Source organism: Streptomyces sp. NPDC060198 (genome assembly GCF_042728415.1).
GTDB lineage: Bacteria > Actinomycetota > Actinomycetes > Streptomycetales > Streptomycetaceae > Streptomyces.
The window spans coordinates 1-43,798 of sequence record NZ_JBHWZJ010000015.1; the positions used below are offsets into that span (position 1 = coordinate 1).

Consider the following 43,798-nt stretch of genomic DNA (forward strand, 5'->3'; position numbering starts at 1 on the left):
GGTCCCGCCCCCCCCCCCGGAAGTTTCCCTGCCGTTCCTCCTCCGCACGCCTTGCCTGGCTACGCTCCCCCGGCCCGGTCCTGCCCAGGAGAGGTACGTCCATGAGCGCCTTGGTCCACCGCACCTCACCGCGGCCCCGGACTGTCCCACCGTCGGGCAGGCAGCAGCAGGACCGGAGCCGGGGCGCGAGCCCGTACGGCGACCCGGCGCAGCGTGCTCTCCTCTCGATCCAGTCCAGCGCCGGCAACCGGGCCGCGACCGCGATGGTGCAGCGCGCCAGGGAAGAGTCGGCGGAGCCCCAGGGCCCGGCGAAGTCGAACGTCAACACCACCTCCCGATGGGCGAGATACCGGAACCGGGCCGCCGCAGGTCTCGACAAGCTCAAGAAGAACTTCGAGTTCACGGACACCTTCGTCAAGGGCATCCAGGTCCCCACCAACGCGGGCTTCACCCAGCACGCCTCCGCCACGGCCGACGCGGGTCTCAAGCACTCCGCCGCCGGCTCGGGGGCCGGCGCAGCCGGGGAAGGCGTCCTCGCGGAGGCCCTCGGCGCGGCGACCAGTGGCATGGAAGCGCGCACGGCCGCGCAGAACATGCGGAAGCACAAGGACGGGGCCGCCCATCACGTGGCGAGGAAGAAGTTCATCTCCAAGACGTCCGACGCGTTCGTCAGCGCCGCCAGCTCGATCAACAACTCTCTTGCCCTCACCAAGGAGATGACCAAGGTCACGAAGGCGACGGGCGCCCTGGCGGCATCCGAGGTCAGTGGGGTCAGCGCCGGCATCGTCGGCGGGGTGAAGGGCACGCGCGCCGCGACCCGCACCGCGCTGACGGCCCGCAAGCACCAGGCACTGAAGGCCATCGAGAAGCCCGACCGTGTCGACGACGCGGACCTGAACCGGCTGGTACGGACGCGGAACGAGGCCGACATGGCCTTGGCCAGGGCGATCGCCGCGATGGATTCCCTGTGGGACGACGAGAACGGGCTGGAGGGCCTGCCCACCGCCATCGACACGGCCTTGTCGGCGTTGGGCGGCGCCCGCGAAGCCGCCGTCGAGTTCCGGCAGGCGGAAGACAAGAACACGTTCAACACGGCGGTCGACTACGCCATCGGCAAGCAGAAGAACAAGATGGCCAAGCAGGCCGTCACGGCGGTGGGCGAGGGCGCCAAGGCCGCGGGTGGTGTCGTGACGGCGGTCGCCGCCACAGCGGGAGCGGCCGGGCTCGCGAGCAATCCGGTCGGCTGGGGCATCGCCGCGGCTGCGGCGGGTCTCATCTTCGGCGTCGCCGCCTACAAGGGGGTCCGCGCGGGCACGAAGCGCTACGACGGGGCCCGCCACCCCGAACGCTGGGCCGCGGAAGGGGAGACCCCGAAGGAACCCGCCACCCGCGAGGACGCGTTGAGGGAGTCCCTGAAGTTCTGGAAGAAGGTGGGGAACGGCCAACGCCAGGCCATGGCGCGCGACATCTACGCCTTGGCGGCGGGGCCGGACATCAAGGGGAGCGACACCACGACGGCGGAGATGCGGGAATCGGCCAGATCCCTCCTCAAGGTCCTCAAGGCAGGCCCCGAGAAGCAGAAGCTGACCCCGGAGGAATGGGCGATCTCTCTCAACGACCCCGCCAGGACCGGCGAATGGATCAAGGAGATAGCGGAACAGCTGTCCTCCGCGTGACCGGGCGGACGCGCCCGTTTCGGGCACCCCGGGCCGAGCCGGTGCCGGGGCGGTGAGCCGAGCCGGTGCCGGGGCGGTGGGCGGTGCCGGGGCCGGGGCGGTGGGTCGGGCCGGGGCGGTGCCGCGGTGGATCGGGGCCGGGCCGGTGGATCGGGGCCGGGCCGGTCGGCCGATCGCCGGGCGCACCGCGAGCAGATGCTCCGCTCGTCGACCGCCGAGGAGGGTTCGCGCCGCGGCGGGAGCCCGGCAACCGTACGGCGTCCGGTCCGGCCGCCCGGTCACGTGCGCTGACGGCGCCCGGTGACGGGGCCGATGGCATGGGGCCGCCCCCGGGCGGCCCCTCAACGGGGCAGCTGTCCCTCCCGGTTGATCTCCGTGACCCGCGCACGCAGCACCACGCCGGGTGGTGCCGGCTGCACCGCTTCCGGCGGACAGTCCCACTCCGTACCGCCACCGGGCGGACGCAGCAGGATGTTCGGCCCCACTCGGCCCATCACCCGCCCGACCTTGCCCGACCGAGCGTCGACCGCGAACGATCCACGCTCCGGCACACACGGCTCAAGCCTTTCGACCGACATGTTCCACGCCCTCCTTCACCTGGGCGTTCTCCCCTTCGAGCCCCCTCTTCATGCGTTCCGGCGCCGCAGGGCGATCCGCAGCGACGGCGACGCGAGCCCGACACCCGCCAAGCCGCTTCTCAAACGTGCCACGGCCTCCTCCGCCACTCGCAGGTTCCCCTCGGCCGACGTGCGTTGACCGGTCGTCTTCGGGGGCTCATTCCTTCCACACCGAGTACAGCCCCGGGCGCCGAAGGACTCCCCCACGCGTCGTACCCCAAGGCCCCGTCCCGCGGGTCTATCGTGAACGCATGGCCACTCCCGAACTCATCCGTATCGTCTCCCGCGACTCCCCGATGGCCCTGGCCCAGGTGGAGCGGGTCCGGGCCGAACTCGCTCTGCTGCACCCCGGTATCGCCACCGAGGTCGTGCCCGTGAAGACGACCGGGGACAAGTGGCTGGGGGACCTCTCCCAGGTGGAGGGGAAGGGGGCGTTCACCAAGGAGGTGGACGCGGCGCTGCTCGCCGGTGAGGCCGATCTCGCGGTGCACTGCGTGAAGGACGTACCGGCGGACCGGCCGCTGCCGGCCGGCACGGTGTTCGCGGCGTTCCTGAAGCGGGACGACGTACGGGACGCCCTCGTGCACCCTGGTGGGCTCACGCTCGACGAGCTGCCGGAGGGTGCGCGTATCGGGACCTCGTCGGTGCGCCGGATCGCGCAGTTGGCGGCCTCGCACCCGCATCTGGAGTGCGTACCGTTCCGGGGCAACGCCAACCGGCGGCTGGAGAAGCTGGCGGCGGGCGAGGCGGACGCGCTGTTGCTCGCGGCGTCCGGGCTGGCGCGTATCGGGCGTACCGACACCATCTCCGAGGTGCTGTCCACGGAGGCGATGTGCCCGCCGATCGGGGCCGGGGTGCTCGCGCTCCAGTGCCGTGAGGGCGATCACGCGACGATCGAGACGGTCAGCGGCCTCAACCACGCTTCCACTTATCGGGAAATGACTGCCGAGCGGATGTTCCTGCACGTGCTCCAGGGGCACTGCAACAGCCCGATCGCCGGTTACGCCACCTCCCGGAGCGGCGGCGAACTCTCCTTGCGGGCCTGCGTGTTCACCCCGGACGGCAAGACGGTCCTGAACGCCCATGAGTGGGCCGGCCCGCTCGATCCCGCCACCCTCGGCACCTCCGTCGCGGTCACCCTTCTCCGTCAGGGCGCCCGCGAGCTGATCGACTCCATCGCGCACTGAGGGCGACGGCCCGTGCGGGAGGGATGGCGGCGTGGAACTGAACGGGGACCGGGTCCTGTTGCGGCCGGCGGCGGACGGTGATGCCGAGATCCTGGACAGGGTGGTACGCGAGCCCGAGGTCGCGGCGTGGTGGTCGCCGCCCCCGACCAGCTACCAGGACAAGCTGGCCATCGTCTTCGAGGGCGAGGTCATCGGCGCCATCCAGTTCAGCGAGGAGACAGACCCGCAATTCCGCCGGGCCGGTATCGACATCTTCCTGACGGCCAGGCTCCGCGGGCGAGGGCTCGGCGCCGACGCCGTCCGGACGCTGGCCCGGTGGCTGGTGCGGGAACGCGGCCACCACCGGCTCACCATCGACCCCGCGGCGGCCAACACCGCGGCCATCCGCTGCTACGCCAAGGTCGGGTTCCAACCGGTGGGCGTCATGCGGGCGTACTGGCACAACGAACACTCGGGCGCCTGGGAGGACGGTCTGCTGATGGACCTGCTCGCGGACGAGCTGGCCTGAGCGGCGTCCGGGCGGCGCCCTGGCCCCTCACGCCGGTGGCGCCCCCGCGCCCGTGCGGCCGGACAGCATCACATGATGGAGCTCCGCCCCGGCGCCGCCGGGACGCGCCTCACCGACCTTCCGGTAGCCCCACTTCCGGTAGACGGCCGGGGCCGTCCCGCTCGCCGGGTTGACGTTCAGGAGCACTCGCTCGACCCCGATGCCGTCGAGCAGCGCCGTGTGCAGCCTCCGCGCGACGCCGCGTCCGCGCCACGGCCCCCGCACGGCGAGTTCCAGGAGCCCGAAGGTGCGGTGCCCGTCCTCGCGCCGCATGTCGTCGGGGACGGGTTCGGTCAGCTCGTCCCACCACACGGCGTCGGGCCCGAGCGGGTGCCCGTACGCCATGCCGATCGGCACGCCGCTCCCGGTGCGGGCCAGGACGGCGCGGAAGCCGGGGTTACGGGTCAGTACGGGGAAGCGGCGGAAGGCGGCGTCGACCTCGTCCTCGGTCTCGTCGTAGGGCGGCTCGGCGAACGCTTCGGCGTAGATCAGCCTGAACTCCCCCGCCGCGCGCAGCGCGCCCGGCCCGTCCAGGCGCTCGGCCCCGATGGTCTCTCGCGGCATTATTCGATGCCCCCCTCCCGAACGGTGGCGCGTCGTCGAACGGGGCAGCTCGGCACCACCGTTGTCAGTTGCCCACGGTACTTTCCCGCCCATGGGGATCTATCTGGTCAGTGTGGGTGCGCAGGAGTGGTTCGACGCCGAGGAGGACGGGTGGGGCGACGTCTCGTCCGCACTCGCGGGGGACCTCGCGCGGCGGGGCCTGCCGCCCTTCACCGACCTGCCCGAGGAGCCGGAGTTCGAACGCGGCTCGGGACAGGCCTTCGAGGAGAAGCTGACAGGGTCCATGGACGGCTTCGTCGACCTGTGCGAGGCGCACCTGTCGCGGGAGGAAGCGGAGACCCTGTACGGGTGGTCGGTACTCGTGCCGTTCTCCCTGGAGGAGCAGATCTGGCTGCCGACCCCCGCTCCGTACTCCGACGAGACCTTGGTGGTCGGCGCTCCGCAGGCGCTGGCGCTCGCTGAGCGGCTGGCGGAGGCCGTCGGTCTGCCGGACGAGGTCCCCGGTACGAGCGACAACCTCGAACTGACCTCGTGGTTCCGGGACGAGGAGGTCGAGGAGCGGTCCACGGCGGCCGCGGTCCGCCCGGGGCGGTGGAGCGAGGACCTGGACACGGCGTTCTACGTCGCCCTGTACCTGCGCGCGGCACAGCACTCGATACGTCGCGGCTGCCCCATCGTCCTCACCTGACGTCGAGAGAGGAGACCGTCGTGGGCACCTGGGACACCGGCCCCTTCGACAACGACACGGCCGCAGACTTCGCCGACACCCTCGACGACACCGCCCCGGAGGCTCGCGAGGCCCTGGTGAGAGCCGTTCTCGTCCGCACGATCGACGCGACGGACTGGCTGCGGGAAGCGGAAGCGGCGGTGGCCGCCGCCGCGCTGATCGCGGCGCAATGTCCGGGAGGGGACCCCGTCGACACGTCCTACGGGCCCAGAGCGCCCACGCCCCGGTTCCCCTCCGACCTGCGAGCACTCGCCGACGAAGCCGTCGCCCGGGTCGCCACCGCCGAGGAGGGTCCGTCCTCGGACTGGACCGACCAGAAGGCGTGGGAGCGGTGGCAGGCCATGCTCGCCCGGCTCCGTGCGGTGCTAGCTCCTTCGCCGCCGACCATCGCCCTTTTCGACGTCGAGCCGTGACCGAGCGAAATGTCGAACCGAAGCGAAATCCCCTTCGAGGCATGACACTAAAGAGTGAATCTCACCCGTCGCCCGGCTTCTCGTACCGCCAGAAGCAAGCCACAACCGAGCTTATAAGCGGCCCACTTCGCCGCTCGCCGCAGCCTCTTCCGCCCCTGCGCACCCCCTCGGCCCCACCCGCACGCGTGCCGGAGCTCTTTCGGGGCCCGAAGCTCCGCTTGGCGGATACGCAACACGTTCCGAGGGCTCCACGCAGGGCATTTCGCTGTCGGCGAGACATGGCGCCCGGCGGGTGGGGCGTCCGTAGCTTCGGAGCGCTGAACCGAAGTGTCCGGAGTGTGCGGAAGACAGGGGAGCACCATGGGAACGCTGGAAGGCAGAACCGCCGTCGTGACGGGCGGCTCCCGGGGAATCGGCCGAGGCATCGTGGAACGGCTCGCGCGGGAGGGCGCCGAGGTCGTCTTCAACTACGCACAGAACACCGAGGCGGCCGAGGAGGTCGTCCGTACCGTCGAGGAAGCCGGCGGCCGGGCAAGGGCGTTGAAGCTCGACCTGGCGGAGTCCGGGGCGGCCGAGAAGCTGATGGAGGCGGCCGAGGAGCAGTCTTCGGGCGGCGTCGGCATCCTGGTGAACAACGCGGCGCTGAGCTTCATGCCGGCGCCGCTCGCCGCGATCGAGGAAGACGTCTTCGAGCAGGCGTTCGCGGTGAACACGAAGGCCGCGTTCCTCACCCTGCGGTACGCGGCACGGCACATGCCGGACGGTGGCCGGGTCATCAACATCTCCACCCTCAACACCCTGCGCCCGGCCCCGGGCATCGTGCCCTACCTCGTCAGCAAGGGCGCCCTGGAACAGCTCACCGCCGGTGCGGCGATCGAACTGGGCGCGCGCGGGATCACCGTCAACACCATCTCCCCCGGCGCCACCGACACCGACCTGCTGCGGGGCACCAACCCGCCCGAAGCCCTGGCCACCATCCCGACGATGACCCCGCTCGGGCGCCTCGGAACGCCCGCCGACATCGCGGCCGTGGTCGTCTTCCTCTCGGGCGACGAGGGCCGCTGGATCACCGGCCAGAACATCCGGGCCACCGGCGGACTGGGCTGAGGCTGAGGCGCCCTTCGTGAACGGGCCCCGCACCCGCCCGGCCCCGGTGCCGCACCGGCGCCGGGGGTCGGGCGGGTGTCCGCTGCTCAGATCGAGTCGGCGAGCTTGCCGAGCACGGCAGCACTCGCCTGCGTGTCGTGACTCAGCCGGACCGCGTGGTGCGGCAGCACCGCGAGGCGGGAGGCCACCTCGGCGCGGGCACTCTCCCGGCCCCCGCCGTCGATGCCCTGAGCGAGTCCGAAGACGTCCGGGTAACGGTCCTCCGTGGCGCCCGACATGAAGTCGCCCTCCCCCAGCGTGCGGGCGCCGTCGGCCAAACCCGGCGCCGAGTCGGCGATGACCTGGGGGAAGAGGAGGGCAGCGGCCGTACCGACCGTGGCCAACGGCACGTCGAACAGGTGGGGGAACTGGTCGGGGAACACCTGGACCTTCCGCTCTCGTCCCTTCCCGTCCCGGAGCGGGGTGGGGTCGCCCGCGAGCAGCGCCGCTGTCACCGACCTGTGCTGGGTCGGGTGGAAGCCTCCTCCGGTCCGCAGGTGCTCGCGCGCGGTCGCGAACCAGTCCAGCGAGTCGAGCAGGCCGAGACCGAGGGCGGCGGCGGACGGCCACGGTACGACTTCGACATCGCGGTCACCGATCGGCCGTGCGAGGACCCGGTCGTTGGCCAGAAGCTGCCACCCGTTCGAGGCGAGCAGCAGGGCCGTGGTGGTCTTCCCCGCTCCCTTCTCGCCGAAGGTGAGGAGGGTCGCGTTGTCGTCCGGCCTGACCACGGCGGAGGAATGCAGTACCGCCCACCCGTCCCGCAGAAGCTGCCCCCGAGCGACCTCCCGCGCGAGGCGCGCAGCCGAGAGAGCGAGCTTCCACACGTCCGTACCGGCGAGGACCAAGCGCCTGGAGGACGGCGTACTGCGGTACGCGATCCCCTCGCCGGGAGAGGTGGCGACGACGTCATCACCGTCGCGGGCCACCACCAGCGGGTGCTTCGCGTAGCTGACCGTTCCGGTGGGCCGCCCGTCCCCGACGAGGAGGGAGATCGCCTCGTACGCGGCAGGGTCGAGATCGGCGGTCACCACGGAGTCGCCGTGGACGCCGTCCGCCTCCGTCGCGGCGGCGTTCCACCACTGGCCGAAGTACCGCAGGGCCCAATCCGTGACATCGGCGCGATTGCTCAGCACCGTGACGGCCGCCGTGGCGGCTTCGAGTCGGATAGCGCTGGTCATGATGCGATCCTTTCGGCGGTACCGGGGAAGTGGGCGTACGCGTCCCGAGAGCTGCCGGCGACAGAATCGAGACGCGGTCGTCCGGATCGGGTGAGCTGGGGCGGTGTGGGGCGGGCAGGGTGCAGCCTTGCCGTCGATGAACCCATGGAGTGTGCGCACGCGGGGGAGCCCATGCCTGACCACCCCGAACCGGGCGGGACCATCCCCGCGCGCGCGGGGAGCGCAAGGCGCCCTCGTCGAGGTCGTGCAGCTCGTTGGGACCATCCCCGCAGGCGCGGGGAGCACGTCAATGTCTGGCAATCGGCCGTGCCCGTACTGGGACCATCCCCGCACGCGCGGGAGGCACTCCTCGTGCTGCCGTACGGCGTACGGGGTGTCGGGACCATCCCACGCGCGCGGGGAGCACGTTCGGGCTGCGCATGCCCACATCGAGCGCACGGGTCCATCCCCGCATGCGCGGGAGCACAAACCCACTCCTCCGCCCGCTGTCTTCAGCGCGGGACCATCCCCGCACGCGCGGGAAGCACGAGAGGACATCGTCGTCTCCCAGCCCGGCGTGGGGACCATCCCCGCGCGCAGGGAGCACCTGGAGCGCATCCGGCGCACCATCGAGGTCGGGGGACCATCCCCGCACGCGCGGGGCGCACTCTTCCTCGTCCGGGACGTTACGACGCCGGAAGGCCGAGGGAGGCCGACTTCACCGAGTCCGGCATGAAGCCCGTGTCGACTCCCCGGTTTCAGGACACCTCGCGGCCCGTCACGTCGCACTCGTACCCAGCGGCTGCCACCCGCGCCGCCGTTGCTGCTGCGGACGGACCCTCCCGAACTCCGGCCACGCCGGCCGGGAGGGACCGCCCGTACCCTGGGCACCGTGCCTTCCACCGATCTGTCTGCCGCCGCGCGGGTCCGGCCCCTCGGGGCCGCTGCACTTTCCAGGTCAGTCCGCCCCTGGGACTCGGCTTCGCCGCCGCCACCCTCCCGGTGATGATGCTCGCCTTCTCGAACCACCGCCGCGACGAAGCCCGCGAGAGATGACGACGCCCACCGTGACCGTGCGGCCCGAACCGCCTACTGTGCAGGTCAGCTCACACACGGCACACGGGATTCGTCCCGCGCTGCCCGCGCCCCAGGGCGGAACACGTCCCAGGGCGGTGCCATCGGCCCTCCCGCACCACCGGTCAAGCCCCGCCGTCCCTCCCGAGAAGAGATTCCGATGCCCCAAGCGCCCGCCCTCATAGGCAAACTCGCGGAATCCGCCATGGGGCGCCGAGCGCGGGTACTCGATGTGCAGCACCCCGCCCCCGGTTTCGTCGAACTCACCTTGCACGCCTCGGCCCCGCCCGGCGGCTGGCAGCCCGGCCACGAGATCCAGTTCCGAGTGGCCCCCACCCTGAGCCGCCGCTACACGGTACGGACCGTGGGCGGGCCGGACGGAGAAACCGGCGGCAGCGGCTCCGAGGCCGAGCGCATAGGTGTTCTCGCCAGCACCGAGTCCCAGGGCCCCGGCGCCACTTGGGTGAGCCGCCTGCGGGCCGGTACCGGGACCGTGATTCTGGCCGCCCGGCACCGGCCGTTGCGCGAGACCGGGGCCCGGCGCCTCTACCTCGGCGACGGCTCCACCCTCGGCACCATCGACGCCTACGCCCGGGTGGACGAACAGTCACTCGTCGCCATCGAGGTGCCGGAGCCCGCAGTCGACGCCTTGGCGGCCCGCTGGCCCCGGTACCACTTCCTGCCCATCACCAAGGGGCCAGGCGACGCGTTGTTCTTCTGGCTCGAACGGGCAGCCGGAGAGGGCGAGTTCGCGCGGCTCGACGGGGCGATGCTGCTGGGGCACGCCCAGTCCATCCAGCGCCAGCGCGCGGCCCTGGTCGACAGCCGGATACTTCCCCGCCGCGCGGTCACCACCAAGCCGTACTGGTCCACCGGCAAGGCCGGGCTCTGACAACTCCCGCCCCGGCACCCGGCACCCGAGACCCGGAGCCAACGACCCGGCACCCGGAGCCCCCGCCCGCCCCCGACGCGTACGCCCTACCCGGCGGCGGGAGCGACCGGTCCCCGGGCGATCAGGACGTCGGCGCTGTGGTGCCAGCCCAGGGAGGAGTAGAGGAGCTGGCCTTCCTCGCTGGCGATGAGAAGGCCGGTTCGGGCGCCCTGGGACACCGCGGCCTCCGCGAGGGCGCTCATCATGGCGCGGCCCAGGCCGCGTCGGCGGTGCGCGGGGCTCGTCTCGATGCGATCGGCGATCGCGTCCTCGCCGACCACGGCGATGGTGCCGCGCGCCGCCACCTCGCCCGAGGGGTCGTGGACGGTGACGACCGTGAGGGGGCCGTCCGTGCGGACCTCGCACCGGTACGGCTCGGCGACCGCGTGCTTCGGGTGTTCGCTCAGATCGGTCGCCATGAGCCACTCGGACCGGTGGACCAGCTCCAGCCCGGCCGCCCCGACGATGGTTTCGACCTCGGCGGTACGCAGTGTGGGCACGGTGAGCCAGGTGATCTTCCGTGCGGCGGCTACGGTCGCGGCGAGCCGTGCCACGGACTCGGGCGCGTCGTCCGCGCGCAGGGCGAACACCTCCACCTCGCGGCCGGGCTGGTCGCACGCCGACCGCAGCCCGTCCCCGGCAGGCCCGACCGGCTCGGCCTCGGGCAGGCCGCGTGCGACGGTCCAGCCGTGCAGCCAGCGTCGTATCAGCCCTGATTCGATCTTCGTCATCCGGCGATTAGAGCACGCACCACCCACAAGGGGTGCGGGTGCCTGCGCCGCCCCGCGTGGGCGGGCACCGGCGGCGCGGTGGCCGACGCCCCAGGGGCGCGAACTCCACCATGGCGCGCCCCTTCTGCCCCAAGGCGCTAGCCCGATCGAGGGACAGCCCTCAGTCGCGCCCCCGGCCCGAAGCTCAAGCGGCGAGATTCGAGCGCTCTTTCACAGGAATGGGTGGAGGGGACTGTTTTCCCACCCACCCACCCTGGCCACCAAGGCCGCTCACGGGCGTCGTTCACGGGCGTCGTTCACGGACGTCGTTCACGGACGTCGCTTACGGACGTCGCTTACGGAAGCGCGTCCACGGAAGGCGCCACCGGCGGCCGACCGGACCTGCCCGCCCACACGTCCCGGCCGCCCCGCGTCACCCTCGGGCGTTCCTTTAACTCCCCAGGGTTGACCATCCGTGACCGACTTGCCACGCAGGGTGCCGACGATCTAGCGTTCGCCTCAACTCAGACCACACATGAGTCGACCCCTGCCGGTGCTGCGAACACCGAACAGGGGCCTGACCAAAAAGATCGAAAGAAGCGATCCCCATGGCTGCGGCCCAGCTTAGTACTGCCCCCTGCCCCCCGCACGGCTCCGTGCCCCGCACCCCGCATCCGATGTCCAATCCGGGATACGGCAAGCGTTCGGCCCCGAACCAGAAGCCCTCCTCCGTACGCGATTTCGACCATCTGCCGCCGCGCGAGGCGGCCGTCGCCGCGTACATCGACCTGCTGCCGGACGGCGCGGACATCTCGGTGAAGACCCTCGCCAAGGTCCTCCCCTACGGCCAGTGCGCGATCGGCACGGTGCTCCGGAGGCTCCAGGCGGCAGGCCACCTGCACCGGGACGGCATCGTCGTCGCCAACGAGACCCAGCTGCTCTGGGTGACCCGTACGCACTTCTCCCGTACCGCCCGCGACGCCGACTGGTGGGAGGCGTTCGTGCGGGGCGACGTACCGCCGGAAGCCCGACGCCCTTCGCGTTCCCGTGCGTTCATCCTGCTCGCCGCGCTCGGCCGGGCCAACCCGGCGCTGTCGTTGTCGGCCGCCGACTGCGCGATGCTGGAACCGCAGGTCACCGAGTGGTTCGAACGCGGCGCCGACGAGAACGAGTTGCTCCACGCGCTCACCTCCGGCCTGCCGACCGCCGTCCACCACGCGGCCTCCCTCGTCCGCCGCCGCCTGGCGGACAAGCTGCCCCCGGTCCGTATCGCGACCCCACCGCCCCCGCCCGTGCCGTCCGGCCGGTACCCCGCCGAGTGCCGCGAATGCAAGGCGCCCGGCCCCGGAGACGCCATGCCCGACGGCCTCTGCCGCCCCTGCCGGGGCGACCTCGCGCCCCTCGCGGGCCCGCCCGGCACGGTCCCGCACGACGACGTGAGCAGCCGTGTGTCCCAGGTCCGCGCGAACATGGTCCCCCGCCAGGACCGCCCCCGGGGCCGGGCCGGGGTGACCGTCCGGCGACGGGGCGCCCAGAGCCGTACGACCCCGCCGAACAGCGCGAGTTGAGCGCCTTCCCCTTCATCCGTTCCGGTCACCGTTCCCGGAGCGCGTTGAGGCGGGCGGCCTGGCGGGTCAGGTGGTCCCGTTCGGCGAGGTCGGTCGCCCGGTGCGCGGCCTCGGCGTACAGCCGTGCGGCCGTCACCGGGTCGCCGTCGCGTTCATGGAGGTACGCCGCCACGGCGGTGTGGCGCGGCAGCGAGGCGTCCAGCGCCGCGAGCGCCGCCAGACCCGCGCGCGGGCCGTCCGCCTCCCCGACCGCGACCGCGCGGTTCAGCCGTACGACCGGGCTGTCGGTCAGCCGCGCCAACTCGTCGTACCACTCCACGATCTGCGGCCAGTCGGTCTCCTCGGCGGTCTGCGCGTCGGCGTGCAGCGCCGCGACGGCGGCCTGTGCCTGGTACTCGCCCAGCCGGTCGCGGGCCAGCGCCGCCGTCAGGATCCCGATGCCCTCGGCGATCGACGCGGTGTCCCACCGGCCGCGATCCTGCTCGGCGAGCGGCACCAGGCTGCCGTCCGGCGCGGTCCTGGCTGCCCGCCGGGCGTGGTGGAGCAGCATGAGGGCGAGCAGCCCGGACACCTCGGGGTGGTCGATGCGGGCCGCGAGCTGCCGGGTGAGCCGGATCGCCTCGGCGGCGAGGTCCACATCGCCGGAGTACCCCTCGTTGAAGACCAGATAGAGGACGCGCAGCACCGTTGCGACGTCGCCGGGCCGGTCGAACCGCACCCCGGAAACGGTGCGCTTCGCCCGGCTGATGCGCTGCGCCATCGTCGCCTCCGGCACCAGGTACGCCTGGGCGATCTGGCGCGTGGTGAGCCCCCCGACCGCGCGCAGGGTCAGCGCGACCGCCGACGCCGGGGTCAGCGAGGGGTGGGCGCAGAGGAAGTAGAGCTGGAGGGTGTCGTCCACCGCGCGGGCGGGCCCGGCGGCCGGTTCCTCGTCCACCCGGACCTCGCGGTGACGGCGGGCGCTGTCCGCCCGGGTCGCGTCGAGGAACCTGCGCCAGGCCACGGTGACCAGCCAGCCCTTCGCGTCCTCGGGAGGGTCGGCCGGCCAGACGCGTACCGCCTGGAGCAGTGCTTCCTGCACGGCGTCCTCGGCCGCCGCGAAATCGGCTCCGCGGCGGACGAGGACGGCGATGACACCCGGGGTGAGGCTCCGGATCAGGGCCTCGTCCATCGGTGAGGTCACTCCGTGACGGTGGGGTGGTGGGCGCCCAGGAACGGGCGCAGTTCCAGCCACTCGTGGATCGGTTCGCCGCCCTTTCCGGGCGCGGCCGACAGCTCCCCGGCCAGCTCCACCGCACGCTCATGGCTGTCGACGTCGATCACCATCCAGCCCGCGATCAGGTCCTTGGTCTCCGCGAACGGGCCGTCGGTGACCGGCGGGCGCCCCTCGCCGTCGTACCGGACCCACTCCCCCTGCGGGGCGAGCGCCTGCCCGTCGACGAACTCTCCGGTCTTCTCCAGCCGGGCCGCGAAGTCGTTCATGTACTGGACGTGGGCCGAGATCTCCTCCGGGGTCCACTGGTCCATCGGCACGTCGTTGGCCGGGGCCGGGGCGCCCCGGTAGTGCTTGAGCATCAGGTACTTCGCCATGGCGTCTCTCCTCACTGCGGCGGCCGTGTGAGCGGTCGCATCCGTGGTCGCGTTCCTCGCGTCCGTGTCCGTGTTCCTCGCGTCCGTGTCCGTGGGCGCGTTCACTACGGGGACGGAGCCGGTCACGGGTTCTCGACATCACCGGACGAGAAATCTTTCCGGACTTCCGACCCCGGACTCCCGACCCCGGCCTCCGAACCGGTTTCCGAACCGGTTTCCGAACCGGTTTCCGAACCGGCCCCCGACCGGACCAGTCGGCTCGACGAACGGTCCCTGAGACGATCCCGACCGACAGGGCCCGAGGGAAGCACGACGCGCCGGTCGGTCGCCCGATCGCTCAGCCGACCGCTCTCGGCCACGTGGAACCGTCCCCGTCAGGCCGCACCGTTCAAGACGCCCGCGCCCGCCGCGTAATCACGCAACTCCAGAGCCGAGTTGATGCTCCGCCCCTCCTCGCCGGAGGCGAGCGTCGGCTCGGCAAGGGCCTTGTCGCGCGCCGCGAGATCCTCGGCGGTACGCGGCGCGAGGACGGCGAGCCCGCTGTGCGCCAGGGCCTGGTTGGCCTCCACGAACTCCCGCAGCCCGCTCTCGTACGCGGCGAACGCGGCCGTGTGGTCCGGGTGCGTGGCCAGCTCACCGGCGAGGACGTACGCCCCGATCAGCGCGATGCTCGATCCCTGCCCGGAGAAGAAGGACGGGGCGTACGCGGCGTCGCCGACGAGCGCGACCCGGCCCGTGGACCAGGACGGGAGGTGGATCTGCCCGGCCACGTCGAAGAAGAGGTCGTCCGCCGCGCGCATGGCGGTGACCATGCGCGGGACCTCCCAGCCCTCGTCGGCGAAGACGGAGGCGACGAGCTCGCGCTGGGCGGCCGGGTCGCGGAACGCCGTCAGCGGCACCGTCGACTCCACCAGGTCCGAGGCGAACACCAGGAAGCCGTGCAGGTCCTCGGTCTCCTCCACGGCGTACAGGACCGCGCCCTTGCCCGGAGTGTTGCGGATGACGCCCTCGTGGCGGAGGCCGAAGTCGTTGGGCAGGGTGAAACCGGCGAAGCACTGGCCGAGGGAGCGGTGGAAGCGCTCCTCGGGCCCCATCACCAGCCCCCGGGTGTGCGAGTGGATGCCGTCCGCCCCCACGACCAGGTCGAACGTGCGCCGGGCTCCGCTGCGGAACACCACGTCCACGCCCCCGTCCCGGCTGTCACCCCTGTCGCCGTCGCCCCGGCCGTCCCCGTCCCGGCGACCCCGGCCGTCCCCGTGGCCCCGGTCGTCCAGCGTCGCGATCGAGTCGCCGAAGAGGAACTCGACGTCGTCGCGGACGAGGCCGTACAGGAGGTCGGCGAGGTCTCCCCGGCGCACTTCCACGTCCCGTCCCTCCACCCCGCCTGTCATGGTCTCCGGCCGGATCGCGGCCCGCACCGAACCGTCCGGCCCCAGGAACGACACCTGCCGGCTGTCCACGTGCGCGGCCCGCACCCCGGGCAGCAGTCCCATCCGCTCCACGACCTCCAGGGCGGTGCCCCGGATGTCGATGGGGTAGCCGCCGCCGCGTACGGCGTCCGCCTTCTCGACCACCGTGACCGCGAAGCCGTACCGGTGCAGCCAGTAGGCCAGCGCGGGGCCCGCGATGCTGGCGCCGGAGATCAGGACGCTGCGCGCGCGGGGCGCGGAGGTGTCCGTACCGGCCGCGCCGTCCGTACCGCGACCGGATTCCGTACCGTAGGTGCTGGTCATGAGGTGTCCCCTCTCGACAGGCACGCAGACTCCCGCCATCTACGTAACTTAGGTATCTTTTTTACGGGCGCGAGAACCCGTGCGGCATTGCCACCGGACCCGACTATATACCTAACTTAGCTATCCAAAAGGAGCGGGCATGGATGCCCAGGAGCCGCACGCGGCAGACCGCGAAGACGCCGCAGGCCCGCCGGCCGGCTCCGACGCGGCGTTCGACCTGGTGGCCGAGGTGCTGCCGCGCATGGCCCAGCTCAGCAACACCCTCAACAAGGGGCGGCTGACCGAGCACGCGATGGAGACCGCCGGACTCGCCCTGGAGCGCCCGTCGATGTCCGTACTGGTCACCCTGCACATGGCCGGAACCCCGCTGCGCATCGGCGAGATCGCGACCCGCATGCAGGTGGTCGGACCGCACGTCACACGGCAGGTCAACGGGCTGGAGAAGCGCGGCCTGGTCCGCCGGGTCACCGACCCCGACGACCAGCGCGCCCGGCTCATCGAGCCGACACCGGAAGGCGCGGCCGGCGCCGAGCGCTACATGCGGACCATCCTCGGCTGGTTCGGTGGAGCGCTGGCCGACTGGTCCGACCAGGACCGCCGGGAGCTGGGCCGGTTGCTGGGGCGGCTCGTGGACGACTTCACCCGTCATCTGTCGGCGCTGGACGCGGAGTAGGAACACCCGTCGCGAAGAGCCTTCACGGGCTTGCGGCTGCCGCTGCGGCAGCTTCTACCGTCGTTCTGGGGGCCGGAAGAAACCGGGCCCGTACGGGGCGAGACCCATCGGCCCGTACCAGAAATTCGTTCCCAGCTCGGCGGCGGGTGAACGATCGGCCGTGCACAAGCGGCGCGTGAAGGAGACGGCCATGGCCTGGCCCATCGCGGAGGTCGCCCGGATGTCCGGGGTGACCGCACGGACCCTGCGGCATTACGACGAGATCGGACTGCTGCCGCCCGCCGGCACCGGCTCGAACGGGCACCGCGTCTACGGGGAGCGCCAACTGCTGCGGCTGCAGCAGATCCTCGTGCTGCGGAGCCTCGGCGTCGGACTGCCCGAGATCGGCCGCATCCTGGCCGATCAGGTCGACGAACTGGCGGCCCTGCGCGGCCACCACCGTCGGCTGCTGGCCGAACGCGACCGCCTCGGCATCCTGGCCGCAGCCGTCTCCCGCACCATCCGTCAGCTGGAACACTCCCGAGAGGACGGCACCATGACCACCATCAACCGACCCGAGAACCTCTTCGAGGGCGTTCGCCCCGCGCAGTACGAGGAGAGCCTGCGAGACTTCCCCGCGCACGCCGAAGCGGTCGAGCGGCACACCTCCGGCCTGACCGAGGCCGAGATCACGGCCGGGCAGCGGAAGCGTACGGAGCAGATGATCCGGCTCGCCGAATTCCTGACCGACGGCCTGCCCGCCGACTCGGTGCAGGTGCGGGAGCACGTGGACGCGCAGTTCAGGGCGGTGAACGAGCTGCGCCCCGTCACCGCTGAGGAGCACCTGGCGATCGGGAGCTCGTGCGTGGAGAACCCGCAGTGGCGCGCGGCATACGAAGCCATCGCTCCGGGCCTCGCCGAGTACCAGCGCGACGCCATCACGGCGTACCACTCGGTCCGCCCGGCCTGATCCCCTGCCCGGCCCCGGCCTGGATCGCGGCCTGATTCGCGGCCTGGATCGCGGCCTGGATCGCGACGGGAGAAAACACTTCGGCCCCCAGGACGAATCCTGGGGGCCGAAGCTACAGCTGGATGCTGCGGGGGTGGAACCACCGATCCCTGAAGGGGATCAGAAGTCCATGTCACCGCCCGGCATGCCACCCGGGGCGGCCGCGCCGGCCTTCTCGGGCTTGTCGGCGATGACGGCCTCGGTGGTGAGGAACAGCGCGGCGATGGACGCGGCGTTCTGCAGAGCGGAGCGCGTGACCTTCGCCGGGTCGATGATGCCCTCGGCGATCATGTCGACGTACTCGCCGGTCGCGGCGTTGAGGCCGTGACCGATCGGCAGGTTGCGGACCTTCTCCACGACGACGCCACCCTCAAGACCACCGTTGACGGCGATCTGCTTGAGCGGGGCCTCCAGCGCGAGCTTGACGGCGTTGGCACCGGTGGCCTCGTCGCCCGTCAGGTCGAGCTTCTCGAAGACGGCGGACGCCTGGAGCAGAGCCACGCCACCACCGGCGACGATGCCCTCCTCGACGGCGGCCTTGGCGTTGCGCACCGCGTCCTCGATGCGGTGCTTGCGCTCCTTGAGCTCGACCTCGGTGGCGGCACCGGCCTTGATGACGGCCACGCCGCCGGCCAGCTTCGCCAGACGCTCCTGGAGCTTCTCGCGGTCGTAGTCCGAGTCGGAGTTCTCGATCTCGGCACGGATCTGCTTGACGCGACCCTGAACCTGCTCGCTCTCGCCGGCACCGTCGACGATCGTGGTCTCGTCCTTGGTGATGACGACCTTGCGCGCGGAGCCCAGCAGGTCGAGACCCGCGTTCTCCAGCTTGAGGCCGACCTCCTCGGAGATGACCGTGCCGCCCGTGAGGATGGCGATGTCACCGAGCATGGCCTTGCGGCGGTCACCGAAGCCCGGAGCCTTGACGGCGACGGACTTGAAGGTGCCACGGATCTTGTTGACGACCAGGGTCGACAGGGCCTCGCCCTCGACGTCCTCGGCGATGATCAGCAGGGGCTTGCCCGACTGCATGACCTTCTCCAGCAGCGGAAGGAGGTCCTTCACGTTGGAGATCTTCGAGTTGACGATGAGGATGTACGGGTCGTCGAAGGACGTCTCCATACGCTCCATGTCGGTCGCGAAGTACGCCGAGATGTAGCCCTTGTCGAAGCGCATGCCCTCGGTGAGTTCCAGCTCCAGACCGAAGGTCTGGGACTCCTCGACGGTGATGACGCCTTCCTTGCCGACCTTGTCCATCGCCTCGGCGATCTTGGCGCCGATCTCGGTGTCGGCGGCGGAGATGGAGGCGGTCGAAGCGATCTGCTCCTTGGTCTCCACGTCCTTGGCCTGCTCCAGCAGAGCGGCGGAGACGGCCTCGACGGCCTTCTCGATGCCCCGCTTGAGGGCCATCGGGTTGGCACCGGCGGCGACGTTGCGCAGACCCTCGCGGACGAGCGCCTGGGCGAGAACGGTGGCGGTGGTCGTACCGTCGCCGGCGACGTCGTCCGTCTTCTTGGCGACCTCCTTGACCAGCTCCGCACCGATCTTCTCGTAAGGGTCCTCGAGCTCGATCTCCTTGGCGATGGAAACACCATCGTTGGTGATCGTGGGCGCGCCCCACTTCTTCTCGAGGACGACGTTACGGCCCTTGGGGCCGAGGGTGACCTTGACGGCGTCGGCGAGCTGGTTCATCCCGCGCTCGAGACCGCGCCGTGCCTCCTCGTCGAACGCGATGATCTTGGCCATGTGAAGTGGTCCTCCCGGACGGGGTGGATTGCTCCGGACCGAGTGGCGCCCGCGACGGACGGCCTGCGTGCCCGGCGGTTCCTTGCCCCGCCGCGCCTGCGGGCCTCACCGGCCCGGTCCAAGTTTCTGTCACTCTCACCTGGAGAGTGCTAACGCCAATGATTAGCACTCGACCCCTGCGAGTGCAAGCGTCCTCCTCGTCCTGGGGACAAGCCCGAGGCAGCCTCCGGGCGGCCCCCGGCCCCGCGGAACGCCCTCCTGGCACGGAAAACGCGAAACCACGCAGGGCCCGTCCCCTGGGGGAACGGGCCCTGCGTGGTGAAGAAATATCGTTGCCGACCGCGTCCAACTCAGCCCACGGCGAGCTTGACCATGTCCGCCTGCGGCCCCTTCTGGCCCTGCGAGATCTCGAATTCAACTCGCTGACCCTCTTCGAGGGTGCGGTACCCGTCCATCTGGATCGCGCTGTAGTGGACGAAAACATCCGCACCACCGTCGACCGCGATGAAGCCGTACCCCTTCTCCGCGTTGAACCACTTGACGGTGCCCTGAGCCATGCCTAACTCCCCTATTTCTGGCCCCTGCACAGGACCGCACTTCGCGGACCCGGGTCAGAACTCACCCTCCGACAGGAGAGGGTGCGTGCGCCGGAACGCCTCGACCGCGGCCGAATGTATCTGCCCAACTGCCCTCTGCAACAGGTCAATCGGACGGGAATTCTGAGCGTGCCGGAACGCCCGAACATGAGGATTTGCTGAGAATCTTGGGCAAGTCGGGCCAGACAAAGGCCACTTAAGGCACAGAGGGCATCCGGACTTTGGCTGCTTCTTGTCGCGCCGCGGCGCGATCTCGCACATGCTCGACACGAGCGGCGGAGGGGGCTTCCCCAACTGTACCGCGCTCAATCCTACGGAATTGCCCCCTCCGCGTCGTACGCGAAGGGGGCAATGTCCTTGGTGTGGCGTGCCGTCGAGCGGCCGTACGGTCAGCAGCCGCCCGCGACGGCGGGGATGATCGAGACGCCGGCGCCGTCCGGCGTGGCCGCCTGGAGGCCGCCCTCGAAGCGGACGTCGTCGTCGTTGACGTACACGTTGACGAAGCGGCGCAGCTTGCCCTGGTCGTCCAGGACGCGCGCGGCGATGCCCGGGTGGTCCTTCTCCAGGGACTCGATGACCTCGGAGAGGACGGTGCCCTCGGCCGAGACCTCGGCCTGGCCGCCGGTGTACGTGCGCAGGATGGTGGGGATGCGGACCTTGACGCTCATGGGGATTGCCTTCCTCGGTTCTGGGGTGGTCAGTGCGCCGCGAGGCCCGCGTCGCGGAACGCGTCCAGGCTCGGGCGGATGGTCGCCGTCAGACCGGTGGTCGGGGAGACCGCGTCCAGGGTCTTCAGGCCGTCGCCGGTGTTCAGGACGACGGTGGTCAGCGTCGGGTCGAGCAGACCGGCCTCGATCAGCTTCCGCGTCACGCCGACGGTCACACCGCCGGCGGTCTCCGCGAAGATGCCCTCGGTGCGGGCGAGGAGCTTGATCGCGTCCACGACCTGCTCGTCGTCGACGTCCTCCACCGCACCACCGGTGCGGCGGGCGATGTCCAGGACGTACGGGCCGTCGGCCGGGTTGCCGATCGCGAGCGACTTGGCGATCGTGTTCGGCTTCTGCGGGCGGACCACGTCGTGACCGGCCTTGAAGGCGGTGGAGACCGGGGAGCAGCCCTCGGCCTGGGCACCGAAGATCTTGTACGGCTTGTCCTCGACGAGACCGAGCTTGATCAGCTCCTGGAGGCCCTTGTCGATCTTGGTGAGCTGGGAGCCGGACGCGATCGGGATGACCAGCTGGTCGGGCAGCTGCCAGCCGAGCTGCTCGCAGATCTCGTACGCGAGCGTCTTCGAGCCCTCGCCGTAGTACGGGCGGAGGTTGACGTTGACGAAGCCCCAGCCCTCGCCGAGCGGGTCGCCGATCAGCTCGGAGCAGAAGCGGTTGACGTCGTCGTAGTTGCCGTCGATGCCGATCAGCTCGCCGCCGTACACGGCGGCCATGACGACCTTGCCCTCTTCCAGGTCGTGCGGGATGAACACGCAGGAGCGGAAACCGGCCCGCGCGGCGGCGGCACCGACCGCGCCGGCGAGGTTGCCGGTGGAGGAGCAGGAGAGGGTCGTGAAGCCGAAGGCACGGGCGGCCTCGACGGCGATGGCGACGACGCGGTCCTTGAAGGAGTGCGTCGGGTTGCCGGAGTCGTCCTTGACGTACAGGGCTCCGGTGACGCCCAGTTCGCGGGCGAGGTTGTCGGCCTTGACCAGCTTGGTGAAGCCGGGGTTGATGTTGGGCTTGTCGGCGACATCGGCGGGCACCGGCAGCAGCGGCGCGTAGCGCCAGATGTTGTTCGGGCCGGCTTCGATGCGCTTCTTCAGCTCGTCCGGGGAGCCGCTCGGCAGGTCGTACGCCACTTCGAGCGGCCCGAAACAGGACGCGCAGGCGAAAATGGGGCCGAGGGGGAAGCGTTCGCCGCACTCGCGGCAGGAAAGCGCGTCGGCGGGACCGAGATCCACGGTTCCGGACGTCGCTGCGGCGATCTGTTCAGCCATGATGGCGGAGGCCCTTTCTCCTCATCTTCCTTGCGACGCGTTTCGCCGCAAGACGGAATTGGCACCTTCCCCACCGTGGCCTCGCGGCCGGCGGGAGGGTTGCCGGGACTTCAACGGGCCGTTCCCTCAGTCCCTCTGGATGAGCGCTATGGCACTGGACCGTTCGATCCAGGCGTTTGTCCGCCCCCCGACCCCGACATGCGAAGGCGGTGAGCTTTGTTCAAGACTGTAACCGAAGCACCCGACGGGTGAGGTAGTCGTCCGAACCGCGAGATGGATCACAAACAGGGAGTACCGCCCGTGCTGGAAGAGGTCGACAGCTGGCTGGCCCGCCGTTCCTGGGCCGCCTCCGACCGCCCCCTGGACCGTCTCCTGGCCGCCCGGGACCGGGACCCGCGGGGCACCTCGGTGAGCGTCGTACTGCCCGCGCTGAACGAGGAGGCGACGGTCGGCGAGATCGTGCGCGTCATCCGCCGCGAGCTGATGGAGAAGATCCCGCTGGTGGACGAGCTGGTGGTGATCGACTCCGGCTCCACCGACGCCACTTCCGCCGTCGCCCGCGCGGCCGGAGCGCGGGTGGTGCACCGCGACGCGATCCTCCCCCGGCTGCCCGCCGTACCCGGCAAGGGCGAGGTGCTCTGGCGGTCGCTCTTCGTGACCAGCGGCGAGATCGTCTGCTTCGTGGACGCCGACCTCAAGGACTTCTCCGCCGATTTCGTCTCCGGCATCGTCGGCCCGCTGCTCACCGACCCGGGCATCCAGTTCGTCAAGGCGATGTACGACCGGCCGCTGGAGGACGGGCACGCCCCCGCCGGTACTCCTGCGCAGGGCGGCCGCGTCACCGAACTGGTCGCACGCCCGCTGCTCAATCTGCACTGGCCGAAACTCGCCGGCTTCGTCCAGCCGCTGGGCGGCGAGTACGCGGTCCGGCGCCGGCTCCTGGAGCAGCTGCCGTTCCCGGTCGGGTACGGCGTGGAGTTGGGACTCCTGGTGGACGCGCTGCACGAGGTGGGTCTCGACGCGCTGGCCCAGGTGGACGTCGGCGTCCGCCGCCACCGCCACCAGGACGGGCAGGCGCTGGGACGGATGGCCGCCGCGATCTACCGGACAGCTCAGCTCCGGCTCGCCCGGGGGCACCTGGTCCGTCCGATGCTGACCCAGTTCGAGCGGGACGAGGACGGGTTCCGGCCGCACACCTACGCGGTGGACACCGAGGAACGGCCGCCGGTCCGCGAGATCGCCGAGTACACGACCCGCCGCGCCGCTTGAGAGCCCGAACACGTTTGGGGGGTTACGTATCGGGCTAGGTTCCGCTACATGGTCTCCGAGCACGCCGCCCAGGTCCTCGTCGCGTCCAACCGCGGCCCCGTGTCGTACACGCTGAACGAGGACGGTTCCCTCGACGCACGCCGGGGCGGGGGTGGTCTCGTCTCCGGGCTGAGCGCCGTCGACGACAAGGTGTGGGTCTGCGCCGCGCTGAGCGAGGGCGACCGTGAGGCGGTCCGGCGCGGGGTCGGCGAAGAGGGCGTCCGGATGCTCGACATCGACGCCGACGTGCACACCGACGCCTACAACGGCATCGCCAACTCCGTGCTCTGGTTCGTCCACCACCTGCTCTACCAGACCCCCGTCGAGCCGGTCTTCGACGACGAGTTCCGGCGCCAGTGGGCCGCGTACGAGACGTACAACCGGGCCTTCGCCGAGGCGCTGGCCGAGGAGGCGGGCGAGGGCGCCGCCGTGCTGGTGCAGGACTACCACCTCGCGCTGGTCCCCGGGATGCTCCGCGAACTCCGCGCCGACCTGCGCATCGGCCACTTCTCGCACACCCCGTGGGCGCCGGTCGACTACTTCCGGCTGCTCCCCGACGACATCGGCGAACAGCTGCTGCGCGGCATCCTCGGCGCCGACCGGGCCGCGTTCCTCACCCGCCGCTGGGCCGACGCGTTCATCGGCTGCTGCACCGAGATCCTCGGCGGCACCAGCGGGACCCGCATCGGCGTGCACGGACTCGGCGCCGACGGCGACTTCCTGCTCGCCCGCTCGCACGAGCCGGACGTGGACGAGCGGATGGCCGCACTGCGCGAGCAGATCGGCGGCGACGGCGACCGGAAGACGATCGTCCGGGTCGACCGGACCGAGCTGTCCAAGAACATCGTGCGCGGGCTGCACGCCTACCGCATCCTCCTCGACAACCACCCCGAGTGGCGCGAACGCGTCGTGCACGTCGCCTTCGCCTACCCCTCCCGCCAGGACCTGGCGGTCTACCGGGAGTACACGGCGGCGGTCCAGGAACTCGCCGACGAGATCAACAAGGCGTACGGCTCCGACACCTGGACGCCGGTCGTCCTGCACGTGAAGGACGACTTCGCCCGCTCGCTCGCCGCCTACCGGCTGGCCGACGTGGCGCTGGTCAACCCCATCCGGGACGGCATGAACCTGGTCGCCAAGGAGGTCCCGGTCGTCTCCGACCACGGGGTCGCCCTGGTGCTCTCCCGCGAGGCCGGGGCGTACGAGGAGCTGGGCGCCGACGCACTGGTGGTGAACCCGTACGACGTCAGCGCGACGGCCGAGGCCCTGCACGAGGCGCTGAGCATGGACGAGCGGGAGCGGGCCGAGCGTTCGGCCCGGCTCGCGGAGGCCGCGACCGCGCTGCCCCCGCAGGCGTGGTTCCTCCAGCAGCTGGAGGCGCTGCGGGAGGGGTGAGGCCCACCGCCCGCTCTCAGATGTTTTCGGCCACGGCCGCCAGCAGCGCCGCGACGTCCGCCGGGCCCGGCACGATCAGGTCGGCCCGGTCGGCCAGCTCGGGCACCTCGGTGCCGCCGCTGCACACCAGCAGCCCCGGCACCGGGTCCGGACCGCCGGAGCGCAGCTTCTCCACCGCCGCGAAGGCCGCGACATCACCGAGGTCGTCGCCCGCGTAGAGCACCGACCCCGCCCCCACCTCGGCCGCGTACCCGGTGAGCGCGACGCCCTTGTCGACCCCGGGCGGGCGCAGCTCCAGGACCTGGCGGCCCGGCTCGACGATCAGCCCGTGGCGCGCCGCGAGCCCGCCCAGCGGCTCCCGCAGCAGCTCGAACGCGGCCTGCGGATCGGCGGCGCGGCGGGTGTGGACGGCGACGGCCTGCCCCTTCTCCTCCACCCAGGTGCCGCTCAGCACCTCGGGTCCGTCGAGCAGCGCGGGCAGCTCCGCGCGGACGGCAGCGAGGCCGGGATGCGGCGTCGGCGCGGACACCTCGCCGGAGGCCGCGTCCCAGCGCTCGGCGCCGTAGTGGCCGAGAACCACCAGGCTCTCCAGGCCGGGGACCCCGGCGAACCCGCCGTGCGCGACCGCGACGGCGGCCGGGCGGCCGGTGATCACGACGACGGAAGCGATCTTCGGCGCGAGCGCGGCGAGCGCGGGCAGCACGTCGGCGTGGGCCCGCGCCTGCTCGGGGTCGGACACGATCTCGGCGAGGGTGCCGTCGAAGTCGAGCGCCACCACCGCCCGGTCCGGCCGGGCCAGGAGCGCGGCGAGCCCTTCGCGGCCCGCTTCGGTGGACGGAGTCGGCAGGTGATCCAGTTGGGTGCCCATGCTCCGACACTAGCGAGGCAGGGGCGGCCCTGCCGAGACCGCACCCCGCACGCCGGGGCGGTGCCCCGCGCACGCCCCGTAACCTCGGGAGGGAGGGAGCGGGACAGCAGCAAGGAGCAAGACGCATGGACGACCCCATCGAGCAGGTCGAGTACGAACAGATGCTGCTCAGCCGCCACATCTTCCTGCGCACCGCCAACGGACGGCGCAAGGACGACGTCCTGGAGCGGAGCGCGTACGTCCTGCTCAGCCGCATCCGCGTGCAGGGGCCGATGTCCGTCAAGGAGCTGAGCGACGCCTTCGGACTCGACTCGTCCACCCTCAACCGGCAGACCGCCGCCGCGATGCAGGCCGGACTGGTGGAGCGCATCCCCGACCCGTCGGGGGGCATGGCCCGCAAGTTCCGGATCACGGAGGAGGGCGCGCAGCGGCTCGACGTGGAGCGCGAGAAGAACGCGAGCGGGCTCGGGCTGGTGCTGGAGAAGTGGTCCCCGGAGGACGTGGAGACCTTCGCCGGCTACCTCAAGCGGTTCAACACCGACATCGAGCGGCTGTCGGGACGCCCCTGGCCCCGGCCGTGATACGCGGCCGGGGGCCTTTGCTCAGCGCCGGCTCCGCTTGGCTTCGCGTACGCGGCGCAGGCGGTTGACCGTCACGGGGTCGGCCTCCAGGGCTCGGCGGTCCTCGATCAGGGCGTTCACCAGCTGGTAGTACCGGACCGGCGAGAGGCCCAGCTCCTCGCGGATGGCGCGTTCCTTCGCGCCGGGGCTCGCCCAGGACCGCCGTTCCAGAGCGAGCAGCGCGCGGTCCCGGGCGGAGAGGGCCTCGGCGCTCCCGCTCGCGTCGGCGCCCACGGGCGCGTCGGTGCTCGCGTCGTCGCCGGTCTCCTCCGAGCTCGCGGTCGCGTCGCCGGTCTCCTCCGTGCCTTCGGTTCCGTTTCCGTTCTCGGGGGCGGTCATGCCGACCAACGTAACGCGCCCCCCGGACAGTGCCCACCCGGGCGCCCCACCGCCTGCCGATTTTTGTATGCACACGATACAAAGTGGAATAGTGGACTAGACCTTTTGAGATCGACGGGCGAAACTGTCCCCCGTGAGACATGTCATCGCCCTCGATGTGGGCGGCACGGGAATGAAGGCCGCGCTGGTCGGAGCCGACGGCACCCTCCTGCACGAGGAGCGACGGGCCACCGGACGGGAGCGTGGTCCCGACGCGGTCGTCGAGACCATCCTCAAATTCGCCGCCGACCTGCGCGCGTACGGTGAGGAGCACTTCGGCGAGGCCGCCGTCGCCGCCGGGGTGGCCGTTCCGGGCATCGTCGACGCCGATCGGGGCATCGCGGTCTACGCCGCCAACCTCGGCTGGCGCGACCTGCCGCTGCGTGACCTGCTCGGCGAGCGGCTCGGCTCCATCCCCGTGGCGCTCGGCCACGACGTCCGCACCGGAGGACTGGCCGAAGGCCGCGGCGGGGCCGGACGCGGCACCGACCGCTTCCTCTTCGTCGCCCTCGGCACCGGCATCGCCGGCGCGATCGGCATCGACGGGGTCGTCGAGGCGGGCGCGCACGGCAGCGCCGGGGAGATCGGGCACGTCGTGGTCCGGCCGGACGGCCCGGAGTGCGGCTGCGGTCAGCGCGGCTGTTTGGAGACGCTCGCCTCCGCCGCCGCCGTCACCCGTGCCTGGGTCGCCGCATGCGGCGACCCCTCCCAGGACGCGGCGGACTGCGCGCGGGCCGTCGACGCCGGCGATCCGGCCGCCCTGCGCGTCTGGGCGGACACCGTCGACGCGCTGGCAGCCGGACTGATCACCGCCATCACCCTGCTGGACCCGCGCACCCTCATCATCGGTGGCGGTCTCGCCGAGGCGGGGGAAACCTTGTTCACACCACTGCGTGCGGCCGTCGAGGAACGCGTCACGTTCCAGACACTGCCCCACATCGTCCCGGCGACCCTCGGGGACACCGCCGGATGCCTGGGCGCGGGGCTGCTCGCCTGGGATCTACTCGCCACGGAGGTATCCGTCTGATGGCCGGACGCGCAGACAGCACGGTTCTCACCGGCGCCCGGGTCGTCCGGCCCGGCGGCACCGAGGAGAACGGCCGGTTGGCCGTCGAGGGCACACGGATCGCCGCCGGGGCCCGCGAGGACGCCCGGACCATCGACCTGACCGGCCACTGGGTCGTTCCGGGGTTCGTGGACATGCACAACCACGGCGGCGGCGGCGCGTCCTTCACCGCGGGCTCGGTGGACCAGGTACTGACGGGCGTACGGACGCACCGCGAGCACGGCACGACCACCGTCGTCGCCTCCACCGTCACGGACGACCTGGACTTCCTCGGCCGGTGGGCCGGGGTCCTCTCCGAGCTGACCGAACAGGGCGACATCGCGGGCATCCACTTCGAGGGACCGTTCATCTCGCCCTGCCGCAAGGGCGCGCACAGCGAGGCGCTGCTGCGCGACCCCGACCCGGCCGCCGTCCAGGCCCTGCTGAAGGCCGCACGCGGTACCGCGAAGATGGTGACGCTCGCCACCGAACTGCCCGGCGGGCTCGACTCCGTGCGGCTCCTGGCCGAACAGGGCGTCATCGCGGCGATCGGCCACACCGACGCCACCTACGAGCAGACCGTCGAGGCGATCGACGCGGGCGCCACCGTCGCGACCCACCTCTTCAACGCGATGCCCACCCTCGGCCACCGCGCCCCGGGCCCGATCGCGGCGCTGCTGGAGGACGAGCGGATCACCGTCGAGCTGATCAACGACGGCACGCACCTGCACCCGGCGGCCCTGGAGATGGCCTACCACCACGCGGGCGCCGCCCGGGTCGCGCTGATCACCGACGCCATGGACGCGGCCGGCTTCGGCGACGGCGCGTACCAGCTCGGCCCGCTCGCGGTCGAGGTCAAGGACGGGGTCGCCCGGCTGGTGGAGGGCGGCTCGATCGCCGGGTCCACGCTCACCCTGGACACCGCGTTCCGGCGGGCCGTCACCGTCGACCGCATCCCGGTCGACGACGTCGTCCGGTCCATCTCCGTCAACCCCGCCCGGCTGCTCGGCCTCTACGACCGGATCGGCTCGCTGGAGACCGGCAAGGACGCCGACCTGGTGGTACTGGACGAGGCGTTCGCCCTCAAGGGCGTCATGCGCAAGGGCGAGTGGATCGTCGAGCCGAAGGGCGCCTGAAACCTGTTGTCCCTCTGAATCACCCTGAAGAGGGCGGTACATCGCCACCCGCGAAACGGCGTTGTCACCACCGTCTCCGCAGGACACGCTGTTCCCATGCTGATCAGGGAAGCAACCGCGGAGGACTGGCCGGCCATCTGGCCCTTCTTCCACACGATCGTCGCCGCCGGCGAGACCTTCACCTACCCCACCGACCTCGACGAAGAACAGGGCAGCGACTGGTGGTTGCTGCCGCACCCGAACCGCACGGTCGTCGCCGTGGACGGTGCGGGGACCGTCCTCGGCACCGCCAAGATGAACCGCAACCACCAGGGCAACGGCTCCCACGTCGCGAGCGCCGGCTACATGGTCGACCCGGCCCACTCCGGGCAGGGCGTGGGGCGGGCACTGTGCGCGTACACCGTGGACTGGGCACGTGAACAGGGTTACCGCGCCATGCAGTTCAACGCGGTGGTGGAGACGAACGTCCGCGCCGTGAAGCTTTACGAATCACTCGGATTCGAGGTCATAGGCACCCTGCCCGAGGGCTTCCTGCACCCCGAGGACGGGTACGTCGGACTGCACATCATGCACCTGCGGCTCTGACGCCTCCCGGCCCCCGGACACCTCTGGACGCCCCTCGCCGCCCCCGGAAAATCCCCGGACGCCTGATACCCGCCCTCCGGACACCCCCTGGGCCCATGGCCGTCTCTTTGGCATGATCCCGGAAACGCCGCTTGCCCGGCACAGCGCGTCCCACCGCCGGAACGCCGCATTCCACCACGCCGGACCGACAGGCGGCCCGGCGAACGAGACAGAAGGAGCGGAGGGCGAGTCCAGGTGATCCTGACCGTCACGCTGAACACCGCACTCGACGTGACCTACACCGTCCCGGACCTCGTACCGCACGGCCACCACCGGGTGAGCGAGGTCCTGGAGCGGCCCGGCGGCAAGGGCGTCAACGTCGCCCGGGTGCTCACCGCGCTCGGACACCCCACCGTCGTCACGGGGTTCGCCGGAGGCCGTACCGGCACGCTGGTGCGCGAACTGCTCGCCCCGCTGGGTCCACGCGACGCGCTCATACCCGTCGCGGGCGAAACCCGCCGCACCGTGACCGTCGTCGAACGCTCCACCGGCCGCATCACCCGGCTCGACGAACCCGGTCCGGCGGTCGGCCCCGACGAGTGGGCCGCCCTGCTGCGGACGTACGACGAACTCCTCGGCGAAGCGACGGCCGTGGCCCTCTGCGGCAGCCTGCCACCGGGCATCCACGTCGGCGCCTACGCCGAACTCGTCCGCCGCGCCCGCGCCGCCGGGACACCCGTGCTCCTGGACACCGGAGGGGAACCACTGCGCCGGGGGATGGCCGCCCGCCCCGACCTCGCGAAGCCGAACGCCGACGAACTCGCCCGCCTCACCGGCTCCCGGGAACCCCTGCGCGCCGCCCGCGACGCCCGCCGTCGCGGTGCCCGCTCGGTGATCGCCTCGCTCGGCGCGGACGGCCTGGTCGCCGCGACCGAGGCCGGTGCCTGGCGCGCCGCGCCACCGTCCGTCGTGCGCGGAAACGCCACGGGAGCGGGTGACTCGGCGGTGGCCGGGCTGCTGTCCGGGCTCGCCGAGGGACTGGCCTGGCCGGACCGGCTGGCCCGCGCGGTCGCCCTGTCCGCCGCGACCGTACTGACCCCGGCGGCCGGGGAGTTCGACGCGGACGCCTACACGGAGCTGCTGCCCCGCGTCACCGTGGAACCTCTCGCACCGGTGCTCTGAGCAGCCCGGACCACTCGTCCGGCGCTCCGGACCAGCGGCCCTGCGCACCGCGCGGTCACTGCTGCTGCCCGGCCTTCAGCGAGAGCTGGTCCAGGTTGGCGTCGCACAGGTCGCCGACCTCGCACGAGAGCTTCAGGGTGTTGGAGCCCTTGGCGAGGTTGACGAAGGCGTACGTGTTCGTCCAGCCCTTCGCCGCGTCGCCCTCGGCCGCCTGCGCGTAGTTCTTCATGTTGATGGAGCGGGGCGCCTCGGCGTTGACCGTCAGGGTCGTCTTGGCGTCCTTGCCGGGCACGCCGTAGGTCACGTACAGGGTGTACGCCCCGGCCTCCGGCACATTGACCGTCCAGGTGGCCGAACGGCCGACCTCGTTGAGGCTGATGTAGCGCCCGCTGGCGCTCTTCGCACCCGGAATCGTGTTCTCCAGGGAGGCAGTGCCACCGAGGCTGAGCGCCGCCGCGTCCTGCTTCGGCAGTTCGACCGGCTCGTCCGAGGCGCTGGGCTCGGGCGACTCGGACTTCTGGGTGTCGCCGCTGGGGGCCACCGAGGCGGAGGCGTCGTTCTTCTTGTCGTCCTTGTCGCCGTCGCCCGTGGTCAGGGCGGCGGCGATACCGATCAGCACGACCGCGACGACCGCGATGGCGCCACCGAGGATGGCCTTGGTGTTGGGTCCGCCACGGCCGCCGTTCCCGCCCCGCCCGGTGCCGCCGCCACCGTGCCCGACCGATCCGGACGTCGTCACGGCACCGCCGGGGTAGGTCTCCGGAGCCGCGTACTGGGCTGCGGGCTGACCGTAGGACTGCTGGCCGTACTGCTGCGGCTGCTGACCGTAGGGCTGCTGGGGCTGGCCGTACTGCTGCTGGGGCTGACCGTAGGCCTGCTGCGGCGGGACCTGCCCGTACTGCCGCTCTCCGACGGCCCGCACCTGGTTGTAGGAGGTCCGGGGAACACCCGGCTGAGCAGCCGGTCCGGGGTAGCCGTAGCCGCCACCGCCGGGGGGCTGGGCGCCCGCCGCCTGCCCGTCCTCGTACAGATAGCCGAACGGGTCGTCGTCCTCGGGCTTGCTCTCGCCGTTGTTTCCGGCCGTCATCCCTGGGTCACTCCTCCACATGTCGCCAGCCGTCGCCGACCGGGCGAGCCTACCTCGTACGGAGCATCCGCCGAATGTGTCCCGGCCCCGGCTCCCCGGCCCCGCCCCGGTGACGGGGCCCGGCATCGAACCATCCAGTAAACGTCATCCGGCTCTGCGGTGAACCTTCGCCCGCGACCGCTTCTCCACGTACATCCGCTGGTCCGCCGAGGCCAGGACCTCTTCCACGCTCATCCCGCACTCGGCCCAGCCGATGCCGAAGCTCGCTCCGACCCGGACCGCTCTGCCGTCCACCCTGATGGGCGGGATGATCGCGTTCCGCAGGCGCACCGCGAGGTCGGCGGCGTCCGCCGCGCCGAGCCCGTCCGCGAGCACGACGAACTCGTCACCTCCGAGGCGGGCGACGGTGTCCCCGTCCCGCACACATGTGCTGAGGCGGCGGGCCACCTCGATCAGTACCGCGTCACCCGTCGTGTGACCGAAGCGGTCGTTGATGGACTTGAAGCCGTCGAGATCGCAGAAGAGGACCGCGAGCCCCTTCGCCCCGTCGTCGCGCGCCGGGTCCGGCGCCACCGTGTGGACATGGTGGTCGTAGGGGATGCCGCCGGGTCCCGGATCGACGTCGTACCCGTGGCCCCGGGCCTCCACGTCCCCGTACGCCGCGTCCAGCGCCTCGATCGCGGTGGCCGCGGTGGCGTGCGGGCGCTCGCAGAGCCGTTCGCTGAGCCGGGACCGCAGCTCCGCGCTGTTGGGCAGCCCGGTGAGGGCGTCGTGCGAGGCGCGGTGCGCGAGGTTCAGCTCGTGCCGCTTGCGCTCCTCTATGTCCTCCACGTGCGTGAGGAGGAAGCGCGGCCCGTCCGTGGTGTCCGCGACCACCGAGTTGCGGAGCGAGACCCAGAGGTACGTACTGTCGCGCCGGCCGAGCCGCAGCTCGGCGCGCCCGCCCTCGGCGGACGTACGGAGCAGGGTGCCGAGGTCCTCGGGGTGGACCAGATCGGCGAAGGAGTGGCGGCGCAGCACCGAGGCCGGGCGGCCGAGGAGCCGGCAGAGGGCGTCGTTGGTACGGAGCAGCCGCCCGTGCTGTTCACCGCCCACCTCCGCGATGGCCATGCCGCTGGGGGCGTACTCGAAGGCCTGGCGGAAGGACTCCTCGCTGGCCCGCAGCGCCTGCTGCTCGCGTTCGAGACGGACCAGCGCGCGCTGCATGTTGGCGCGGAGCCGGGCGTTGCCTATCGCTATCGCGGCCTGCGAGGCGTACATCTGGAGCGCTTCGCGGCCCCAGGCACCGGGTCGGCGGCCGTTGCGCGGGCGGTCCACGGAGAGCACGCCGAGCAGGTCCCGGAGGTCACCGCGTTCCCGTCCACCCGTGCTCGTGTACATGGGGGCGTACAGGCGGTCCAGCGGATGCCACTCGTCCTCGAAGCGGGGCTCGGGGCCCTCGGTGTGCCACTGCGGCACGTCGTCGTCGAGGAGGACCCAGCCCTCGGTGTGCGATATGAACCGCAGATCTTCCCAGGCCTCCCCCATGTTCAGCCGGCGCTCCCAGGCGGTGCGGGAACCGGTGCGGCCGGTGATCAGCGCCTCGGCCGCGTTGTTGCCCGCGAACGCGGCCACGACGAGCTCGCCGTCCGGCTGGACGAGATTGACGCAGCCCAGCTCGTAGCCGAGACCGGTGACGATTCCGTCCGCCACGGTCTGCAGCGTGTCGGCAAGGCTGCGCGCCGAATTGAGATCAGCGACGGCCTGGTGCAGCTGCCGCATGGTCGCAAGACGGACGTAGGGCTCCGACTCGGCCTCCATTGCTCGCTCTCCCCGAGACCTCGACAGCAACTCCAGATGTCATATCGACGTACTTATCGCAGTGTCCTCGCCACTGAATCACAGCGAGCTGTGCAGCCGGTACACAGGGTCAACTAAATATCGCTCTCTGTGAGCCATGTCACAACAGAACGTAAAGGCGCGTCAGCTTGTTCCTCATGTGGCCATTCGATCCGGCGCACTCCGGGCGCATTTCTACACGTCGGCAGTGCGCGGGGGCTGTCCACGCTACCGGCGTGCGCCATCCAGGAGTTCACCGGCTTCCCGCCGACGGCAGTGTGCGCACCCGAAGGCGGGAGTGCGCACGCGCCCCGGCGGCAGGCGCGTCACGCGCCTTCCCGGCCCCGGAGACCTAGGTCCTGGCTGGTCCCCTGGCCCGATGCGGGCCCGTATCGGCCCCGACTAGCGTGCGAGTGTGCCGCATACGAAGACCCTCCCCCCGCGCCCCGATGCCGTCCCCCATGCTGAGGGGGTGAGCAACGACGAGTTCCGAGCCGCTCTCGCGCGGCTGGCCGCAGGCGTGGTGCTGGTCACCGCCGAGGAGCCGGCCGCCGACGAGGGCGAGCGCGGCGAAGAGGCCGGGATGACCGCGACGGCATTCCTGTCGGTCTCACTGGACCCGCCGCTGGTGCTGGTCAGCCTGCGCAACGACTCCCGCATGGACGACCTGCTGGCCGAACAGCCGCTCTGGGCGGTCTCCGTCCTGACGGCCGGACAGCGTCAGATCGCGTCCCGGTTCTCGATGAAGGGCCGGATCAGCGACCGGCTGCTCTTCGCGGACGTCCCGCACGTGCGCGGCGAGGTCTCCGGGGCGCCGCTGGTGAGCGGGGCGCTGGCGACCCTGGAGTGCCGGACCGAACAGCGGATCCTGGCGGGCGACCACACCCTCGTGATCGGACGGGTGCTCACGGCGACGGTGCCGACGGCCGCGGACGGCGAGCCGCTGCTCTACTTCAAGGGGAACTACCGGACGCTGGGCTGAGAGGCCCGGGGCGCGGAGCCCGAAGGCCCCAGGGAACCCGATCGCGTCACCAGTCGCGGCCGGAGCGGCCCCGCTTGGTGTCGCCGCGCTGCTTCTTCTCCCGCAGCCGGCGCTCGTTGATCCCGCGCGGGATCTTGCGCTTCCGCCGGGGCGCGGGCGGTGGCGCCGTCGCCTCCGCCAGCAGCGCGGCGAGCCGCACGGCGGCCGTCTCGCGGTTCCGCCACTGGGAGCGGTGCTCGGAGGCGCGTACGGACACGACCCCGCCGATCAGCCGGCCGGCCAGCCGCTCCAGCGCGCGCTCCTTCCAGACCTCGGGCAGCACCTCGGTGGCGGCCAGGTCGAAGCGCAGCTCCACCTGGGTGTCGCTGGTATTGACGTGCTGTCCCCCGGGCCCGGAGGACCGCGAGAAACGCCACATGAGCTCGGCCTCCGGCAGGGAGACCGCACCGCGGATGACATAGGGCCCGGACATGACACCCAGTGTCCCCGGCGCCCGGGCGGTCCGTCACCTTCTTTTGACGGCGCCGCCTTCCCCCGGTGCCCCCGCCGCCCGGTGTCCCCGCCGCCCCTCGGAACTCCCTCGCGGGGCGGCGGGGACGTACCGGGACGAAAGTTCGGCAAAGAAAGTAAAGGGACCTGGAACCTCGTGGCCTCCCCACCGCGTTATGACGGGTGACGGTAGCTTTCGTGATGGCACGAAGCCCGCACATGACGAGGAAAGGGACTTCCCATGGCAGTAAGCCTGTCCAAGGGCGGCAACGTCTCGCTCACCAAGGAGGCACCGGGCCTGACCGCCGTCACGGTCGGCCTCGGCTGGGACGTCCGCACCACCACCGGTACCGACTTCGACCTCGACGCCTCGGCGATCGCGGTGAACCCGACGGGCAAGGTCGTCTCCGACGGCCACTTCGTCTTCTTCAACAACAAGTCGACGCCGGACCAGACCATCGTCCACACCGGTGACAACGTCACGGGCCAGGGCGAGGGCGACGACGAGCAGATCAACGTCAACCTGGCGGGCCTGCCGGCCGACGTGGACAAGATCGTCTTCCCGGTCTCCATCTACGACGCCGAGAACCGCAGCCAGAACTTCGGCCAGGTGCGGAACGCCTTCATCCGCATCATCAACCAGGCCGGTGGCACCGAGATCGCCCGCTACGACCTCAGCGAGGACGCCGCCACCGAGACCGCCATGGTCTTCGGCGAGCTCTACCGCAACGGCGCCGAGTGGAAGTTCCGCGCGGTCGGCCAGGGCTACGCCTCGGGTCTGCGCGGCATCGCGCAGGACTTCGGCGTCAACCTCTGACGCGCCCCGCACCCACCCGCGCGGTCGGCACACCACGCTCAGGGCCTCTCCCGCGCACGCGGCGGGGGCCCTGAGCGGCTCGGTCGGCGCCGGGCCGCGTCCTATCACCGCCCGCACGGCCGGAACGTTCCGACAGGGCTCAGGGCAGATCCGGAGCCGTCGCGTCGGCCGGGCGCTCGTCGCCGTACAGCCAGACCGACCAGAGCCGGGACAGGTCCAGGCCCGTCGCCTTCTCCGCGTAGGCCGTGAAGTCGGCCGTCGACGCGTTGCCGTGCCGGTGGGCCCCGGTCCAGCCCTTGAGGAGCGCGAAGAACGTCTCGTCGTCGTCCACCGCGAGCCGAAGCCGGTGCACGACCATGGCGCCGCGCCCGTACACCGGCGGCTGCGAGACGTCGGCGGCGGTCGGCGGCTCGGCCGGCGGGAAGGCCCAGTTCGCGTCGTCGGCGAAGGCCCCCTCGAAGCTCTCCCGTACCGGGGTGTCCTCGTGGTCCTCGCTCCAGAGCCACTCCGCGTACGTGGCGAACCCCTCGTTCAGCCACATGTCCCGCCAGGTGGCCGGGGTGACCGAGTCGCCGAACCACTGGTGCGCCAGCTCGTGGACGAGCAGGCCGGTGGTCGGCGGGCCGGGGTAGTACGGGCGGTTCTGCGTCTCCAGCGCGTACTCGGAGTCCTCGGGCCGGTCCACGATCGCGCCCGCCGAACGGAACGGGTACGGCCCGAACCTCTCCGCCTCCCACGCCAGGATCCGCGGAATCCGCGCGAGTTCGGGACCTGCCTCCGCCGCCACCTCGGGGTCCACGGCGGTGAACACGGTGACGCCGTCACCGGTGCGGGTCTCCTCCGTACGGAAACGACCGATCGCGACCGTCGCCAGGTAGCTCGCCATGGGCTCGCCGGTGCGCCAGGTGTACGTGGCGGTCCCGGCGCCACCGCTCGCGCGGCGGGAGACGAGCTCGCCGTTGGAGACGGCCGTCAGGCCCTCGGGGACGGTGACCGCGACGGTGTACGTGGCCTTGTCGCTCGGGTGGTGGTTGCCGGGGAACCAGGCCGGCCCGCCCGCCGGCTCGCCGAGGGCGACGGCCCCGTCCGCCGTCCGCAGCCAGCCCTCGTGGGTCCCGTCCGCGTCCGTCAGCGTGCGGGGCGCGCCGGAGTACCGGACGACCGTCTCGAAGGTACGGCCCTTCCTCAGGTGGCCGGCCACCTCCGCGTCGGGGTGCAGGACCAGCTCGCCGCCCGCCCGGTTCACGGCGGCGGGCCGCCCCTCCACGGTCGCCCCCGTGACGTCGAGCCCGACCAGGTCGAGGTGGAAGGCGCTCAGGTCCTGGGTGGCGCGGGCGGTGATCGTCGCCGTACCCGTCAGGTGGGCGGCGCTCCGGTCGACGGCGAGCCTGAGGTCGTAGTGGGTGACGTCGTAGCCGCCGTTCCCGAGCTTCGGGAAATACGGATCGCGCACCCCTGCCGCCCCCGGCGTCCCGGCCACCCCGGCCCCCGCGCCCGTACAGGCCGAGGCGGTGCAGCCGAGAACGGTGCAGGCGAGCAGGAGAGCGGCGACCCGGCGCCGACGCGCGCGGACACGCCGCGGTGCGGCACCACTCCGGCCGGGGGGACCGCCCCGGAGCACACCGCCACTGCGACGTGGGGGGATACGGGGATTCACGGCGCGATCCTATGTACCGGGCACGCACTGCGCCCCGCCCCCGCGCGGACGCGGGGCGGGGCGCCGGGTGCGGGAGCCGGGGTCAGCGGCTGAGGGCGGCGACCCCCGCGCGGGCGAACTTCTCGTCGAGGTCGCCGCTCGGGGCTCCGGCGACGCCGACCGCCGCGACGGGAGCGCCCTTGACCTGGACCGGGGCACCGCCCGCGAGGAAGAGGGTGCCGGGGATGTCCTTCAGCGTGGGGGCCTGGTCCAGACGCTTGACCAGCTCGGAGGTGGGGGCGTTCCAGGAGACCGCGGTGTACGCCTTCTTCTCGGCGGACTCGGGGGACTGCGGCCCGGCACCGTCACCGCGCAGGCTGACGATCGTGTTGCCGTCCCGGTCCACGACGGCGACCGAGACCCGCTGGTTCTCCTTCTGCGCGGCGTCGAGCACGGCCTGCGCGGCCTTCGTCGCGGCGCCGACGGTGAGGTGGGTCGTCTGCTGGAGGTTCCGGTTCGCGGTGTCGGCGGAGACTGCGACGGAAGCGGAGGAGGGGGCCGAGGCGCTGGCGGAGACCGCGCCGAACGTGCCCGCGCCCAGGGCGGCGACGGCCACCGCACCGGTCAGGACCCGGGCCCGCAGCGAGAACCTGCGGCCGGTGGAGGCGGGGGACGAGGGGGCGGGGGACGTGACGTTCATGGCGGTTCCTCCGGGTTCGGTACGGCGCCCGGCCGGTCGGCGGAGGCGCTCCGGTATCGATGCTCCGGCCGGAACACGGCCCGTACCGTCGTCGTACCGGCTCGGCCTCCGGTGCGGTCCGGCGGACTCTTCCGTCGGCCGATCGGTTGATGCCAAGGTGGCCCCGCCGGGTCACCATGGAGGAGGCATGGGCGCATCCGCCCAGCTCACGGTCCATGCGGCGGAGCCCGCCGCGCCGCCGGGAGCACCGACGAGAACGAGCGTGAGGCGGGTACGAGGTGCGGCGGAGAACCGGTCCGGGGCGGGACGGGCCCGCTGGCGGTGCGCCGGCCGGAGCAGGGTCGTCCGTGACGCGCACGCCCGATCCGGACGCCCGGTGGCTGGCCCTCCTGCTGCACGCCGCGTTCTTCCTGCTGCTGGGCGCCTCGCTCACGCGGTTCCTGATGCGCCACCCGGGCGAGGCCCGCACCCCGTGGGTCGTCGGACTGTCCGTCACCCTCGCCGTCGTCTACGCCCTCGGCCCGGTGCTCGGCTCGCGGCCCACCCCCCGCCGGTTCGCCTGGCTCGCGGGGCTCGTCGCCGTCTGGATGGTGCTGGTCGTCCTCGCGCCGAGCTTCGCGTGGTGCGCCGTACCGCTCTTCTCCACCGGGCTGCGGCTCCTCCCGCCCCGCGCCGCGCTCGTCCTGGTCACCCTGCTCACGGCGTTCGTGGTGGCCGCGCAGCTGCGGCTCGCCACCGGCTTCGACCCGAACCTCGTACTGGCGCCGCCCGCCGTCGCGGCCGTGGCGACCGCCGTCCTCGTCCACGTCCGCCGCCAGTCCGACCGCCAGCAGGAACTCGCTCTGCGCCAGAGCGAACTCATCGAGGACCTGGTCCGCACGCGGCGCGAGCTGGCCGCGACGGAGCGCCGCGAGGGCACCCTCGCCGAACGCCAGCGGCTCTCCATGGAGATCCACGACACCCTCGCGCAGGGCCTTTCCAGCCAGCAGATGCTTCTCCAGGCCGCGACGCGCACCTGGGACACCGAGCCGGCCACCGCCCGCGCCCACGTCCGCACGGCGGCGGGCATCGCCGCCCGGAACCTCGCCGAGGCCCGGCGCTTCGTCCACGACCTGGCGCCGGCCGACCTCGCGGAGGGCGAGGGTCTGGAGGCGGCGCTGCACGCGCTCGCCGCGCGGGCCACCGCGACGGGCGGGCCCGCCGTGCGCTGCCACGTGGAGGGCACCGCCCGGCACCCGCTGCCGGACCGGGTGCAGTCGGCGCTGCTGCGCATCGCCCAGGGCGCGCTCGCCAACGTCGCCGAACACGCCGACGCCACCACCGCCGCGCTCACCCTGACCCACCTGGACGACCGGGTGGTCCTCGACGTCGCGGACGACGGCAGCGGGTTCGCCGCGGACGCACCGGCGGGCGGCGGTGAGCAGCGCGGCACTCCGGCCGGCCGGGGCTACGGGCTGCCCGCGATGCGCGCCCGGGTACGGCAGCTCGGCGGACGGCTCACCGTCGAATCGGCACCCGGCGAGGGCACCGTGCTCTCGGCGGAGATCCCGCTGCCGGACCCGGCGAACGCCGCCGCGCACCAGAGCGCCCCGCCGGTCGCCGCCACCCGGACCACCAGCGCCCCGATCACCGCCCCGGCGGAGTCCGCCGGCCCGGGGGAGTCCTCCGGCCCGGGGGAGCCCCTGCGACCGGAGGGACCCACCACCCCCGAGGAGCCCGTATGAACCGCCGTACCGTACGCGTCCTGGTCTGCGACGATCACGCCGTCGTCCGCGCCGGGCTGCTCGCCCTCCTCGGCAGCGAGCCGGACCTCGACGTCGTGGCCGAGGCCGGCAGCGGCGAGGAGGCCGTGGTCCTGGCCGCCCGGCTGGCCCCGGACGTCGTCCTCATGGACCTCCAGCTCGGCCCCGGCATGGACGGCGTCGAGGCCACCCGCCGGATCACCGCCGGGGCCGGAGGGAGCGGCGGCACGGACGGCAGCGGCACGGGTCCCCACGTGCTCGTCCTGACGACCTACGACACCGACGCCGACATCACCCGGGCGATCGGCGCGGGCGCCACCGGCTACCTGCTGAAGGCGGAGCGCCCCGAGGAACTGTTCGCCGCGATCCGGTCCGCCGCGCAGGGCCGCACCACACTGTCGCCTCCCGTCGCGGACCGGGTGATGGCCCGGCTGCGTACCCCGCCGCCCGCGCTCACCGAACGCGAGCGGGACATCCTCGGGCAGCTCGCCCGGGGGCTCGGCAACCGGGACATCGCCCGCACGCTCTTCATCAGCGAGGCGACGGTCAAGACCCACCTGGGGCGCATCTACGACAAGCTGGGCGTCGAGACCCGCGCCGGAGCGGTCGCCAAAGCCAACGAGCAACGCCTGCTTCCCTGACCCCGATGCTTCCCTGACCCCGCTGCCCCGCTGTCCTGAGCCCGCTGTCCCGACCCCGCTGTCCTGAGCCGAGCTGCCCGAAGCCGACCGCCCCGGAGGGCGGCCGGCGGGTCCGGGCGGCCGGTGCCGCAGGTCACTTCGGCCCGGCCCCCCGGCCGTCCCGCCGCCCGCTCCCGGCATGACACCATCGAACCGTGCTCGACATCGGCTACTCCCTCTCGCGTCGCTTCCCCGACCCCCCGCAGACCGACTACCGCCGCGCGGACGTCCACGCGCTGCGGCACGACCTGTTCTCCGGGGACGTGTACCTCGCGGACACCAAGGCGGACCGCGAAGTATCCACAGCCTGGGGATGGGTGCCGGTGCTCGACTTCGCGTGGGCGCTCTGCGACATCGTCGAGCAGCTCGACAAGGACCCGCGCGGCAACCGCTCGCACAAGGAGCAGTTCGCCGAGCTGGACTTCACCGAGTCCAGCGACCGCATGCTCTTCGCGCGCCGGTTCGGCTGGGTGGACGTCGAGGCCGACTGGATGCACGCCGACGAGCCCCCGCTCACCTTCGGCCACTCCCTGCTGCGCCGCGAGGCCCGCGACTTCCTCCAGGACCTGATCGCCGACCTCTCCGACATGCACGACGGCCTCGCCGACAACCCGGTGATCTGGGACCTCCAGGCGCGCTTCCCGCGCGTCTGAGGATCAGGGGCTCACGGCTCCACCCGGACCCCGATCTGCGCCGCGAACGCCGGGGCCAGCTCCATCAGCTGCACCGGGCTGATGACCGCTCCCGCCAGCCGTTCCACACCCCGCGCGATGTCCAGTTCGGCTGCGGTCCGCAGATCCACCGAGTCCATGGTGGCGTTGCTGAAGTCGGCCCGCCGCAGCACACAGTCGCGGAACTCCACCCGCACGAGGCGGGCGTCCGCGAAGTCCGGTTCAAAGAGCACACACCCCTCGAAGACGACGTCGGTGAGCTTGGCCCCGCGCAGGTTCAGATAGTCGATCTTCCCGCCGCGCACCAGCACCCGCTCCAGCACCGCCCCGTGCATCTGCACCCCGCCGAGGCGCGCGTCCACGATCTCCACGTCGCGCAGGGACGCCTCGGCCAGCTCGGTGGCCACACCCCGTACGCCGGTCAGCACCGAGTCGAGGAACCGGGCGCGCACCAGCTCCGTACGGTCCAGGGCGCAGCCGTCCAGCGCACAGTCCATGAACCGGGCGCCGCGCCCCGACTGGTCGGCGAGGTCCACGGAGGAGAACCGCAGGCCGTCGTAGTCGCCGTCCGCCTCCAGCCCGGCGTCCTCGTACGGGACGAGCGGCGGCAGCCGTACCTCCGGCCGCCGCGCCGCCGTGATCTCCTTGCGCCTGCCGGCGGTGCTCTTCCCGGTGGTGCCCCTGCTGCTGTTCCTGCCCGCGCTCGCTGCCATGGGCCCATCGTGGCCTACGGGACCGACAGCCCGGCGGCCCGGTGCGTTCCCTCTTCTCCTGCCCCCGTCAGCCCGCGCGGCGCAGACCCACCGTGGACCAGCGCACGCCGGAGCGACCGTGCAGGTCCGCGCGCCCGCTGACGTGGACGGCGCTCAGCCCCTGCTCCCTGCCGAGCTCGACGGTTTCGTCCACGGACACGTCGAACATCCGCCGCCCGGCCGGAACGGGCCCGTGCCGCAGAGTCAGGACCACCAGGCCGCCCGGTGCCGCCACCCGGCCCAGCGCCTCCATCCCCGCTGCCCGCTCCCCCGCGTCCAGATGCATCCAAACGGCGGTCAGCAGCACCAGGTCGAACCGCCGCCCCAGCGTCCGTACCGCCCGCAACTCCGGCAGCTCGTCGTCCAGCCACTCGACGGGCCGCGCCGCATGGATCACCCGCCCCCGCTCCCGCAGTCCGGCCGTCGGCTCCACGGCGACCACCGCATGCCCCAGCGCCGCCAGCGCGGCGGCGTCACGCCCGCTCCCCGCCCCGATGTCGAGCACCGCGCCGGGCCGTTCGGGAAAGAGCTCCAGCACTTCACGGTGCACGTCGGCGAAGGTGACGCTCTCGTACTGTTCCACCAGCGCCTCGGCCGCCTCGGCGTAACCTGCGGTGCTCGACGTGCTGTTGGTCCCTGTCACGGGCCTGCTCCCCATCCCTTGCCTTCTCCGGTTTGGCGGTAGCCGGGTGCTGCCGGCCCGAACGAACCGGCCGACCCGGCCGACCCGCGTGGGCCGAATGGACCGATGAGTTCGACCGGCCGGTCGAGTCCCCCTACTGTGAGCCCCCGTTCGAGGAGGAACAGATGACCCAGCTTCTGCGCGTGCAGAACTTCACCGTGTCGAGCGACGGTATCGCCGCCGGCGAGGAACAGACCCTGGAGCGGCCCTTCGGCCACGTGGACCCGCAACGCCTCATGGCCTGGGCCGGAGCCACCGCGGGCTGGCCGAATCGCACCGACGGCAAGGGCAGCCGGGGCTTGGACGACTACTTCACACGCGACTTCTCCCACAACATCGGCGCCGAGATCATGGGCCGCCACAAGTTCGGCCCGCAGCGCGGCCCCTGGACGGACCATGAGTGGCAGGGCTGGTGGGGCGACGAACCCCCGTTCCACACGCCGGTGTTCGTCCTCACCCACCACGTGCGCCCCTCGATCGAGCTCTCCGACACCACGTTCCACTTCGTCGACGCCGACCCGGCCACGGCTCTCGCCCAGGCCCGCGAAGCCGCCCAGGGCAAGGACGTACGCCTCGGCGGCGGGGCCACCACCATCCGCGAGTTCCTCGACGCCGACCTCGTGGACACCCTGCACGTGGCGGTCGCCCCGGTGAAGTACGGCTCCGGGATCCGGCTCTGGGACTCCCCCGACGAGCTCCGCGACCGCTTCCACCTGGACGTGGTCCCCAGCCCGAGCGGGGTGACCCACCACCTGTTCTGGCGGAAGCAGGGGCAGGGGCGGGCCTGACGGGCGGGACCTTCGCAACACGCTTCAGCCGATCGCCTCCGGCGAACCCAGCTTGGCCAGCGCCTCGTCCGTCAGCCGGTACACGGTCCACTCGTCCTGCGGGCGGGCGCCCAGGGACTCGTAGAAGCCGATGGACGGGGTGTTCCAGTCGAGCACCGACCACTCCAGGCGGCCGTAACCCCGGTCCACGCACGTCCGGGCGAGTTCGGTCAGCAGGGCCTTGCCGTGGCCGCCGCCTCGGCGCTCGGGGCGTACGTAGAGGTCTTCGAGGTAGATGCCGTGAACCCCGCGCCAGGTCGAGAAGTTGAGGAACCAGAGCGCGAAGCCGACCGTGTCGCCGTCCTCGTCCGAGACGGCGATGTGGGCGTAGGCGGCGGGCCGCTCGCCGAAGAGAGCCTCGTGCAACTGCTCCTCGGTGGCCTGCGCCTCGTCGAGCGCCTTCTCGTAGTCGGCCAGCTCGCGGATCATGGCGTGGATGGCGGGGACGTCTGTTGCGGTGGCGGTGCGAATCATGGGGGCAGCGTAGACGCGGCGGGAGACGGGCGGCCGCCGGGTCGGCGGAGAGGTGCAACCATCCCCGCACACGCGGGGAGCACCAGGCGGTGATGCTGCCCGGCACCGTCACCCTGGGACCATCCCCGCACGCGCGGGGAGCACTCCGGGTCTTCGGGGAGGCGGTACTCGGTGACGGGATCATCCCCGCAGACCCAGGGACACTCTTCCCGACCTGCGGGCTCCCGGTCTCCTGGACTCCTGGTCGCCTGGTCTCCCCCACGGACACCGGCGACGGACACCCCCGTCCCAAGGGCCCGCGCGTCCGGAGAGCGG

44 protein-coding genes and 1 riboswitch are annotated in these 43,798 nt (G+C 72.0%); of the genes, 23 read left to right on the forward strand and 21 right to left on the reverse strand.

Features of this window, described 5'->3' with window-relative positions; translation table 11 throughout:
• Positions 1-101 precede the first annotated feature (101 nt).
• The gene (locus ACFWEP_RS04065) at positions 102-1,676 is read left to right on the forward strand and encodes a hypothetical protein (RefSeq protein ID WP_387365190.1); all 1,575 of its coding nucleotides are present in this window, start codon (positions 102-104) and stop codon (positions 1,674-1,676) included.
• A 341-nt stretch (positions 1,677-2,017) separates the two neighbouring features.
• Here ACFWEP_RS04065 and ACFWEP_RS04070 read toward each other — a convergent pair whose 3' ends face one another.
• Positions 2,018-2,254: a hypothetical protein gene (locus ACFWEP_RS04070; protein WP_387365193.1), complete on the reverse strand. Its 237-nt coding sequence runs from the start codon at positions 2,252-2,254 to the stop codon at positions 2,018-2,020.
• Between the two features lie 290 nt (positions 2,255-2,544).
• On the opposite strand from ACFWEP_RS04070, the gene hemC reads away from it, so the two are divergent.
• A complete protein-coding gene (gene hemC / locus ACFWEP_RS04075) occupies positions 2,545-3,480 on the forward strand; it encodes a hydroxymethylbilane synthase (RefSeq protein ID WP_387365198.1) in 936 nt (311 codons plus the stop codon).
• Positions 3,481-3,511: 31 nt separating this feature from the next.
• Positions 3,512-3,988, forward strand: a complete 477-nt coding sequence (gene aac(6'), locus ACFWEP_RS04080; protein ID WP_387365201.1) for an aminoglycoside 6'-N-acetyltransferase — start codon at positions 3,512-3,514, stop codon at positions 3,986-3,988.
• A 27-nt stretch (positions 3,989-4,015) separates the two neighbouring features.
• On the opposite strand, the gene ACFWEP_RS04085 is transcribed toward aac(6'), so the two are convergent.
• The gene (locus tag ACFWEP_RS04085; RefSeq protein WP_387365204.1) at positions 4,016-4,591 is read right to left on the reverse strand and encodes a GNAT family N-acetyltransferase; all 576 of its coding nucleotides are present in this window, start codon (positions 4,589-4,591) and stop codon (positions 4,016-4,018) included.
• A gap of 91 nt (positions 4,592-4,682) precedes the next feature.
• On the opposite strand from ACFWEP_RS04085, the gene ACFWEP_RS04090 reads away from it, so the two are divergent.
• The 3 genes from ACFWEP_RS04090 (at position 4,683) to ACFWEP_RS04100 (ending at position 6,838) form a co-directional block, all read left to right on the forward strand.
• The gene (locus ACFWEP_RS04090; protein ID WP_387365207.1) at positions 4,683-5,279 is read left to right on the forward strand and encodes a hypothetical protein; all 597 of its coding nucleotides are present in this window, start codon (positions 4,683-4,685) and stop codon (positions 5,277-5,279) included.
• Positions 5,280-5,299: 20 nt separating this feature from the next.
• Complete coding sequence (locus ACFWEP_RS04095) at positions 5,300-5,731, forward strand: DUF4259 domain-containing protein (protein ID WP_387365210.1); 432 nt, start codon at positions 5,300-5,302, stop codon at positions 5,729-5,731.
• 360 nt (positions 5,732-6,091) lie between these two features.
• Positions 6,092-6,838 carry an SDR family oxidoreductase gene (locus ACFWEP_RS04100; protein ID WP_387365213.1) on the forward strand — a complete coding sequence of 249 codons (747 nt, stop codon included), beginning with the start codon at positions 6,092-6,094 and terminating at the stop codon, positions 6,836-6,838.
• 86 nt (positions 6,839-6,924) lie between these two features.
• Here the strand turns inward: ACFWEP_RS04100 and ACFWEP_RS04105 are convergent, their stop codons facing one another.
• Complete coding sequence (locus tag ACFWEP_RS04105) at positions 6,925-8,058, reverse strand: hypothetical protein (protein ID WP_387365216.1); 1,134 nt, start codon at positions 8,056-8,058, stop codon at positions 6,925-6,927.
• A 1,213-nt stretch (positions 8,059-9,271) separates the two neighbouring features.
• On the opposite strand from ACFWEP_RS04105, the gene ACFWEP_RS04110 reads away from it, so the two are divergent.
• Positions 9,272-10,003, forward strand: a complete 732-nt coding sequence (locus tag ACFWEP_RS04110) for a hypothetical protein (protein ID WP_387365219.1) — start codon at positions 9,272-9,274, stop codon at positions 10,001-10,003.
• A gap of 86 nt (positions 10,004-10,089) precedes the next feature.
• Here the strand turns inward: ACFWEP_RS04110 and ACFWEP_RS04115 are convergent, their stop codons facing one another.
• Positions 10,090-10,773 (reverse strand): GNAT family N-acetyltransferase, encoded by a 684-nt coding sequence (locus ACFWEP_RS04115; RefSeq protein WP_387365222.1) that lies wholly within the window; start codon positions 10,771-10,773, stop codon positions 10,090-10,092.
• Between the two features lie 656 nt (positions 10,774-11,429).
• Between ACFWEP_RS04115 and ACFWEP_RS04120 the strand changes: the two genes are divergently transcribed.
• The gene (locus ACFWEP_RS04120; protein WP_387365225.1) at positions 11,430-12,320 is read left to right on the forward strand and encodes a hypothetical protein; all 891 of its coding nucleotides are present in this window, start codon (positions 11,430-11,432) and stop codon (positions 12,318-12,320) included.
• A gap of 25 nt (positions 12,321-12,345) precedes the next feature.
• Here ACFWEP_RS04120 and ACFWEP_RS04125 read toward each other — a convergent pair whose 3' ends face one another.
• The 3 genes from ACFWEP_RS04125 to ACFWEP_RS04135 form a co-directional block, all read right to left on the reverse strand.
• Positions 12,346-13,491, reverse strand: coding sequence for an RNA polymerase sigma factor (locus ACFWEP_RS04125; protein WP_387365306.1), 1,146 nt, complete (start codon positions 13,489-13,491; stop codon positions 12,346-12,348).
• 8 nt (positions 13,492-13,499) lie between these two features.
• Positions 13,500-13,910 carry a YciI family protein gene (locus ACFWEP_RS04130; protein WP_328721021.1) on the reverse strand — a complete coding sequence of 137 codons (411 nt, stop codon included), beginning with the start codon at positions 13,908-13,910 and terminating at the stop codon, positions 13,500-13,502.
• Positions 13,911-14,284: 374 nt separating this feature from the next.
• Positions 14,285-15,643: an FAD-dependent oxidoreductase gene (locus tag ACFWEP_RS04135; RefSeq protein ID WP_387365229.1), complete on the reverse strand. Its 1,359-nt coding sequence runs from the start codon at positions 15,641-15,643 to the stop codon at positions 14,285-14,287.
• A gap of 139 nt (positions 15,644-15,782) precedes the next feature.
• Here ACFWEP_RS04135 and ACFWEP_RS04140 point away from each other — a divergent pair, with 139 nt between their 5' ends.
• Positions 15,783-16,316 (forward strand): MarR family winged helix-turn-helix transcriptional regulator, encoded by a 534-nt coding sequence (locus ACFWEP_RS04140; protein WP_387365232.1) that lies wholly within the window; start codon positions 15,783-15,785, stop codon positions 16,314-16,316.
• Positions 16,317-16,506: 190 nt separating this feature from the next.
• Positions 16,507-17,265, forward strand: coding sequence for a MerR family transcriptional regulator (locus ACFWEP_RS04145; protein ID WP_387365235.1), 759 nt, complete (start codon positions 16,507-16,509; stop codon positions 17,263-17,265).
• Positions 17,266-17,424: 159 nt separating this feature from the next.
• On the opposite strand, the gene groL is transcribed toward ACFWEP_RS04145, so the two are convergent.
• The 4 genes from groL to thrC form a co-directional block, all read right to left on the reverse strand.
• Positions 17,425-19,047, reverse strand: a complete 1,623-nt coding sequence (gene groL / locus ACFWEP_RS04150; RefSeq protein WP_328721018.1) for a chaperonin GroEL — start codon at positions 19,045-19,047, stop codon at positions 17,425-17,427.
• 350 nt (positions 19,048-19,397) lie between these two features.
• Positions 19,398-19,604, reverse strand: coding sequence for a cold-shock protein (locus tag ACFWEP_RS04155; RefSeq protein WP_003967346.1), 207 nt, complete (start codon positions 19,602-19,604; stop codon positions 19,398-19,400).
• A gap of 428 nt (positions 19,605-20,032) precedes the next feature.
• A complete protein-coding gene (locus tag ACFWEP_RS04160) occupies positions 20,033-20,311 on the reverse strand; it encodes a MoaD/ThiS family protein (RefSeq protein ID WP_266705881.1) in 279 nt (92 codons plus the stop codon).
• Positions 20,312-20,340: 29 nt separating this feature from the next.
• Positions 20,341-21,630: a threonine synthase gene (thrC, locus tag ACFWEP_RS04165; protein WP_387365238.1), complete on the reverse strand. Its 1,290-nt coding sequence runs from the start codon at positions 21,628-21,630 to the stop codon at positions 20,341-20,343.
• Positions 21,631-21,648: 18 nt separating this feature from the next.
• Positions 21,649-21,776, reverse strand: a riboswitch (SAM riboswitch).
• A gap of 154 nt (positions 21,777-21,930) precedes the next feature.
• On the opposite strand from thrC, the gene ACFWEP_RS04170 reads away from it, so the two are divergent.
• Positions 21,931-22,899, forward strand: coding sequence for a glucosyl-3-phosphoglycerate synthase (locus ACFWEP_RS04170; RefSeq protein ID WP_387365241.1), 969 nt, complete (start codon positions 21,931-21,933; stop codon positions 22,897-22,899).
• Positions 22,900-22,947: 48 nt separating this feature from the next.
• On the forward strand, positions 22,948-24,333 hold the full coding sequence (locus tag ACFWEP_RS04175) for a trehalose-6-phosphate synthase (protein ID WP_387365244.1): 1,386 nt from the start codon (positions 22,948-22,950) through the stop codon (positions 24,331-24,333).
• Positions 24,334-24,349: 16 nt separating this feature from the next.
• On the opposite strand, the gene otsB is transcribed toward ACFWEP_RS04175, so the two are convergent.
• Positions 24,350-25,201 carry a trehalose-phosphatase gene (gene otsB, locus ACFWEP_RS04180; protein WP_387365247.1) on the reverse strand — a complete coding sequence of 284 codons (852 nt, stop codon included), beginning with the start codon at positions 25,199-25,201 and terminating at the stop codon, positions 24,350-24,352.
• Positions 25,202-25,326: 125 nt separating this feature from the next.
• Here otsB and ACFWEP_RS04185 point away from each other — a divergent pair, with 125 nt between their 5' ends.
• Positions 25,327-25,782, forward strand: a complete 456-nt coding sequence (locus ACFWEP_RS04185; RefSeq protein ID WP_387365250.1) for a MarR family winged helix-turn-helix transcriptional regulator — start codon at positions 25,327-25,329, stop codon at positions 25,780-25,782.
• A gap of 21 nt (positions 25,783-25,803) precedes the next feature.
• Here ACFWEP_RS04185 and ACFWEP_RS04190 read toward each other — a convergent pair whose 3' ends face one another.
• On the reverse strand, positions 25,804-26,160 hold the full coding sequence (locus tag ACFWEP_RS04190; protein WP_387365253.1) for a DUF3263 domain-containing protein: 357 nt from the start codon (positions 26,158-26,160) through the stop codon (positions 25,804-25,806).
• Positions 26,161-26,293: 133 nt separating this feature from the next.
• On the opposite strand from ACFWEP_RS04190, the gene ACFWEP_RS04195 reads away from it, so the two are divergent.
• The 4 genes from ACFWEP_RS04195 to ACFWEP_RS04210 all read left to right on the forward strand — a co-directional run bounded on the left by ACFWEP_RS04195 (position 26,294) and on the right by ACFWEP_RS04210 (position 30,126).
• Complete coding sequence (locus ACFWEP_RS04195) at positions 26,294-27,226, forward strand: ROK family protein (protein ID WP_387365256.1); 933 nt, start codon at positions 26,294-26,296, stop codon at positions 27,224-27,226.
• A complete protein-coding gene (nagA, locus tag ACFWEP_RS04200; RefSeq protein WP_387365259.1) occupies positions 27,226-28,380 on the forward strand; it encodes an N-acetylglucosamine-6-phosphate deacetylase in 1,155 nt (384 codons plus the stop codon). The genes ACFWEP_RS04195 and nagA overlap by 1 nt, the downstream gene beginning before the upstream one ends.
• Before the next feature lie 96 nt (positions 28,381-28,476).
• Positions 28,477-28,965, forward strand: coding sequence for a GNAT family N-acetyltransferase (locus tag ACFWEP_RS04205; RefSeq protein ID WP_387365262.1), 489 nt, complete (start codon positions 28,477-28,479; stop codon positions 28,963-28,965).
• 234 nt (positions 28,966-29,199) lie between these two features.
• A complete protein-coding gene (locus ACFWEP_RS04210) occupies positions 29,200-30,126 on the forward strand; it encodes a 1-phosphofructokinase family hexose kinase (RefSeq protein WP_387365265.1) in 927 nt (308 codons plus the stop codon).
• Between the two features lie 55 nt (positions 30,127-30,181).
• Here the strand turns inward: ACFWEP_RS04210 and ACFWEP_RS04215 are convergent, their stop codons facing one another.
• The gene (locus tag ACFWEP_RS04215; RefSeq protein ID WP_387365268.1) at positions 30,182-31,213 is read right to left on the reverse strand and encodes a carbohydrate-binding protein; all 1,032 of its coding nucleotides are present in this window, start codon (positions 31,211-31,213) and stop codon (positions 30,182-30,184) included.
• A 144-nt stretch (positions 31,214-31,357) separates the two neighbouring features.
• Complete coding sequence (cdgB, locus tag ACFWEP_RS04220; protein WP_387365271.1) at positions 31,358-33,013, reverse strand: diguanylate cyclase CdgB; 1,656 nt, start codon at positions 33,011-33,013, stop codon at positions 31,358-31,360.
• A 490-nt stretch (positions 33,014-33,503) separates the two neighbouring features.
• Here cdgB and ACFWEP_RS04225 point away from each other — a divergent pair, with 490 nt between their 5' ends.
• Entirely contained in the window at positions 33,504-34,013 is a 510-nt protein-coding gene (locus tag ACFWEP_RS04225; protein WP_387365274.1) for a flavin reductase family protein, read from the forward strand.
• Positions 34,014-34,059: 46 nt separating this feature from the next.
• On the opposite strand, the gene arfB is transcribed toward ACFWEP_RS04225, so the two are convergent.
• A complete protein-coding gene (arfB, locus tag ACFWEP_RS04230; protein ID WP_387365277.1) occupies positions 34,060-34,485 on the reverse strand; it encodes an alternative ribosome rescue aminoacyl-tRNA hydrolase ArfB in 426 nt (141 codons plus the stop codon).
• Between the two features lie 258 nt (positions 34,486-34,743).
• On the opposite strand from arfB, the gene ACFWEP_RS04235 reads away from it, so the two are divergent.
• On the forward strand, positions 34,744-35,319 hold the full coding sequence (locus tag ACFWEP_RS04235) for a TerD family protein (RefSeq protein WP_328720996.1): 576 nt from the start codon (positions 34,744-34,746) through the stop codon (positions 35,317-35,319).
• A gap of 139 nt (positions 35,320-35,458) precedes the next feature.
• On the opposite strand, the gene ACFWEP_RS04240 is transcribed toward ACFWEP_RS04235, so the two are convergent.
• Positions 35,459-36,859, reverse strand: coding sequence for a M1 family metallopeptidase (locus tag ACFWEP_RS04240; protein ID WP_387365309.1), 1,401 nt, complete (start codon positions 36,857-36,859; stop codon positions 35,459-35,461).
• A gap of 199 nt (positions 36,860-37,058) precedes the next feature.
• Entirely contained in the window at positions 37,059-37,655 is a 597-nt protein-coding gene (locus ACFWEP_RS04245; protein ID WP_387365281.1) for a heme-binding protein, read from the reverse strand.
• A 347-nt stretch (positions 37,656-38,002) separates the two neighbouring features.
• Between ACFWEP_RS04245 and ACFWEP_RS04250 the strand changes: the two genes are divergently transcribed.
• From ACFWEP_RS04250 to ACFWEP_RS04260, 3 genes are all read left to right on the forward strand, one after another.
• The gene (locus ACFWEP_RS04250; RefSeq protein WP_387365284.1) at positions 38,003-39,379 is read left to right on the forward strand and encodes a sensor histidine kinase; all 1,377 of its coding nucleotides are present in this window, start codon (positions 38,003-38,005) and stop codon (positions 39,377-39,379) included.
• The gene (locus ACFWEP_RS04255) at positions 39,376-40,038 is read left to right on the forward strand and encodes a response regulator (RefSeq protein WP_387365287.1); all 663 of its coding nucleotides are present in this window, start codon (positions 39,376-39,378) and stop codon (positions 40,036-40,038) included. Before ACFWEP_RS04250 ends, ACFWEP_RS04255 begins: the two co-directional genes overlap by 4 nt.
• Positions 40,039-40,232: 194 nt before the next feature.
• Entirely contained in the window at positions 40,233-40,730 is a 498-nt protein-coding gene (locus ACFWEP_RS04260; protein ID WP_387365290.1) for a hypothetical protein, read from the forward strand.
• A gap of 11 nt (positions 40,731-40,741) precedes the next feature.
• Here ACFWEP_RS04260 and ACFWEP_RS04265 read toward each other — a convergent pair whose 3' ends face one another.
• Complete coding sequence (locus ACFWEP_RS04265; RefSeq protein WP_387365293.1) at positions 40,742-41,461, reverse strand: pentapeptide repeat-containing protein; 720 nt, start codon at positions 41,459-41,461, stop codon at positions 40,742-40,744.
• A gap of 67 nt (positions 41,462-41,528) precedes the next feature.
• Entirely contained in the window at positions 41,529-42,143 is a 615-nt protein-coding gene (locus tag ACFWEP_RS04270) for a class I SAM-dependent methyltransferase (RefSeq protein WP_387365296.1), read from the reverse strand.
• A 164-nt stretch (positions 42,144-42,307) separates the two neighbouring features.
• Between ACFWEP_RS04270 and ACFWEP_RS04275 the strand changes: the two genes are divergently transcribed.
• Positions 42,308-42,970 carry a dihydrofolate reductase family protein gene (locus ACFWEP_RS04275; RefSeq protein WP_387365299.1) on the forward strand — a complete coding sequence of 221 codons (663 nt, stop codon included), beginning with the start codon at positions 42,308-42,310 and terminating at the stop codon, positions 42,968-42,970.
• A gap of 24 nt (positions 42,971-42,994) precedes the next feature.
• Here ACFWEP_RS04275 and ACFWEP_RS04280 read toward each other — a convergent pair whose 3' ends face one another.
• Positions 42,995-43,483: a GNAT family N-acetyltransferase gene (locus tag ACFWEP_RS04280; RefSeq protein ID WP_387365302.1), complete on the reverse strand. Its 489-nt coding sequence runs from the start codon at positions 43,481-43,483 to the stop codon at positions 42,995-42,997.
• Positions 43,484-43,798: the final 315 nt, after the last annotated feature.

Coding starts and splice junctions, on each gene's coding strand:
- ACFWEP_RS04065 (WP_387365190.1), top strand. CDS start 102: ATGAGCGCCTTGGTCCACCGCACCTCACCGCGGCCCCGGACTGTCCCA.
- ACFWEP_RS04070 (WP_387365193.1), bottom strand. CDS start 2,254: ATGTCGGTCGAAAGGCTTGAGCCGTGTGTGCCGGAGCGTGGATCGTTC.
- hemC (WP_387365198.1), top strand. CDS start 2,545: ATGGCCACTCCCGAACTCATCCGTATCGTCTCCCGCGACTCCCCGATG.
- ACFWEP_RS04085 (WP_387365204.1), bottom strand. CDS start 4,591: ATGCCGCGAGAGACCATCGGGGCCGAGCGCCTGGACGGGCCGGGCGCG.
- ACFWEP_RS04090 (WP_387365207.1), top strand. CDS start 4,683: ATGGGGATCTATCTGGTCAGTGTGGGTGCGCAGGAGTGGTTCGACGCC.
- ACFWEP_RS04100 (WP_387365213.1), top strand. CDS start 6,092: ATGGGAACGCTGGAAGGCAGAACCGCCGTCGTGACGGGCGGCTCCCGG.
- ACFWEP_RS04105 (WP_387365216.1), bottom strand. CDS start 8,058: ATGACCAGCGCTATCCGACTCGAAGCCGCCACGGCGGCCGTCACGGTG.
- ACFWEP_RS04110 (WP_387365219.1), top strand. CDS start 9,272: ATGCCCCAAGCGCCCGCCCTCATAGGCAAACTCGCGGAATCCGCCATG.
- ACFWEP_RS04115 (WP_387365222.1), bottom strand. CDS start 10,773: ATGACGAAGATCGAATCAGGGCTGATACGACGCTGGCTGCACGGCTGG.
- ACFWEP_RS04120 (WP_387365225.1), top strand. CDS start 11,430: ATGTCCAATCCGGGATACGGCAAGCGTTCGGCCCCGAACCAGAAGCCC.
- ACFWEP_RS04125 (WP_387365306.1), bottom strand. CDS start 13,491: ATGGACGAGGCCCTGATCCGGAGCCTCACCCCGGGTGTCATCGCCGTC.
- ACFWEP_RS04130 (WP_328721021.1), bottom strand. CDS start 13,910: ATGGCGAAGTACCTGATGCTCAAGCACTACCGGGGCGCCCCGGCCCCG.
- ACFWEP_RS04135 (WP_387365229.1), bottom strand. CDS start 15,643: ATGACCAGCACCTACGGTACGGAATCCGGTCGCGGTACGGACGGCGCG.
- ACFWEP_RS04140 (WP_387365232.1), top strand. CDS start 15,783: ATGGATGCCCAGGAGCCGCACGCGGCAGACCGCGAAGACGCCGCAGGC.
- ACFWEP_RS04145 (WP_387365235.1), top strand. CDS start 16,507: ATGGCCTGGCCCATCGCGGAGGTCGCCCGGATGTCCGGGGTGACCGCA.
- groL (WP_328721018.1), bottom strand. CDS start 19,047: ATGGCCAAGATCATCGCGTTCGACGAGGAGGCACGGCGCGGTCTCGAG.
- ACFWEP_RS04155 (WP_003967346.1), bottom strand. CDS start 19,604: ATGGCTCAGGGCACCGTCAAGTGGTTCAACGCGGAGAAGGGGTACGGC.
- ACFWEP_RS04160 (WP_266705881.1), bottom strand. CDS start 20,311: ATGAGCGTCAAGGTCCGCATCCCCACCATCCTGCGCACGTACACCGGC.
- thrC (WP_387365238.1), bottom strand. CDS start 21,630: ATGGCTGAACAGATCGCCGCAGCGACGTCCGGAACCGTGGATCTCGGT.
- ACFWEP_RS04175 (WP_387365244.1), top strand. CDS start 22,948: ATGGTCTCCGAGCACGCCGCCCAGGTCCTCGTCGCGTCCAACCGCGGC.
- otsB (WP_387365247.1), bottom strand. CDS start 25,201: ATGGGCACCCAACTGGATCACCTGCCGACTCCGTCCACCGAAGCGGGC.
- ACFWEP_RS04185 (WP_387365250.1), top strand. CDS start 25,327: ATGGACGACCCCATCGAGCAGGTCGAGTACGAACAGATGCTGCTCAGC.
- ACFWEP_RS04190 (WP_387365253.1), bottom strand. CDS start 26,160: ATGACCGCCCCCGAGAACGGAAACGGAACCGAAGGCACGGAGGAGACC.
- nagA (WP_387365259.1), top strand. CDS start 27,226: ATGGCCGGACGCGCAGACAGCACGGTTCTCACCGGCGCCCGGGTCGTC.
- ACFWEP_RS04205 (WP_387365262.1), top strand. CDS start 28,477: ATGCTGATCAGGGAAGCAACCGCGGAGGACTGGCCGGCCATCTGGCCC.
- ACFWEP_RS04215 (WP_387365268.1), bottom strand. CDS start 31,213: ATGACGGCCGGAAACAACGGCGAGAGCAAGCCCGAGGACGACGACCCG.
- cdgB (WP_387365271.1), bottom strand. CDS start 33,013: ATGGAGGCCGAGTCGGAGCCCTACGTCCGTCTTGCGACCATGCGGCAG.
- arfB (WP_387365277.1), bottom strand. CDS start 34,485: ATGTCCGGGCCCTATGTCATCCGCGGTGCGGTCTCCCTGCCGGAGGCC.
- ACFWEP_RS04235 (WP_328720996.1), top strand. CDS start 34,744: ATGGCAGTAAGCCTGTCCAAGGGCGGCAACGTCTCGCTCACCAAGGAG.
- ACFWEP_RS04245 (WP_387365281.1), bottom strand. CDS start 37,655: ATGAACGTCACGTCCCCCGCCCCCTCGTCCCCCGCCTCCACCGGCCGC.
- ACFWEP_RS04255 (WP_387365287.1), top strand. CDS start 39,376: ATGAACCGCCGTACCGTACGCGTCCTGGTCTGCGACGATCACGCCGTC.
- ACFWEP_RS04265 (WP_387365293.1), bottom strand. CDS start 41,461: ATGGCAGCGAGCGCGGGCAGGAACAGCAGCAGGGGCACCACCGGGAAG.
- ACFWEP_RS04275 (WP_387365299.1), top strand. CDS start 42,308: ATGACCCAGCTTCTGCGCGTGCAGAACTTCACCGTGTCGAGCGACGGT.
- ACFWEP_RS04280 (WP_387365302.1), bottom strand. CDS start 43,483: ATGATTCGCACCGCCACCGCAACAGACGTCCCCGCCATCCACGCCATG.